The sequence below is a fragment of the Burkholderia sp. MSHR3999 genome (assembly GCF_000833595.1).
Taxonomy (GTDB): Bacteria; Pseudomonadota; Gammaproteobacteria; order Burkholderiales; family Burkholderiaceae; genus Burkholderia; species Burkholderia ubonensis.
The window spans coordinates 1297420-1353577 of sequence record NZ_JRFO01000006.1 but is presented as its reverse complement, the minus strand read 5'-3'; the positions used below and the strand labels follow the sequence as shown (position 1 = coordinate 1353577).

General features: G+C 68.3%; 56 protein-coding genes, 1 tRNA gene, 1 pseudogene and 1 riboswitch (2 of these 59 running past the window's edge). Of the genes and pseudogenes, 18 read left to right on the top strand and 40 right to left on the bottom strand.

From position 1 onward, the window contains the following. The 3 genes in view from KY49_RS23465 to KY49_RS23455 are tightly spaced (at most 21 nt apart) and all read left to right on the top strand, a layout consistent with a single transcriptional unit that may run on beyond the window. Positions 1-702 carry the 3' portion of an ABC transporter ATP-binding protein gene (locus KY49_RS23465; protein ID WP_042586810.1) on the top strand. 9 nt of this gene lie to the left of the window's left edge, so only the last 702 of its 711 coding nucleotides appear in the window; the start codon falls outside the window, past its left edge; the stop codon is at positions 700-702. Positions 703-723: 21 nt separating this feature from the next. Further along, positions 724-1878: an ABC transporter permease gene (locus tag KY49_RS23460; protein WP_042586809.1), complete on the top strand. Its 1155-nt coding sequence runs from the start codon at positions 724-726 to the stop codon at positions 1876-1878. A gap of 8 nt (positions 1879-1886) precedes the next feature. Continuing rightward, on the top strand, positions 1887-3053 hold the full coding sequence (locus KY49_RS23455) for an ABC transporter permease (protein ID WP_042586808.1): 1167 nt from the start codon (positions 1887-1889) through the stop codon (positions 3051-3053). A gap of 12 nt (positions 3054-3065) precedes the next feature. Here the strand turns inward: KY49_RS23455 and KY49_RS23450 are convergent, their stop codons facing one another. Beyond that, positions 3066-3788, bottom strand: coding sequence for a glutathione S-transferase family protein (locus tag KY49_RS23450; protein ID WP_042586807.1), 723 nt, complete (start codon positions 3786-3788; stop codon positions 3066-3068). Positions 3789-3894: 106 nt separating this feature from the next. Between KY49_RS23450 and KY49_RS23445 the strand changes: the two genes are divergently transcribed. Together KY49_RS23445 and KY49_RS23440 are read left to right on the top strand one after the other, a co-directional pair. Beyond that, positions 3895-4800, top strand: coding sequence for a LysR substrate-binding domain-containing protein (locus KY49_RS23445; protein ID WP_042586806.1), 906 nt, complete (start codon positions 3895-3897; stop codon positions 4798-4800). A gap of 45 nt (positions 4801-4845) precedes the next feature. Beyond that, positions 4846-6267 carry an enolase C-terminal domain-like protein gene (locus KY49_RS23440; RefSeq protein WP_042586805.1) on the top strand — a complete coding sequence of 474 codons (1422 nt, stop codon included), beginning with the start codon at positions 4846-4848 and terminating at the stop codon, positions 6265-6267. A 78-nt stretch (positions 6268-6345) separates the two neighbouring features. On the opposite strand, the gene KY49_RS23435 is transcribed toward KY49_RS23440, so the two are convergent. The 5 genes from KY49_RS23435 to KY49_RS23415 all read right to left on the bottom strand — a co-directional run bounded on the left by KY49_RS23435 (position 6346) and on the right by KY49_RS23415 (position 8777). Beyond that, a tRNA-Ala gene (locus tag KY49_RS23435) sits at positions 6346-6421 on the bottom strand. Between the two features lie 51 nt (positions 6422-6472). Next, complete coding sequence (locus KY49_RS23430) at positions 6473-6817, bottom strand: c-type cytochrome (RefSeq protein ID WP_042586804.1); 345 nt, start codon at positions 6815-6817, stop codon at positions 6473-6475. Next, positions 6814-7599 carry a BON domain-containing protein gene (locus KY49_RS23425; RefSeq protein ID WP_042586941.1) on the bottom strand — a complete coding sequence of 262 codons (786 nt, stop codon included), beginning with the start codon at positions 7597-7599 and terminating at the stop codon, positions 6814-6816. The genes KY49_RS23430 and KY49_RS23425 overlap by 4 nt, the downstream gene beginning before the upstream one ends. A 17-nt stretch (positions 7600-7616) precedes the next feature. Next, entirely contained in the window at positions 7617-8201 is a 585-nt protein-coding gene (locus KY49_RS23420; protein ID WP_042586803.1) for an SIS domain-containing protein, read from the bottom strand. Positions 8202-8327: 126 nt separating this feature from the next. Further along, entirely contained in the window at positions 8328-8777 is a 450-nt protein-coding gene (locus tag KY49_RS23415; RefSeq protein ID WP_370445469.1) for a YraN family protein, read from the bottom strand. A gap of 46 nt (positions 8778-8823) precedes the next feature. Between KY49_RS23415 and rsmI the strand changes: the two genes are divergently transcribed. Continuing rightward, positions 8824-9702: a 16S rRNA (cytidine(1402)-2'-O)-methyltransferase gene (gene rsmI / locus KY49_RS23410; RefSeq protein WP_042586801.1), complete on the top strand. Its 879-nt coding sequence runs from the start codon at positions 8824-8826 to the stop codon at positions 9700-9702. 84 nt (positions 9703-9786) lie between these two features. Here rsmI and KY49_RS23405 read toward each other — a convergent pair whose 3' ends face one another. After that, on the bottom strand, positions 9787-10392 hold the full coding sequence (locus KY49_RS23405; RefSeq protein ID WP_042586940.1) for a septal ring lytic transglycosylase RlpA family protein: 606 nt from the start codon (positions 10390-10392) through the stop codon (positions 9787-9789). Between the two features lie 634 nt (positions 10393-11026). On the opposite strand from KY49_RS23405, the gene KY49_RS23400 reads away from it, so the two are divergent. The 3 genes from KY49_RS23400 (at position 11027) to KY49_RS23390 (ending at position 12877) form a co-directional block, all read left to right on the top strand. Continuing rightward, positions 11027-11671 carry an MBL fold metallo-hydrolase gene (locus tag KY49_RS23400; RefSeq protein WP_042586800.1) on the top strand — a complete coding sequence of 215 codons (645 nt, stop codon included), beginning with the start codon at positions 11027-11029 and terminating at the stop codon, positions 11669-11671. Further along, entirely contained in the window at positions 11668-12327 is a 660-nt protein-coding gene (locus KY49_RS23395) for an exonuclease (RefSeq protein WP_042586799.1), read from the top strand. The genes KY49_RS23400 and KY49_RS23395 overlap by 4 nt, the downstream gene beginning before the upstream one ends. A gap of 79 nt (positions 12328-12406) precedes the next feature. Beyond that, positions 12407-12877, top strand: coding sequence for an Lrp/AsnC family transcriptional regulator (locus tag KY49_RS23390; protein ID WP_006477376.1), 471 nt, complete (start codon positions 12407-12409; stop codon positions 12875-12877). 17 nt (positions 12878-12894) lie between these two features. Here KY49_RS23390 and KY49_RS23385 read toward each other — a convergent pair. From KY49_RS23385 to KY49_RS23375, 3 genes and pseudogenes are all read right to left on the bottom strand, one after another. Then, positions 12895-14063: pseudogene (locus KY49_RS23385) on the bottom strand (cation diffusion facilitator family transporter). A 235-nt stretch (positions 14064-14298) separates the two neighbouring features. Then, entirely contained in the window at positions 14299-14592 is a 294-nt protein-coding gene (locus tag KY49_RS23380; protein WP_010092987.1) for an H-NS histone family protein, read from the bottom strand. Between the two features lie 351 nt (positions 14593-14943). After that, complete coding sequence (locus KY49_RS23375; RefSeq protein ID WP_042586939.1) at positions 14944-15603, bottom strand: HugZ family pyridoxamine 5'-phosphate oxidase; 660 nt, start codon at positions 15601-15603, stop codon at positions 14944-14946. 165 nt (positions 15604-15768) lie between these two features. Here KY49_RS23375 and KY49_RS23370 point away from each other — a divergent pair, with 165 nt between their 5' ends. Next, positions 15769-16971 (top strand): MFS transporter, encoded by a 1203-nt coding sequence (locus KY49_RS23370; protein WP_042586798.1) that lies wholly within the window; start codon positions 15769-15771, stop codon positions 16969-16971. Positions 16972-17064: 93 nt separating this feature from the next. Here the strand turns inward: KY49_RS23370 and KY49_RS23365 are convergent, their stop codons facing one another. Both KY49_RS23365 and KY49_RS23360 read right to left on the bottom strand, forming a co-directional pair. Next, complete coding sequence (locus KY49_RS23365) at positions 17065-18207, bottom strand: branched-chain amino acid ABC transporter substrate-binding protein (protein WP_042586797.1); 1143 nt, start codon at positions 18205-18207, stop codon at positions 17065-17067. A 380-nt stretch (positions 18208-18587) separates the two neighbouring features. Next, the gene (locus KY49_RS23360) at positions 18588-19667 is read right to left on the bottom strand and encodes an NAD(P)H-dependent flavin oxidoreductase (protein ID WP_042586796.1); all 1080 of its coding nucleotides are present in this window, start codon (positions 19665-19667) and stop codon (positions 18588-18590) included. 232 nt (positions 19668-19899) lie between these two features. Between KY49_RS23360 and KY49_RS23355 the strand changes: the two genes are divergently transcribed. After that, positions 19900-20592, top strand: a complete 693-nt coding sequence (locus KY49_RS23355; protein WP_042586795.1) for a dienelactone hydrolase family protein — start codon at positions 19900-19902, stop codon at positions 20590-20592. 56 nt (positions 20593-20648) lie between these two features. Further along, positions 20649-22121: an amidase gene (locus KY49_RS23350; RefSeq protein ID WP_042586794.1), complete on the top strand. Its 1473-nt coding sequence runs from the start codon at positions 20649-20651 to the stop codon at positions 22119-22121. Between the two features lie 155 nt (positions 22122-22276). Here KY49_RS23350 and metF read toward each other — a convergent pair whose 3' ends face one another. The 3 genes from metF to ahcY form a co-directional block, all read right to left on the bottom strand. After that, entirely contained in the window at positions 22277-23107 is an 831-nt protein-coding gene (gene metF / locus KY49_RS23345; protein ID WP_010092999.1) for a methylenetetrahydrofolate reductase [NAD(P)H], read from the bottom strand. 27 nt (positions 23108-23134) lie between these two features. Then, a complete protein-coding gene (locus KY49_RS23340) occupies positions 23135-23488 on the bottom strand; it encodes a phage holin family protein (protein WP_010093000.1) in 354 nt (117 codons plus the stop codon). A gap of 140 nt (positions 23489-23628) precedes the next feature. After that, positions 23629-25047 (bottom strand): adenosylhomocysteinase, encoded by a 1419-nt coding sequence (gene ahcY, locus KY49_RS23335; RefSeq protein WP_042586793.1) that lies wholly within the window; start codon positions 25045-25047, stop codon positions 23629-23631. Between the two features lie 34 nt (positions 25048-25081). After that, positions 25082-25200: riboswitch (S-adenosyl-L-homocysteine riboswitch) on the bottom strand. 220 nt (positions 25201-25420) lie between these two features. Between ahcY and KY49_RS23330 the strand changes: the two genes are divergently transcribed. After that, on the top strand, positions 25421-26491 hold the full coding sequence (locus tag KY49_RS23330; protein ID WP_231636466.1) for a DUF2515 family protein: 1071 nt from the start codon (positions 25421-25423) through the stop codon (positions 26489-26491). After that, the gene (locus KY49_RS23325) at positions 26491-27117 is read left to right on the top strand and encodes a hypothetical protein (protein ID WP_042586792.1); all 627 of its coding nucleotides are present in this window, start codon (positions 26491-26493) and stop codon (positions 27115-27117) included. Before KY49_RS23330 ends, KY49_RS23325 begins: the two co-directional genes overlap by 1 nt. Positions 27118-27156: 39 nt before the next feature. Here KY49_RS23325 and KY49_RS23320 read toward each other — a convergent pair whose 3' ends face one another. From KY49_RS23320 to flhD, 21 genes are all read right to left on the bottom strand, one after another. Then, positions 27157-27891 (bottom strand): RNA polymerase sigma factor FliA, encoded by a 735-nt coding sequence (locus KY49_RS23320; protein WP_010093004.1) that lies wholly within the window; start codon positions 27889-27891, stop codon positions 27157-27159. A 22-nt stretch (positions 27892-27913) separates the two neighbouring features. Further along, positions 27914-28729 carry a MinD/ParA family ATP-binding protein gene (locus tag KY49_RS23315; RefSeq protein ID WP_042586791.1) on the bottom strand — a complete coding sequence of 272 codons (816 nt, stop codon included), beginning with the start codon at positions 28727-28729 and terminating at the stop codon, positions 27914-27916. Further along, entirely contained in the window at positions 28722-30485 is a 1764-nt protein-coding gene (flhF, locus tag KY49_RS23310; RefSeq protein WP_042586790.1) for a flagellar biosynthesis protein FlhF, read from the bottom strand. The genes KY49_RS23315 and flhF overlap by 8 nt, the downstream gene beginning before the upstream one ends. Next, entirely contained in the window at positions 30482-32584 is a 2103-nt protein-coding gene (flhA, locus tag KY49_RS23305; RefSeq protein ID WP_042586789.1) for a flagellar biosynthesis protein FlhA, read from the bottom strand. The genes flhF and flhA overlap by 4 nt, the downstream gene beginning before the upstream one ends. After that, the gene (flhB, locus tag KY49_RS23300) at positions 32581-33780 is read right to left on the bottom strand and encodes a flagellar biosynthesis protein FlhB (RefSeq protein ID WP_042586788.1); all 1200 of its coding nucleotides are present in this window, start codon (positions 33778-33780) and stop codon (positions 32581-32583) included. The genes flhA and flhB overlap by 4 nt, the downstream gene beginning before the upstream one ends. Positions 33781-33947: 167 nt before the next feature. Beyond that, positions 33948-34148, bottom strand: a complete 201-nt coding sequence (locus tag KY49_RS23295; protein ID WP_141712911.1) for a hypothetical protein — start codon at positions 34146-34148, stop codon at positions 33948-33950. A 256-nt stretch (positions 34149-34404) separates the two neighbouring features. Beyond that, complete coding sequence (locus KY49_RS23290; protein WP_042586786.1) at positions 34405-35661, bottom strand: DUF3443 domain-containing protein; 1257 nt, start codon at positions 35659-35661, stop codon at positions 34405-34407. Positions 35662-35675: 14 nt separating this feature from the next. Beyond that, positions 35676-36179, bottom strand: coding sequence for a DUF2844 domain-containing protein (locus KY49_RS23285; RefSeq protein WP_042586785.1), 504 nt, complete (start codon positions 36177-36179; stop codon positions 35676-35678). A gap of 227 nt (positions 36180-36406) precedes the next feature. Then, the gene (cheZ, locus tag KY49_RS23280) at positions 36407-37141 is read right to left on the bottom strand and encodes a protein phosphatase CheZ (RefSeq protein WP_010093013.1); all 735 of its coding nucleotides are present in this window, start codon (positions 37139-37141) and stop codon (positions 36407-36409) included. 1 nt (position 37142) lies between these two features. Next, entirely contained in the window at positions 37143-37538 is a 396-nt protein-coding gene (gene cheY / locus KY49_RS23275; protein ID WP_029226639.1) for a chemotaxis response regulator CheY, read from the bottom strand. Positions 37539-37604: 66 nt separating this feature from the next. After that, a complete protein-coding gene (locus tag KY49_RS23270) occupies positions 37605-38681 on the bottom strand; it encodes a protein-glutamate methylesterase/protein-glutamine glutaminase (protein WP_042586784.1) in 1077 nt (358 codons plus the stop codon). Between the two features lie 17 nt (positions 38682-38698). Beyond that, positions 38699-39490, bottom strand: a complete 792-nt coding sequence (gene cheD / locus KY49_RS23265; RefSeq protein WP_042586783.1) for a chemoreceptor glutamine deamidase CheD — start codon at positions 39488-39490, stop codon at positions 38699-38701. Continuing rightward, positions 39487-40452 (bottom strand): CheR family methyltransferase, encoded by a 966-nt coding sequence (locus tag KY49_RS23260; protein WP_042586782.1) that lies wholly within the window; start codon positions 40450-40452, stop codon positions 39487-39489. Before KY49_RS23260 ends, cheD begins: the two co-directional genes overlap by 4 nt. A 3-nt stretch (positions 40453-40455) precedes the next feature. After that, positions 40456-42360: a methyl-accepting chemotaxis protein gene (locus tag KY49_RS23255; RefSeq protein ID WP_042586781.1), complete on the bottom strand. Its 1905-nt coding sequence runs from the start codon at positions 42358-42360 to the stop codon at positions 40456-40458. Positions 42361-42396: 36 nt separating this feature from the next. Then, a complete protein-coding gene (gene cheW / locus KY49_RS23250; protein ID WP_010093021.1) occupies positions 42397-42912 on the bottom strand; it encodes a chemotaxis protein CheW in 516 nt (171 codons plus the stop codon). Between the two features lie 47 nt (positions 42913-42959). Next, positions 42960-45221 carry a chemotaxis protein CheA gene (gene cheA / locus KY49_RS23245; RefSeq protein ID WP_042586780.1) on the bottom strand — a complete coding sequence of 754 codons (2262 nt, stop codon included), beginning with the start codon at positions 45219-45221 and terminating at the stop codon, positions 42960-42962. A 33-nt stretch (positions 45222-45254) separates the two neighbouring features. After that, positions 45255-45632: a response regulator gene (locus tag KY49_RS23240; protein WP_010093024.1), complete on the bottom strand. Its 378-nt coding sequence runs from the start codon at positions 45630-45632 to the stop codon at positions 45255-45257. 16 nt (positions 45633-45648) lie between these two features. After that, on the bottom strand, positions 45649-46671 hold the full coding sequence (gene motB, locus KY49_RS23235; protein WP_042586779.1) for a flagellar motor protein MotB: 1023 nt from the start codon (positions 46669-46671) through the stop codon (positions 45649-45651). A gap of 13 nt (positions 46672-46684) precedes the next feature. Next, positions 46685-47545, bottom strand: a complete 861-nt coding sequence (gene motA, locus KY49_RS23230) for a flagellar motor stator protein MotA (RefSeq protein ID WP_010093026.1) — start codon at positions 47543-47545, stop codon at positions 46685-46687. Between the two features lie 176 nt (positions 47546-47721). Continuing rightward, complete coding sequence (gene flhC, locus KY49_RS23225) at positions 47722-48276, bottom strand: flagellar transcriptional regulator FlhC (RefSeq protein ID WP_042586778.1); 555 nt, start codon at positions 48274-48276, stop codon at positions 47722-47724. A gap of 96 nt (positions 48277-48372) precedes the next feature. Next, entirely contained in the window at positions 48373-48693 is a 321-nt protein-coding gene (gene flhD, locus KY49_RS23220) for a flagellar transcriptional regulator FlhD (protein WP_010093028.1), read from the bottom strand. Between the two features lie 660 nt (positions 48694-49353). Here flhD and KY49_RS23215 point away from each other — a divergent pair. Then, complete coding sequence (locus KY49_RS23215; RefSeq protein ID WP_042586777.1) at positions 49354-50418, top strand: glycosyltransferase family 4 protein; 1065 nt, start codon at positions 49354-49356, stop codon at positions 50416-50418. A 175-nt stretch (positions 50419-50593) separates the two neighbouring features. Here KY49_RS23215 and KY49_RS23210 read toward each other — a convergent pair whose 3' ends face one another. Next, the gene (locus KY49_RS23210; RefSeq protein ID WP_042586776.1) at positions 50594-50890 is read right to left on the bottom strand and encodes an H-NS histone family protein; all 297 of its coding nucleotides are present in this window, start codon (positions 50888-50890) and stop codon (positions 50594-50596) included. Positions 50891-51185: 295 nt separating this feature from the next. Between KY49_RS23210 and aqpZ the strand changes: the two genes are divergently transcribed. Beyond that, positions 51186-51929 (top strand): aquaporin Z, encoded by a 744-nt coding sequence (gene aqpZ / locus KY49_RS23205; protein WP_042586775.1) that lies wholly within the window; start codon positions 51186-51188, stop codon positions 51927-51929. A 168-nt stretch (positions 51930-52097) separates the two neighbouring features. Here aqpZ and KY49_RS23200 read toward each other — a convergent pair whose 3' ends face one another. Beyond that, the gene (locus KY49_RS23200) at positions 52098-52922 is read right to left on the bottom strand and encodes a Cof-type HAD-IIB family hydrolase (RefSeq protein ID WP_042586774.1); all 825 of its coding nucleotides are present in this window, start codon (positions 52920-52922) and stop codon (positions 52098-52100) included. Between the two features lie 145 nt (positions 52923-53067). After that, entirely contained in the window at positions 53068-53946 is an 879-nt protein-coding gene (locus KY49_RS23195; protein ID WP_042586773.1) for a BadF/BadG/BcrA/BcrD ATPase family protein, read from the bottom strand. 142 nt (positions 53947-54088) lie between these two features. Between KY49_RS23195 and KY49_RS23190 the strand changes: the two genes are divergently transcribed. Further along, the gene (locus KY49_RS23190; RefSeq protein WP_042586772.1) at positions 54089-54691 is read left to right on the top strand and encodes a DNA-3-methyladenine glycosylase I; all 603 of its coding nucleotides are present in this window, start codon (positions 54089-54091) and stop codon (positions 54689-54691) included. A gap of 86 nt (positions 54692-54777) precedes the next feature. Here the strand turns inward: KY49_RS23190 and rpsU are convergent, their stop codons facing one another. Beyond that, positions 54778-54990 carry a 30S ribosomal protein S21 gene (gene rpsU / locus KY49_RS23185; RefSeq protein WP_006401410.1) on the bottom strand — a complete coding sequence of 71 codons (213 nt, stop codon included), beginning with the start codon at positions 54988-54990 and terminating at the stop codon, positions 54778-54780. Between the two features lie 553 nt (positions 54991-55543). Here rpsU and KY49_RS23180 point away from each other — a divergent pair. After that, positions 55544-56158 carry the 5' portion of a flagellin domain-containing protein gene (locus tag KY49_RS23180; protein ID WP_042586771.1) on the top strand. 204 nt of this gene lie beyond the right edge of the window, so the window shows 615 of its 819 coding nt (coding positions 1-615); the start codon lies at positions 55544-55546; its stop codon lies off the right edge, out of view.

The window sequence follows — 56158 nt, the reverse complement described above, 5'->3', positions numbered from 1 at the left end:
GCGCCGTCCGCCCTGCCCGCCCCGCTCGTCGAGATCAGCCACGTCGCGAAGTCGTACCGGCGCGGGGTGCAGACCGTGCCGGTGCTGACCGACATCACGCTCGACATCGGCGAAGGCGATTTCGTCGCGCTGATGGGGCCGTCGGGCTCCGGCAAGAGCACACTGCTCAACCTGGTCGCCGGCATCGACCGGCCCGACAGCGGCGAGCTGCGCGTCGGCGGCCTCGACATCACGCGGCTGGCGGAAGCGGCGCTGGCCGACTGGCGCGCCGCCCACGTCGGCTTCATCTTCCAGTTCTACAACCTGATGCCGGTCCTCACCGCGTTCGAGAACGTCGAGCTGCCGCTGATGCTCACGCGCCTGCCGCGCCGCGAGCGGCGCGAGCGCGTCGAGCTGGTGCTGGACATGGTGAGCCTCGCGAACCGGATGGACCATTACCCGTCGGAGCTGTCCGGCGGCCAGCAGCAACGCGTCGCGATCGCGCGCGCGCTGATCACCGATCCCGCGCTGATCGTCGCCGACGAGCCGACCGGCGATCTCGACCGCGCATCCGCCACCGAGGTGCTGGCGCTGATGCAGCGCCTGAACGCGGAGCTCGGCAAGACCATCATCATGGTGACCCACGACGCGCACGCGGCCGGCGCGGCGAAGGCGCTCGTGCATCTGGAAAAAGGGGAGCTGACCAATGGCCGGGCCCGCTGAGCGCGCTCGCGGAGCCGCACGATGTACGTGCTGAAGCTGATCGTGCGCAACGCGCTGCGGCACAAGCTGCGCACGCTGCTGACCGTGTTCGGCCTGACCGTCGCGGTGCTGGCGTACGGCCTGCTGCACACGGTCGTCGACGCGTGGTACGCGGGCGCCGCCGCGGCGTCCAACGCGCGGCTCGTCACGCGCAACGCGATCTCGCTCGTGTTTCCGCTGCCGGTGAGCTACGAGAACCGGATACGCGGCGTCGACGGCGTGACGATCGTCGCCCGCTCGAACTGGTTCGGCGGCATCTACCGGGAGCCGAAGAACTTCTTCGCGCAGTTCGCCGTGTCGGACAACTATCTCGACCTGTATCCGGAGTTCATCCTGAGCGCGCAGCAGCGCGCCGACTACCAGCGCGACCGCAAGGGCTGCCTGATCGGGCGGCAGCTCGCGAGCCAGTTCGGCTTCAAGGTCGGCGACGTGATCCCGATCAAGGGCACGATCTACCCCGGCACCTGGGAGTTCGTCGTGCGCGGCATCCTGGACGGGCGGGACGAATCGACGATCACGCGGCAGCTGATCTTCCACTGGGACTACCTGAACGAGCGGGTGCGCAAGACGACGCCGCGGCAAGCCGACCAGGTCGGCGTGTACGTGTTCGGGATCGCCGACCCGGACGATGCCGCCGCGATCTCCCGCAACGTCGACGCCGTGTTCAAGAACTCGCTCGCCGAGACCCTCACCGAAACCGAGCAGGCGTTCCAGCTCGGCTTCGTCGCGATGTCGAACCAGATCATCGCGGCGATCCGCGTGGTGTCCTACGTGGTGATCGTGATCATCATGGCCGTGATGGCCAATGCGATGGCGATGAGCGCGCGCGAGCGCACGACCGAATACGCGACGCTCAAGGCGCTCGGCTTCGGCCCCGGGTTCCTCGCGCTGCTCGTGTTCGGCGAATCGCTCGTGATCGCCGCGATCGGCGGCAGCCTCGGCATGCTCGCGATGCCGCCGGCGGCGCACCTGTTCAAGCAGGCGACAGGCGGCGTGTTCCCGGTCTTCAACGTGTCCGCGCAGACGATCGCGCTGCAGGCCGCCTGCTCGCTCGCGGTCGGCGTCGCGGCCGCGCTCGTGCCGGCGTGGCACGCGGCGCGGGTGCGCGTCGTCGAAGGCCTGCGGGCGATCGGCTAGGCGCCGCGATGGCCATTCCGTTCGCCTACATCGCGCGCAACCTGTGGGCCCGCCGGCTGACCACCGTGCTCACCGCGGGCGGGATGGCGCTCGTCGTGTTCGTGTTCGCGACCGTGCTGATGCTCGACGCGGGCCTCACGAAGACGCTCGTGTCGACCGGCGAGCCCGACAACGTCGTGGTGATCCGCAAGGGCGCGGAAACCGAGGTGCAGAGCGCGATCGACCACAAGCAGGCCAACGTCATCGAGATGCATCCGTCGGTCGCGCTCGGCGCCGACGGCCGGCCGCTGGCGTCGAAGGAGGCGGTGGTGCTCATCTCGCTCGCGAAGGCCGCGACCGGCAAGCCGTCGAACGTGGTGATCCGCGGCGTGTCGCCGGCGGGGATCGGGCTGCGCCCCCGCGTGCGGCTCGCGGCCGGGCGCATGTTCAACCCCGGATCGTCCGAGATCGTCGTCGGCAGCGCGATCGCGAAAGGCTTCAGCGGCACGCGGATCGGCGACCGGCTGCGCTTCGCGCAGCGCGACTGGACCGTCGTCGGCCACTTCGATGCCGGCGGCAGCGGCTTCGATTCGGAGATCTGGGGCGACGTCGACCAGCTGATGCAGTCGTTCCGGCGCACCGGCTATTCGTCGATGATCGTGCGCATCGCGCAGGCCGATGCGTTCGCGCGCTTCAAGGCCGACATCGACGTCGATCCGCGGCTCGCCGACGAAGCCAAGCGCGAGCAGGCGTTCTACGGCGACCAGTCGCGGGCGCTGTCGACCTTCATCAACATCCTCGGCATCACGCTGTCGTCGATCTTCTCGATCGCGGCGATGATCGGCGCGATGATCACGATGTACGCGTCGGTGGCCAACCGGGTCGCGGAAATCGGCACGTTGCGCGCGCTCGGCTTCAAGCGCGCGAACTTGCTCGCCGCATTCCTGCTCGAGGCGCTGCTGCTCGGCCTCGTCGGCGGCGTCGCCGGGCTGGGCTGCGCGGCGCTGATGCAGTTCGCGTCGTTCTCGACGACGAATTTCCAGACCTTCTCGGACCTGTCGTTCCGCTTCGTGCTCACCCCGGCCATCGTCGTGAAGACGCTGCTGTTCTCGCTCGCGATGGGGCTGATCGGCGGCTTCCTGCCGGCGATGCGCGCCGCGCGGATGAATATCGTCGACGCGCTGCGGGCGCGGTGACGGCTGCCGCCGTCAGGCCGGCGCGGACGCCGGCGCGAGCCGGGCGAGCGGGAGCGCGGCATCGAGCGCCACGTGCCCTTCGAACGCCGTCGAGGCCGGCAGCGCCCGCTCGTCCTCGATCGCGTGGGCAAATTGCACGCCCGGGTCGTCGCCGAGCCGCGCGCGCAATTCCGCGATGCGCGGGAACGCGGCGCCGTCGAACACCTGGTGATAATCGGCCCAGCGGGCGAGACCCGCGAAATACGCATCGGCGAGCGTGCGCTGCCGGCCGAGCAGCCACGGGCCGTCGCCGAGCATCGCCTCGAGCTGCCGGTGCGCGCGCATCACGCGGTTGCGGCCGTATGCCTGCAGGACCTCCTTTTCCGTGCCTTCGCTGGCGTGCTCGTACACGTACCAGAGCGCGCCGAACGCGCTGAAGAACGTGGTGTTGAGGTACGCCAGCATCCGGTTCAGCCGGTCGAAATCGTGCGTGCCCTGCCGGAACGCGAGACCGGCGCCGGACGCCTGCGCGCCGATATGGTTGAGGATCGCCATGCTCTCGGTCAGCACGTTGCCGGCCTCGGTGATGAACGCCGGCGTCTCGGCGACCGGGTTGAGCTCGAGGAACGCGTCGCTCGTCACGAGGTCGGGCATCGTGATGCGAGAGAGCCGGTAAGGACGGCCGGCCCACTCGAGCGCGACGATCGAGCCGAACGAGCAGCCTGCGGGAACACCGTAGAAAAGGATCGGAGACATCGGACATATCCGGGTGATTGAACGAGTTCGAATGCTCTCATTTCGAACGCTGCCGCTGTAGCCGGTAAAATCGAAACCCGTCGTTTCTCCATGTGGACGTTGACCGGTGAATCTGAACGATCTCTATCTCTTCGTGCAGGCGGTCGAAGCCGGCAGCATGTCCGCGGCCGCCCGCCTGCTCGACTTGCCCAAGTCGACGGTGAGCAAGCGCGTCGCCGAGCTCGAGCGCACGCTCGGCGCGCGGCTCGTGCACCGCACGTCGCGCAGCTTTCGCCTGACGCCGGTCGGCGCCGACTTCTTCCAGCACGCCCGCGCGGCGGTGATCGAGGCGGAGAGCGCGCGGGACGCGGTGCTGCGGCAGGCCGCCGAGCCGCGCGGGGTCGTCCGCATCACGAGCTCGGTGCCCGTCGCGCAGCATTTCCTCGCGCCCTGCCTGCCGGCGCTCGCCGCCGCCCACCCGAAGCTGCAGCTCCAGATCCATGCGAGCGACCGGCTCGTGGACCTCGCTCAGGAAGGCTTCGACATCGCGGTGCGCAGCCATTTCGCGCCGCTGCCCGACTCCGCGCTGGTGCAGCGCCCGCTCGCGGTTTCGCCGATCATCCTCGTCGCGTCGCCGGCCTATCTCGCGCGCTGCGGCGAACCGGCCGAGCCGGCCGGGCTCGCGCAGCACGACGGCCTGTATCCGGGCCTGCAATCCGCCCCGTGGCGCATGGGCCGCGGGGGCGACAGCGACGACGGCGTCGAGATTGCGCCGCGCCCCCGCCTGCATGCCGACGAATCGACGCTGCTGCTGCAGGCGGCCGTCGCCGGCCTCGGCATCGCGTGCCTGCCGGACTGGCTCGCCGGCGACGCGCTGCGAACGGGCGCACTCGTGCGCGTGCTGCCCGCGTGGCACGCCGGGCAGGTGACCACGACGCTGCTGATGCCGCACCGCCGCGGCCAGTTGCCCGGCGTGCGCGCCGCGGTCGAGTTCCTCGTGCGGCACGTGGCCGGCGCGCACGAACGGGCATAGCGCGGCGATTCAAAATCTGCATCGATCAAGACCAGGAGCCAAGCAATGTCCGAACCCCGCAGCGCCGGCCCGACGCCGGACACCCCGCTGGTGACCCGCATGCAGGTGATTCCGGTCGCCGGGCGCGACAGCATGCTGCTGAACCTGTGCGGCGCGCATGCGCCGTTCTTCACCCGCAACCTCGTGATCCTCGCCGACAGCAGCGGGCGGACCGGCGTCGGCGAAGTGCCGGGCGGCGAAGGGATCCGCCAGGCGCTCGAGCGCATGACCGGTCTCGTGGTCGGCCAGCCGATCGGTCGCTACCAGGCGACGCTCAACGCGGTGCGCGCCGCGCTGTCCGGCGGCGGCGCGGCGGGCCCGGCGGCCGGCCGCGCGATCCGGCACGAGGTGACGTCGGCCGGCGAGGCCGCCGTGCTGCGGCAGCCGCACGAGATCAACCTGCGGCTGGACAACGTGATCACCGCGATCGAGGCCGCGCTGCTCGACCTGCTCGGCCAGTGCCTCGACGTCCCGGTCGCGGCGCTGCTCGGCGAAGGCCAGCAGCGCGACGCGGTGCCGATGCTCGCGTACCTGTTCTACGTCGGCGACCGTCGCCGCACGGATCTGCCGTATCGCGACGAAGCGCACGCGCCGGCCCCGTGGTTCCGGCTGCGCAACGAAGCGGCGCTCACGCCGGCCGCGATCGCGCGGCAGGCAGAGGCGGCGGTCGAGCGCTACGGCTTCGCCGATTTCAAGCTGAAGGGCGGCGTGATGGCAGGCGCGGACGAGATGGAGGCGATTGCCGCGATCAAGTCGCGCTTTCCCGATTCGCGTGTGACGCTCGACCCGAACGGCGCGTGGTCGCTCGATGAAGCGGTCGCGCTGTGCCGCGGACAGGGTCGCCTGCTCGCGTACGCGGAAGACCCGTGCGGCCCGGAAGCCGGGTATTCGGGACGCGAGGTGATGGCCGAATTCCGCCGCGCGACCGGCATCCCGACCGCGACCAACATGATCGCGACCGACTGGCGGCAAATGGATCACGCGATCCGCCTGCAGGCGGTCGACATCCCGCTCGCCGATCCGCACTTCTGGACGATGCAGGGCTCGGTGCGGCTCGCGCAGCTGTGCCGCGACTGGGGGCTCACGTGGGGCTCGCACTCGAACAATCACTTCGACGTGTCGCTCGCGATGTTCACGCATGCGGCCGCCGCCGCGCCGGGCGCGATCACCGCGATCGATACGCACTGGATCTGGCAGGAAGGCGATGCGCGGCTCACGCGCGAGCCGCTCGCGATCGTCGGCGGGCAGGTGGCCGTGCCGGAGCGGCCGGGGCTCGGGATCGAGCTCGACATGGCGCAGGTGGAGGCCGCGCACGCGCTGTACCGGCAGGTCGGCGGCACGGCGCGCGACGATGCGGTCGCGATGCGCTGCCTCATGCCGGGGTGGACTTATGATCCGAAAAGGCCGAGCTTTGTGCGGGGTGTCTGACGGCACGAGCAGCGGCGCGGCATCGAGCAGCGCAAACGAAAAGGGCTCGATCTTGCGATCGAGCCCTTCGGATTCTGTTGGTGGAGCGGAGGAGGATCGAACTCCCGACCTTCGCATTGCGAACGCGACGCTCTCCCAGCTGAGCTACCGCCCCAACAAGCAAACATCATACACACACTTTCGCGCGCGTGGCAATAGTGTCAAATTACTTCGACGGCGCGCCTGCCAGCACCCATTCGACGACCGAGCGGACGTCCGCATCGCTCATGCGCGGATGCGCGGGCATCGGAATCGCGCCCCACACGCCGGAGCCGCCCTCCTTCACCTTCTTCGACAGCTTCGCGACCGCCTGCGGATCGCCCTTGTAGCGCGCCGCGATGTCCTTGAACGATGGGCCGACCAGCTTGCGGTCGACCGCGTGGCAGCCCATGCACGCATTGCCGCGCGCGACCTTGAGACCGTCGCCGACGTCCGCGTGCGCGATCGCGCCGAACGTGCTTGCCAGCAGCGCCGCGGCTGCGGCGCCCTTGATCCACTGCTTCAGCTTCATTGCGGTGCCGCCTTCGGGTTGCCCGGATGAACGTTGGTCGAATTCGAGATCGGCGCGGGCGACTGCAGCGGCGTTGCCTGCACCGACGCGTCGGGCACCGCGCCGACCGTCGCGCCGTCAGCCGCCGCCGCGGACGCGCCGCTCGCAGGGGCCGCCGCCTGCAGCGCCTGCGCATCCTGCGGCTTGATGTACTGGAACACCTTCACGACCTTCTCGACGCCCGGCACCTGGCTCGCGACTTCCGCGCCGCGGTTGCCTTCGTCGACCGTGACGAGCCCCATCAGGTACAGGTTGCCGCGCTCGCTGACAACCTTGTAGTTGTTCGCGGAAAGCCCCTTCGTCGCGATCAGTGCGGTCTTCACGCGCCCTTCGAGATACGAGTCGTTCGCGCGATCCGACAACGAGCTGGCCGGCCCGACCGCCAGCTCGTTGACGATGCCGTTCACGTTGTTGATGCCGCGCACGATTTCCTCGGCGCGCTGCTTCGACGCATCGTTCGGCACTTCGCCCGTCAGCAGCACGCGGCGGTTGAACACGGTCACGCCCACGTGCGACTGGTCCGGCAGGCCGTTGTTGATCTGCGTCGTCGCCTTGAGCTGGATCTCGCGGTCTTCCGTCTGCGCGCCGAGCGTGCGGCGGTCGGTCGCGATCAGCGCGCCGCCGCCGGCCGCGGCGCCCACCACCCCGAGCACGCAGCCCTGTAGCGACACGGCGAGACCGGCCGTCAGCGCGGCCAGCAGCGTGGTTCTGACGAGCGTCTGTTGGACGCGGCTTTTTTTCATCGACGGCTCTCCTTCGTTCAATCCTCACCCAGCAGCATCGCGTCGATGCCGTCGCACAGGCAGTGGATGGTCAGCAGATGGATTTCGTGAATGCGCGCCGCCCGGTCGGCCGGCACGCTGATCGGAATGTCGGTGTCGGACAGCGCGGCCGCCAGCGCCAGGCTGCTGCCGCCGGTGAGCGCGACCACCGTCATCTCGCGCTCGTGCGCCTCGTCGACGGCGGCCAGCACACGCGGCGACGCGCCGGTCGGGTCCAGCACGAGCAGGATGTCGCCGGTCTGACCGAGCACGCGCACCTGCTGCGCAAACAGCTGATCCGGCGCCAGCGCGCCAGTCAGGCCGGCATGGGACGCGTCGGTGGCGAGCACGATCGCCGGCAGGCCCGGGCGCTCGCGCTCGAAGCCGCCGACCAGCGACACGGCGAGGTAGTGCGCGGCGGCGGCCGACGGGCCGTCGCCGCATGCGACGATCTTGTTGCCGTTCGCCAGCGCGGCGAACATCGCGTCGACCGCGGCCGCGATCGGCAGCGACAGCGCGTCGCCGGCTTCGACGTGAAGCGCTGCGCTGTCGTGGAAATGTTGCTGAATACGTTCGACTGACATCGATTCCTGATCAGGTGCTATGCGTGATGGGGCATCGCGCGACATCGTGAGTGCGGCGAGTTTACCGTACTCCGCGGCCTCGCCCCGGAGGCCGGCAGAACTCTTTACATCTGGTCACAGCTCGCGTTACGAGTCGTCCGCGCGAAACGCGTCGCGCAGCCACACGAGCTGCACGGCCTCGAACGCGACCACGTCGAAGCGGCATGGCGCGCCTGCGCCGTGCCGCGCCCAGAAGCGCAGGGCCGCCGCGACGAGCCGCGTGCGCTTGCGCCAGCCGACGCTCGCCGCCGCGCCGCCGTGCCGGACGCTGCGCCGCGCGCGCACCTCGACGAACACCAGCGTGCCGTCCGGCTCGCGCATCACGAGATCGAGCTCGCCGCCGCGCATCGTCACGTTCGCCGCGACGAACACGAGCCCGCGGCGCTCGAGGAACTGCCGCGCCCGCGTCTCGAACGCCGCGCCGACCGACTTGGATCGCGCCGCGCCGGAAAAGTTGTCCGCGCGCGCAGCCGGCTGCCCATCCGCGCGCGACGGCGCACGTCCGCCGCCCGATCCGGCCGGCGCCCCGTGGCACAATGCCGACCTTGTTCCGCTTGCGCCGCGACCGCGCGCGTTGCCCGCCATGACTGCCCTCCTCGAACTTGCGCACTCGCAGCACTACCCGAGCGCCGCGCTCTACATCGTCGCGACGCCGATCGGCAATACCGCCGACATCACGCTGCGCGCGCTCCACGTGCTCGGCCTCGCCGACCGCATCGCCGCCGAAGACACCCGCAACACCGGCCAGCTGCTCGCCCGCTACGGGATCTCGAAGCCGCTCGTCGCCGCGCACGAGCACAACGAACGCGAAGCCGCGCTGCGCGTGATCGAGCACCTGCGCGCGGGCGAACGCGTCGCGTATGTGTCGGATGCCGGCACGCCGGGCATCTCGGACCCCGGCGCGCGGCTCGTCGACGCGGTGCGCGCGGCCGGCTTCGCGGTGATTCCGCTGCCGGGCGCAAGCGCGGCCGTGACCGCGGTGAGCGTCGCCGGCGACTGGGCCGGCGCGTTCACGTTCGCGGGTTTCCTGCCGCCGAAGGCGAAGCAGCGCGCCACCGCACTGCAGGCGCTCGCCGCGCACCCATACGCGCTCGTGTTCTACGAAGCGCCGCACCGGATCGTCGAGACGGTCGCCGCGCTCGCGGACGCGTTCGGCTCCGCGCGCCGGCTGCTGATCGCGCGCGAACTGACCAAGCTACACGAACAGCTGTTCCAGGGCACCCTGGCCGAAGGGCTGACGTGGCTCGAAGGGGACGCGAACCGGCAGCGCGGCGAGTTCGTGCTCGTCGTCGAAGGCGCGCCGGCCGACCAGGGCGCGGCCGACGACACCGCGCACGACGCGCTGCTCAGGCTGCTGCTGGAAGAGGTGCCGGTGAAGAGCGCGGCCAGGCTCGCGGCCGCGCTGACGGGCGCGTCGCGCAACACGCTGTATGCGCGCGCGCTCGCGCTGAAGGACGGTTGAGCGACAGCGCCGCGGAAACGACAAAGGGCTGCCGATGGCAGCCCTTTGTCGTTTGGCCCGCTGGCGGCAGCGGGAGCCGTCGCGTTACTTGGTCGAGATCGACGCGAGCATTTCGTCGCGCGCTGCGCGCGCTTCCTGCGGCGACAGCCCTTCGATCTTCACGCGCCCGGTGCCGGCATGCACGAGGCCGATCACCTTGGCGGCCGCGTACGACAGGTCGAGCACGCGACCACGCTTGAACGGCCCGCGGTCATTGACCTTGACGACGACCCACTTGCCGGTCGACGCGTTCGTCACCTTGATGTACGACGACAGCGGCAGCGTCCGGTGAGCGGCCGTGAACGCGTTCATGTTGAAGCGCTCGCCGTTCGCGGTGCGGCGGCCGTGGAAGCCGCGGCCGTACCACGACGCCCGGCCGGTCTGGCGGAAATCGGATACGTCGGCGCCGTCGATCGGCTGCGCATCGGCGAGCGACGCGCCCTTGGCTTCCTTGCTGTCGGCAGCCGGCATCGTCGCCAGCGCCGAATCGAAATTCAGTTGCGGGCTGTTGTCCGCGCCTGCGGCGGCGGTCGTCCTGACCGCGTTCTTCTGGTTCGTGTTGCTGCTCGTCTGACTGGGCGGCACGGCACAGCCCGTCAGCGCGAAAAATACAGCCAAAGTTCCGAATCGGCTCGGAAATCGAAATTTCATCGACGTGTCGCCTTCTGGTTCGGGCCGCGTCTTCACAACATTGCTATGCGGCCCGGACGGCAAATGCGCGCAACGCCCCGCTCGAACACGAGCAGGCGGCTAGCATGGACGCGGCTATCGTACTCGCCGCAACCGTCCTGATTAGCTTTCACGTCTGGCGCAACCTGTCCCCGGCAGCCTGACCAGACCCCACATGCCGCCATCGAACATGGCTTTCACGTTCGCGCGCGTCGATACAGCCAACGCACAGGAACGGCGGCACAGGCCTCATCCGGCGGCGCGGCAGCAAGGCCGCGGCGGGCGCGCAGCACCCGGCCGGACAAGACGTGAGCACCGAACACTCGGTGCTGGATTCACCGCCGGACTCCCCGGCGGCCGATGCTTTGACGGTGCTCATGACCCCGTGTCAATCGGGGTTCGAACACCAGCTGATTGCGTAAACTTCACGCAGGATGCGCGCCATTATACAGAATTCAAAAACGTGCCTCGAAAACCGCCGTCGGCGCACCATCGATTCTCGCCATGGCCGTAACAATCGGCATGCCCGCGAGCACATCGCGCGGCCCGCGCGGCGCGGCCGACCGGCCGCGTGTTCGCCCGGTACAATCGGACCTTTCAACCCGCCGGTGCTTCCATGAAAGTCACGCTCATCCCGGTCACGCCGTTCCAGCAGAACTGCTCGCTGCTCGTCTGCGAGGCGACCGGCCGCGCCGCCGTCGTCGATCCCGGCGGCGATCTCGAACGGATCGAACAGGAAGTCGCCCGCCAGAACGTGCAGGTCGAGAAGGTGCTGCTCACGCACGGGCACATCGATCACTGCGCGGGCGCGAAGGCGCTCGCGACCCGCTACGGCGTGCCGATCGAAGGGCCGCAGGAAGACGAGCGCTTCTGGATCGAGAAGCTGCCGACGCAGAGCGAGCGCTTCGGCTTCCCGGCCGCGGACGCGTTCGAGCCCGACCGCTGGCTGAACGACGGCGATACCGTGCAGTTCGGCGACGAGACGCTCGAGGTCTACCACTGCCCGGGCCACACGCCGGGCCACGTCGTGTTCTTCAGCCGGCCGCACCGGCTCGCGATCGTCGGTGACGTGCTGTTCGCGGGCTCGATCGGCCGCACCGATTTCCCGCGCGGCAACCACGCCGACCTCGTCCGCTCGATCAAGGAGAAGCTGTGGCCGCTCGGCGACGACGTCACGTTCGTGCCCGGCCACGGCCCGGTCTCGACGTTCGGCGACGAGCGCCGCACGAATCCGTTCGTTTCGGACAAGGTATTTGGATGAACCAGAAGGCGATTCAGGAAATCTACGTCAGCACCGACGTCGAGGCCGACGGCCCGATTCCCGGCCCGCACTCGATGCTGAGCTTCGCGTCGGCCGCGTACACCGAGGACAAGCAGCTGATCGCGACGTTTTCCGCGAACCTCGAGACGCTGCCCGGCGCGCAGCCGCATCCGGTGCAGGACGCGTGGTGGAAGACCCAGCCCGACGCGTGGGCCGCGTGCCGGCGCGACCTGCAAGCGCCGGAAGCGGCGCTCGTCGCCTACGTCGACTGGGTCGAGGCGCTGCCCGGCAAGCCGGTGTTCGTCGCGATGCCGGCCGGCTTCGATTTCACCTTCATGTTCTGGTACATGATGCGCTTCGCCGGCCGCTGCCCGTTCTCGTGGTCGGCGCTCGACATCAAGACGCTCGCGTTCGCGATGACGGGCCTGCCGTACCGCAAGGCGATCAAGCCGCGCTTCCCGAGGCACTGGTTCGACGATCACCCGCACACGCACGTCGCGCTCGACGACGCGATCGAGCAAGGCGCGCTGTTCTGCAACATGCTCGCCGACCTGCGCGTGCAGCAGGCCGCGCTCGCGGCGCGGGCGCCCGCCGCCGACTCGGCGGCAGACGACGGCCCGGCGGGACAAAATCCTACGGACCCGCGCGCAAATTAGCGAATCTCCCTCAGCGGCGGCGCATCGGATTGCCTTTCCTTTCGCGCCCCTCTAACATTCGGAGTGTTGTAGCTGCCGCATGGAGGCGCAGGTGACGCTCGATTCCTTTTCGCAAAAAATCCTTCGCCTGTTGCAGCTCGACGCGCGCCGTTCAGTCCAGGAAATCTCCGACCAGGTCGGCCTGTCGAGCACGCCGTGCTGGCGCCGCATCAAGGACATGGAGCAATCCGGCGTGATCCAGCGCTACACCGCGCTGCTCGATCGCGAAAAGCTCGGCCTGCACGTGTGCGCGCTCGCGCACGTGCACCTGACCCGTCACAACGAGGGCGGCGTCGAGCAGTTCGAGCGCGAGATCGCGACCTGCCCGGAAGTCACCGAGTGCTACAGCACGACCGGCGAAGCCGATTACATCCTCAAGATCGTCGCGCCCGACATCAAGGCATACGACGTATTCCTGCACGAACGCATCTTCAAGATTCCCGCGGTGTCGCAGGTGCGCACGAGCGTCGTGCTGCGCGAGATCAAGTTCGATACGCAGTTGCCGCTCTAAGCGCGAACCGCTCCCCGTCACGGACGCTCCGGCACCGCCCGCGTGAAACCGATCCGGCGCGCGCCGAACTGGCGCGCCAGCGCGCCGACATCGAGCCGTCCGGCAAGCGCCGCGTCGGCATCGGCGCTTGCGTGCGGATCGGCCGCGAGCGTCACGTCGATCTCGAGCCCCGTGCTCAGGTAGTGGAGATTCACCGTGTCGGCGCGCAGGCCGCGCCGCGCGAGCTCGGCCTCGAGCCGGGCCGCGATCTCGCCGCGCGGCGGCAGCGCGAGCGCCGGCCGGCGCGCCGCGTCGTTCTCCGGATCGACGTGGATCAGCGCATCCAGCACGCGCCGGTCGGACAGCACGCGCGCGCGCGCGCGGTCTCCGCGATGTAGTGCCCTTCCGATACGGAGATCATCGGGTCGACGAGGATATGCGCATCGACGAGCGCCGAGTCGCCCATCTTGCGCGTGCGCAGGTCGTGCACGTCGCGCACGCCGGGCGTGGCCGCGAGCAGCGCGCGAATCTCCGCGGTGTCGGTCTCGTCGAGCGCGCGGTCGGAGAGGTCCTGCAGCGCGTCATAGCCGAACGTCCAGCCCATCCGCGCGACCATGAAGCCGACGATCGCGGCGGCGATCGGGTCGAGCAGCCGCACGCCGGCAAGACTGCCGACGATGCCGATCGCGACCACGAGCGACGACGCGGCATCCGAGCGCGCATGCCATGCATTCGCGACGAGCATGGCCGAACGCACGCGCTGCGCCTCGCGCAGCATGTAGCGGAACAGCGCCTCCTTCGACACCAGCACGGTGACCGCGACGATCAGCGCACTGAAATGCACGGGCGGAATGTCCTCGAGATGCACGAGCCGATCGCCCGCGCGCCACAGCATGCCAATCCCCACCGCAATCAGAATCCCGCCGAGAAACAGCGACGCAACCGTCTCGTAACGGCTGTGCCCGTAATTGTGATCAGCGTCCGGCATTGCACCACTATGGCGATTCGCGACCAGGACGACAAAATCCGAGATCAAATCGGAGATTGAATGGATGCCATCGGCAATCAGCGCCTGCGAATGCGCAATCGTGCCGACCACGATCTGAAACGTCGCCAGCACGACATTGAGCACGATACTGACCAGCGTGCTCTTGCGCGCAACCGCGTGTTTTTCTCCGCCATGCGCGTCGCCGGAAAAGGTGGACATGAAATATGAGATAACGAGATGTGATATCGGATTCTACCAAGGCGCGTTGCACACCATTCCGATAACCCCAAATTTCTCATTTAAATCAATCGGTTATGCGAACGGGTCGCATTTTCATTCACACCGGTTGTGACATTTTCGTGACAGCCGGCGGGCGCCGGCGGCAGCCAAAACAAAAGGCCGCGCTCCAGTCAAGGACACGCGGCCTTTCAGCGCGAGGCTGTCGAACAGGCGCTCAGATTGCAAACTGTTCGCGGTTCTTGCCGGCGATCCAGCGCGGCGGCTTGCCGCGGCCCGACCACGTCGCGCCCGATTCCGGATCGCGGTATTTTGCCGCGACGCCGGCACGCGGACGGCCGACCTTGCCAGCCTTCGCACGGCTCAGGCCGAGCTCGGCGAGCGTAAAGCCGTAGTCGGCGATTTTCTGCTTCACGTCATTGAGGACTTCGGCGTATTCACGCGACTTCGCCTCTTCGATTTGCTTCTCCAGCTTTTCCCGCTGGGCCAGCAGGTCCTTGTAAGAAGACATAGTTTCCCTTTTATCTGACCAATGGTGCCGGTCTTGAGCCGGTTCACCATTCTTGAAATATTTGTGCCTCGGATTTTGAAGGCAGAGATTAGCACAAAACGGAATTGAATGAAGCGGACTCAATGAAAATCCCGAGTTGAATTGCCATTCGGCCGGGTCATTTTGCGTCGTCGCGGCCATTTCTCAATTTTCCACGTCCTTACAGCGAGATTAGGACAAAAGCTGGCGGCTATTAAGACTTTCAGCATACGCAATTACCCTGCATCCGAAAAATCAAAGCTTTCATCAGACGACAGGATCGGAAAAATCGACTTGTATAGTCAACGGAATAAACAATCGACGCCCGCGACGTCACGCCACACGTTGCGCGCATGCAACCAGTTGCGTGCGCAGCGCGCCGGTGTCCGTCTGCGGCGCGTCGAACGCGGTGCGGATCCGCCGGCCGTCGTGCCGCCAGTCGGCGCCGTAGCGGTCGACGCCCAGCAGGTCGAGCCCGGCGCGGCGCACGTCGGCGGCGTCGTATGCGGCCCACAACGCCTGCTCGTCGTCGAAGCCGAGCGGCGCCCGCGCGTCGAGCGCCGCGCCTTCCACCCAGCCCATCCGGCCGAATCCGCCGATATAGCGCAGCCGCTCGACGTCGAGCGCCCAGAACGTGAAATCGCCGAGCGCGAGATAGCGCGCGGCGTCGGGTTCGTAGCGCAGGTAGCGCGCGACGAGATGCGGATCGGCGTCGACCGGCGCGAAGCGGCCGAGCAGCGTCGCGCGCTCGGCGTTCAGCACGTCGCCGTCCGGCGCGTCGACCACGAGAAAGCCCGCACGCGGATCGGCGGCGAGATTGCGCGTGTGCTCGGCGAGGCCGCTCACGAGGATCACGGGCCGGTGGCGCGCGTCCGGCGCGAACGGCACGACCGTCGGGTACGGAAAGCCTTGCGGCTCGCGCGCGTGCGTCGCGAGCGTGCCGAGCGCACAACGGTGCAGCAGGTGCAGGGCGATGGCGGGATCGATGTTCACGAAAACTCCTGCGGTCGAAAGGCGGCGCATCGTGTGCGCCATGGTGGATCGATGTTACTCGTGACAAGCGCCGCGCCAGCGAAATCGTAAGCGCTTCGATAGAATCGGACGAATCTCGGTCGACGTCTCGAACGTTCGACCATTTTTTCATCTGCAGAGCTTGCCGTGTCCGAATCCTCCTCCGACCTCGCGGCCGCGCCCGCCGCGCACCGCGCCCTTTCGCTCCCCGTTCGCCAGCGGGCCCGCACCGCCACGATGGCGCTGTTCTTCGTCGCCGGCATGATGTACGCGTCGTGGGGCGTGCACGTGCCGACCGTGCGCGACAAGTTCGCGCTGAGTCCCGCGCTGCTGTCCATCGCGCTGTTCGCGGTGGCCGGCGGCTCGATCGCCGCGATGCTGACCGTCGCGCGCTGGATCGCGCGCGTCGGCTCGCGCACCGCGTGCCTCGCGGGCGGCCTCGTGATGTCGGCGTGCGCGGCGCTGATCCTCGTGGTGCCCGACTATCCGCTGCTGCTCGCGGTGCTCGCGCTGTTCGGCTTCTCGATGGCGACGCTCGACGTCGCGATGAACGCCGAGGCGAGCGCGGTCGAAATCGCGATCGGCAGGCCGATCATGTCGGCGCTGCACGGGATGTTCAGCGTCGGCGGGATGGCGGGCGCGGCGGCCGGCGGCGCGCTGCTGTCGGCCGGCATGGCGCCGGCCGTGCATCTCGCGCTCGCGGCGGCCGTCAGCGCGGCGGTGCTGCTCGCCGCGTGCCCGTCAGTGCTGCCGCACGTCCCGCATCACGCGCACGCGCACGGCGGCGGCAACCGCTGGCGCTCGCCCGCGCTGTGGATGCTCGGCGGCATCGCGCTCGTGGCGCTCATCGCCGAAGGCGCGATGTACGACTGGGCGACCGTCTACATGCGCGACGTCGTCGCGGCCAGCCCCGCGCTCGCGAGCGCCGCGTATGCGGCCTTCTCCGGCGGCATGGCGGCCGCGCGCTTCGCCGGCGATGCGGTGCGCGCGCGCTTCGGCGCGCCGCAGCTCGTGTTCGCGAGCGCGTCGCTCGCATGCGCGGGGATGATCGGCGCGCTGCTGCTGCCGCACCCGGCCGCGGTGCTGACGGGTTTCACGCTGATGGGCCTCGGGCTCGCGAACATGATGCCGGTGCTGTTCGCCGCGGCCGCGCGCGTGAAGGGCATCCATGCGGCCGAAGGCCTCGCGCACGTGGCCGGCCTCGCCTATTTCGGACTGCTGTTCGGTCCGGTCGTGATCGGCGCAGTCGCGCAGGCAGCGAACCTGACGATCGGGCTCGCAGTCGTCGCGCTGTGCGCGGCGCTCGTCGCGGCCGTCGCGCCGAAGGTGCTCGCGCACCTGAAGATCTGACGGCAGGCCGGCACGCAGCGCGTGCCCCGCAAAAAGAAACGCGCATGCGTTGCCGCATGCGCGTTTCTACCCCTGCTGTCGACCGCTCGCTGCTTACATCTTCACTTCGTCGAGGAAGGTCTTCTTGCCGCCCTTGTAGTTGTAGAGCGAAATCACGCCGTGCTTCAGGTCGCCCTTGGAATCGAACGACGTCGTGCCGATCACGCCCGTGTAGTTCGTCTCCGGCATCGCCGCGAGGATCTTCGCCGGATCGGTCGAGTTCGCGCGCTTCATCGCGTCGGCGATGATGTACACCGCGTCATACGTGAACGGCGCGTAGATCTGGATCGGCTGGCCGAAGCGCTTCTCGTACTTCGCCTTGAACGCGGCGCCGCCCGGCATCTTCTCGAGCGAAGCACCCGCTTCCGAGCACACGACGTTGTCGGTCGCGTCGCCGGCCAGGTCGGCCAGCTTCTCCGTGCACACGCCGTCGCCCGCGAGGATCTTCGCGCGCAGGCCGAGCTGCTTCGCCTGCTTCGCGAACGGGCCGCCCGTCGCGTCCATGCCGCCGTACATGATCGCGTCCGGATTCTCGCCCTTGATCTTGGTCAAAATCGCGCGGAAGTCGACCGCCTTGTCGTTCGTCGCGTCGTGCGACATCACCTTCAGGCCGAGCGACTTGGCCTTCTTCTCGAACTCGTTCGCGAGACCCTGGCCGTAAGCGGTCGAATCGTCGACCACCGCGACGCTCTTGATGCCCTTCGAATGCGCGTAGTTCGCAAGTGCCGGGCCCTGCTGCGCATCGGTCGCGACGACGCGGTACGTCGTCTTGAAGCCTTGCTGCGTGTAAGCCGGGTTGGTCGCCGACGGCGAGATCTGCACGATGCCGGAATCGCTGTAGATCTTCGACGCCGGGATCGAGGTGCCCGAGTTCAGGTGGCCGACCACCGCGGCGACCTTGTCGTCGACGAGCTTTTGCGCGACCTGCGTCGCCTGCCGCGGGTCGGCTGCGTCATCCTGCGCATCGAGCTGCAGCGTGATTTTCTGTCCGCCGACCGTGAGACCCTTCGCGTTGATTTCCTCGACGGCGAGACGCGCGCCGTTTTCATTGTCCTTGCCGAGGTGTGCAATGCCGCCCGTCAACGGCGCGACGTGGCCGATCTTGACGACTTGATCGGCGGACGCGTTGCCTGCGGCAGCAACGCACAGCGTTGCCGCTGCGGCGATCGGCAGCAGCTTTTGCATCTTGATATTCATATAAGTCTCCAGTTTCGATCCCCAAAAACGCCATCGCCCGGTGCCCCGCTGCCATCCCTGTGCTTGCCATCACTGGACGATTCGCCGGTTGCATCGTTCATGCACTTGGCCTCAAGCACGCGAAGCGGCCGCTTTTAGCAGCCGCCCACCCGTACTTGCGCCGAAGTGTAGGTGATCAAATTAATTTGTGGGACTTTTTTGGGGTAGTGATAACACTACCGACGCAAGCATGTATCAGGCCACCCTCGCGCCTCGCCGCAACGCCCGCCGGTTAAGGGTTACCGCTAGTTCTGACACCTTATTGAAAGGCTTTTACAAGGCGCTCGCGCAACATTTCCGATGATCATTTTAAGCATTGGATCGCGACGCCGGACGCGCGCTCAGCGCGCCGCCGCACGCCATTCGGCGTCGAGCGCATCGATCAGTTGCGACGTCGTCAGTGCGTCGCCGCGCCGCCGCGCGAGCGGCGCGCCCTGCCCGGCCCACAGCGACAGATAGTCGCCGTCGTTGGCGCGCGCGGCGGCCTGGCGCAGCGGCTGCGTCAGCGCGTTCTGCACCGGATACGGCGCGACGTCGCCGGGACGCTCGCCGAGCCGCGCCATCAGCGTGTTGCGCAGCCCGCGCGCATGACGCCCGGTGATCGCGCGCGTGACCTGCGTCGACGTGTCCGTGCTCGCGAGCAACCGCGCTTTCCAGTCGGCGGCGATCGCGCTTTCCGCGCACGTCAGGAACGCGGTGCCGAGCTGCGCGGCCTGCGCGCCGAGCGCGAGCGCCGCCGCGATGCCGCGGCCGTCCATGATGCCGCCCGCGGCGAGCACGGGCAGCCCGGTTGCGTCGACGAGCTGCGGCACGAGCGCGAGCGTGCCGATCAGCGCGTCGTCGGCCGCACCTATGAACGTCCCGCGATGGCCGCCCGCCTCGGCGCCCTGCGCGGACAGCGCGTCGGCGCCGGCCGCCTTCCAGGCGAGCCCTTCCGCGACATGCGTCGCGGTGCCGATCACGTAGGTGCCGGCCGCCTTCAGCCGGGCGACGTCGGCCGCGTCGAGCACGCCGAACGTGAAGCTCGCGACCGGCACGCGCAGCGACACGAGCATGTCGAGCTGTGCACGAAAATCGGGCGCGAAGCGCGCGGGCGCGACGCCCGGCGGCAGGCCGAGCGCCGCGTTGAGCGGATCGATCGCGGCGAGCGCGCGCGCGACCGTCGCCGCGTCGGGGACGAGCTCCGGTAGCACGAACAGGTTGACCGCGAACGGGCGGTCGGTGGCCGCGCGGATCTGCGCGACCTCGTCGGCGAGACGTTCGGGCGCGAACGCGCCGCCGCCGAGGCTGCCGAGCGCGCCGGCATTCGATGCGGCGGCGACCATCGCGGGCGTGGTCGCGCCGACCATGGGCGCCTGCACGAGCGGCAGGCGCAGGCCGAAGCGTTCGGCGAACGGCGTGGACAGGGAGCGGGCTGACATGAGCGGATCCTTCGGTGGCGCGCGAAAGCGCGTTGTAATGGGTCGATGCGTTCGACTCTACCGAAGCGCCGCACCACCGAAAAATGAATAATCGTGAACGGAACGTTCGCTGCGCGAGAAGCGAACGGCGCGCACGGCCACCGCTTCTCGCCGATCGGTGGCACACTAGACCGTCCCTTTTTTCAATTCCGAGAGGCGCGCGCGGCGCGGCCTCGCTTGCCAGGAGTACGACGTGACTGCCCAATGGATCGACATCCCGACCGATAACGACAGCTTCGGCGGCTATCTCGCGCTGCCGCGGCGCGGCAAGGGCCCCGCCGTCATCATCGTGCAGGAGATCTTCGGCGTGAACGCGCATATCCGCTCGGTCGCCGACCAGTACGCGGCCGACGGCTACGTCGCGCTCGCGCCGGACGTGTTCTGGCGCACCCAGCCGCGCATCGAGCTGGCCTACGAAGGCGCGGACCGCGACAAGGGCATCGAGCTGCTGCGGAAGACCGACGTGAACCTCGCGGTCGCGGACATCGCCGCGGCGGCCGACCTGCTGCGCACGCGGCCCGAAGCCGACGGCAAGGTCGCCGCGATCGGCTACTGCTTCGGCGGCCGCCTCGCGTATCTCGCGGCCGCGACCGGCAAAATCGACGCGGCGGTCGCCTATTACGGCGGCGGCATCCAGAACGCGCTCGACGTCGCGGGCAAGGTCACGCAGCCGATCCTGTTCCATTACGCGGAAAACGACCACGCGATCCCGCTGGCGGCGGTCGACCAGGTGAAGGCCGCGTTCGCCGGCCGCGACAACGCCGCGTTCCATCTGTACCCGGGCGCCGAGCACGGCTTCAACTGCGCCGAGCGCGCGTCGTACAACCAGCGCGCAGCGGCGCTCGCGCACGGCCGCACGCTGACGTTCCTGGCCGAGCATCTGTAAGCGGCGCGGCCGCGCCGCATCTTCCATCGCCATACGTCACAACAGGGGTGACAGCGATGCACCCGGACTATCTCGCCCACGACGCGATCGGCCTCGCCGAGCTCGTCCGCCAACGCAAGGTGAGCCCGCGCGAGCTGATCGACGCCGCGATCGGGCAGGCCGAAGCGGTCAATCCCGCGATCAACGCGGTCGTGCTGCAGGATTACGACACCGCGCGCGAGCGCGCCGCCGCGCTGTGCGAATCAGGCGGCCCGTTCGCGGGCGTGCCCTATCTCGTCAAGGATCTCGGCGCGGCGGTCGCGGGGCTGCCGCTGTCGATGGGCAGCCGGCACTACCGGTATTTCGTGCCCGACGCCGATTCGCCGCTGATCGCGAAAAGCCGCGCGGCGGGGCTCAACGTCTTCGGCAAGACCAACACGTCCGAAATCGGCCAGATGCCGTATACCGAGCCGGAGCTGTTCGGCGCGTGCCGCAACCCGTGGAGCCTCGACCACACGCCCGGCGGCTCGAGCGGCGGCGCGGCCGCGGCCGTCGCGGCCGGCATCGTGCCGCTCGCGCACGCGTCCGACGGCGGCGGCTCGATCCGCATTCCCGCGTCGTGCTGCGGGCTGTTCGGCCTCAAGCCGAGCCGCAACCCGGCGCTCGTCGACGTGCCGACGAACGGCGACCTGGTCGTCCAGCACGCGGTCGCGCGCAGCGTGCGCGACAGCGCGCTGCTGCTCGACGTCACGACCGGCCGGCCGCTGCCGCCCGGCGCCCCCGGCACCTTCCTCGGCGCGCTCGACGCGCCGCCCGCCGCGCTGCGGATCGGCCTCGTCACCCACCCGATGCTCGCGCCGGCGCTCGCCGACGACACGCGCGCGGCGCTCGACGACGCCGCCGCGCTCGTCGAGTCGCTCGGCCACCACGTCGAGCCGGCGACGCTGAACCTCGACTACGCGCGCATCGGCGAGACCTTCCTGACGCTGTGGGCGACGATCGCCGAGGAGATGGTGCTCGGCGCGCGCGCGCTGACGGGCCGCACGCCGCAACGCGGCGAATTCGAGGCGGCAACGTGGGCGATGGCCGTGGTCGGCCGGCGGCTCGCGCGCACGCGGCTGCAGGACGTGCTCGAGTGGCAGCGCCAGCTCACCGTGCAGGTCGCGCGCGCCGCCGCGCGCTACGACGTGCTGCTGTGCGCGTCGCTCGCCGGCCCGCCGGTCAAGATCGGCGAGCTGCAGCCGACGCCGTTCGAGCATGCGCAGATGAAGCTGCTCGCGGCGCTGCCGATCAAGCCGCTGCTGAAGGAGATGCTCGCGAAGGCGTCGCAGAAGGCGTTCGCGTGGGCCGGCTGCACCGAGCTCTTCAACCTGACCGGCCAGCCGGCGATGTCGGTGCCGCTCTACTGGAACGCGCGCGGCCTGCCGATCGGCGTGCAGTTCGCCGCGCGCCACGGCGACGACGCACTGCTGCTGAAGCTCGCGCGGCAGCTCGAACAGGCGCGGCCGTGGTTCGACCGCCGGCCGCCGCTGATGCAGGCGCGGGGGTGATGCGCGCGGCGGCGCGTCGATAGCCCGCCGCCCATAGGCTGTGGCCGGTCGCTCGCTGCCGGTCGCCCGTCGCCCGTCGCCCGTATCCGCACACGAAAAAGCCCCGCCGGCAACGCCGGCAGGGCTTCGTCGCAGTCTGCGCAGCCGCGCGGCGCTTACACGCCGAGCCGTTCGCAGATCGTCTTGGTCGCGGCCGCGCTGTTCAGCGTATAGAAATGCAGCCCCGGCACGCCGGCGTCGAGCAGCCGCTGGCACAGGCCCGTGACGACGTCCGCGCCGAATGCGCGAATCGCGTCGCGATCGTCGCCGAAGCTCTCGAGCCGGCGCGCGATCCAGCGCGGCACCTCGGCGCCGCACATCTCGGAGAAGCGCATCAGCTGCGAGAAGTTCGTGATCGGCATGATGCCCGGCACGATCGGCACCTCGACGCCGAGCTTGCGCGCGTCGTCGACGAAGCGGAAATACGCGTCCGCGTTGAAGAAATACTGCGTGATCGCGGAATTCGCGCCGGCCTTCACCTTGCGCGCGAAGTTCTCGAGATCGGCCTTCGGCGAGCGCGACTGCGGATGGTATTCCGGATAGCCGGCGACCTCGATGCGGAACCAGTCGCCGTGCTCCGCGCGGATGAAGCTGACCAGCTCCGACGCGTAGCGCAGCTCGCCGACCTCGCCCATGCCGGACGGCAGGTCGCCGCGCAGCGCGACGATGTGGCGGATGCCGTGCGAGCGGTACTGGTCGAGGATCGCGCGCAGGCTGTCCTTCGACGAGCCGATGCACGACAGGTGCGGCGCGGCCTCGAGGCCGTCCTTCTGCATGTCGAGCACGGTATCGAGCGTGCCCTGCTGCGTCGAGCCGCCGGCGCCGAACGTCACGGAGACGAATTTCGGCTTCAGCGGCAGCAGCTGCGCACGGGTCGCGCGCAGCTTCTCGACGCCTTCCGCCGTCTTCGGCGGGAAGAATTCAAACGAGAGTTCGATCGGTTTCATGATTCAGAAGGCGCTGGACTTGCCTGCTCAGCCGATGTTGCGCTGGCCGAAGATCAGGGCGGACAGCAGCCAGGACACGATGCTGTACAGGATCGAACCGAAGAATGCGGACCAGAACCCGGATACCTCGAAGCCCTTGAGCAGCGACGACGCGAACCAGAAGCACAGCGCGTTGACGACGAGGATGAACAGCCCGAGCGTGACGACCGTGACGGGCAGCGTCAGCAGGATCAGCACCGGGCGGATCACCGTGTTGATCAGCCCCAGCACGACCGCGACGATCAGCGCGGTGCCGAAGCTCTTGATGTGGATCGACGGCACCAGGTAGGTGATGATCAGCAGCGCGAGGGCATTGATGATCCAGGACAGGATGACGCTCATGTAATGCTCCGGTTCGGTGGACGCTCAGGCGGCGCGGCGGTGCCGCCGCGCCGGTTGCGAGACGCGCGCGCGCGAAAACGAAAACGCTTCGAAAACGCTTCGCGGCGCGCCCCGCCGCCGGCGGGCGGCGGCTTGCCGCATCAGTAGCGGTAGTGGTTCGGCTTGAACGGGCCTTCCTTCGCCACGCCGATGTACGCCGCCTGCTCGTCCGACAGCACCGACAGGTTCGCGCCGATGCGCGCGAGGTGCAGGCGCGCGACCTTCTCGTCGAGGTGCTTCGGCAGCACGTACACCTTGTTCTCGTACTCGCCGCCGCGCGTGAACAGCTCGATCTGCGCGAGGGTCTGGTTCGCGAACGAGTTCGACATCACGAACGACGGGTGGCCGGTCGCGCAGCCGAGGTTCACGAGGCGGCCTTCCGCCAGCAGGATCACGCGCTTGCCGTCCGGGAAGATGATGTGGTCGACCTGCGGCTTGATGTTTTCCCACTGGTACTGGCGGGTCGACGCGACGTCGATTTCCGAGTCGAAGTGGCCGATGTTGCAGACGATCGCGTTGTGGCGCATCGCCTTCATGTGATCGTGGTTGATCACGTGGTAGTTGCCGGTCGCCGTCACGAAGATGTCGGCCTTGTCCGCCGCGTATTCCATCGTCACGACGCGGTAGCCTTCCATCGCCGCCTGCAGCGCGCAGATCGGATCGATTTCGGTGACCCACACGGTCGCGCCCAGGCCGCGCAGCGACTGCGCGCAGCCCTTGCCCACGTCGCCGTAGCCCGCGACGACCGCGACCTTGCCCGCGATCATCACGTCGGTCGCGCGCTTGATGCCGTCGACGAGCGACTCGCGGCAGCCGTACAGGTTGTCGAACTTCGACTTCGTGACCGAGTCGTTCACGTTGAACGCCGGGAACGGCAGGCGGCCGTCCTTTTCCATCTGGTACAGGCGGTGCACGCCGGTCGTCGTTTCCTCGGTGACGCCCTTGATGTGCGCGAGGCGCTTCGAGTACCAGTTCGCGTCGACGTCGAGGTGCTTCGCGATCGACTTGTACAGCGCGACTTCTTCCTCGTTGGTCGGCTTGGCGATCACCGAACGGTCCTTCTCGGCCTTCGAGCCGAGGATCAGCAGCAGCGTCGCGTCGCCGCCGTCGTCGAGGATCATGTTCGCGAACTCGCCGTTCGGCCATTCGAAGATGCGGTGCGAGAACTCCCAGTATTCGTCGAGCGACTCGCCCTTGAACGCGAACACCGGCGTGCCGGACTCGACGATCGCGGCGGCCGCGTGGTCCTGCGTCGAGAAGATGTTGCACGATGCCCAGCGGACTTCGGCGCCGAGCGCCTTCAGCGTCTCGATCAGCACGCCGGTCTGGATCGTCATGTGCAGCGAGCCGGCGATGCGCGCGCCCTTCAGCGGCTGCTGCGCCTTGTATTCGTCGCGGATCTGCACGAGGCCCGGCATTTCGGTCTCGGCGATGTTCAGTTCCTTGCGGCCCCAGCCGGCAAGCGCCATGTCGGCGACGACGTAATCGTTGGAAGCTATGGAATCGATGACGGCGTTCATCACGCCCTCCTTTCTAAAAAAGTTCTAGAAAATGGTGACGTGAGCGCCGTTCAGGAAGCGGGAGCCGGCGCATTGCGCCGCGGCCCTGCCGCTTGGTGAAGCTTTCCGAGCCTGGCGGACGCTGGATGGTCCGTCGCAACGCTCCTCGGAAAACGGGTGGGATTGTAGCAAATCGGCGGGAATATTGTGCGGCCGGCGAGACGCGCTCGTTGCGAGTCAGTTGCTGCGCCAGCGCCCGGAAATCCGGAACCAAGCTACATTGGCCGTTCGCCGTCACGAGTCCGGGTGCGTGATCGAAGCGTGCTTTATGAGATGCGAGGTGCGCGGGATGGGCTAAATTCGCCCGGCGGCGATCGATTGCTTCCGCGCAAGCATGCCTGCCGAGATGGCCGTCAAGGCGGCGCAATGGAGACAACAAGAACGAGAGAATGTCATGCAGAAGTGTGATAACCGACGTTGCCCTATTTGCTACCCGAATTGGCGGGAGGAAGAGGCTGCCGCAAGGAAGCGCGCGGCGGACGACCGGCAGGATTGCGTGAACATCTGGCGCCACTATCAGAGACAGGCCGAAGCCATTGTCTCGGGCAGCGATCCCATTTCGATCAACCGGCGAATCAACGCGGCGTATGCGCAGCTCTGGCTCGACGATCGTCGGTTCCAGTGGGCAGGACTCGCGGCATTCGCGTCAAAGCAGGTCGGGTGCGGTCTGATGAATGCGGCCGAGATGATCGGGAAATCGAATCGACAGCGCGACGCCTATCAGCGGTGGAGACACGCCAGTTCCCCTCTTGATCGACTGTCACCGTACGGGTCGCCTCGAATGCCCGTTCACGATCAAGCTTCCGGGGAAGGTGCGCGCAAGGCTTACGAGATGCTCGCCAGGGGCAACATGTCGCTGTTTCTGGACATCTGGCCGCTGCACATGTTCTACAAGGCATTCGGTTTGCAGCGATTCGAGCGTTGTCTGAGCGTGCGTGCGCAACTCAGGGGAACGGTTCGGTGGCCCATCGGCGACAGCATCCAGTTTGCCGCCGAGAGAGCGGAGGTTCGTGCTGGATTCCGCGCGATCGACGCCGGGAATGTCGCTCGCAGCGTCGAAGCCCTCGCGCAACATGAACAGGTCAACGTGCTGCAACCCGCCATGTACAACGATTCCTATTTCGCAATATTGATGCGAGCCAATCAGTTCGCATGGGCGCTGAACATTCCCACGGCATCGTCGCAAGAAATCCAGTTGACGCTTGCCAATCAATGCACGGTCAACGGTGGGAATGCGCAACGAGAGGTATTCAGCAAGCAACCGCTTGCGAATCTCGGCAATGCTGGCGAGCGCATGGCATTCGTGCTGCGTGCAGCCCGCCGTTTCGACGAATTGCTCCGCGATCCGATTCAGCGTGTGCTGGTCGAGAACTCCCTGTTCGTCATTGCGCGAGGAGGCCGTTGATGGCGATCCGAAAAATTGGATGGCGCTGGCGGATCGTTGGCGCCGTGCTCGCGCTCTTGGTCATGTGGGAACTCTACGTCGCGATCCGGCCGGCCGACGAGGTCGTACTGGCCATTGGCGAATCCTATGAGCAGGTGCGCCAACGATCCCGCTCAACGTTACCCGCCGCCACCCCGGAGGCGTTCTGGGCCGCTTATGTCAGTCGCCCGGCTAGACTGCGCTTCATCGACCCTCAATATGGCTTTGTGACACCTGCCGCGAAGTTCCTGACGGTCGGATACGACGAGCATGGAGTAGTCTGGGGCGTCACGTTGTCACCGCAGACAGAAACACTGCCGCTCGACGAAACGATGGCGATCCTTCTCGATTTGCAGGATCAGTTGTCGCGCGGAGACTGGCAGCCGATTCGAGTTGCGCAGCATCCGCCGATGACGGATACGCCCGAGACAAGGGCTCTCATGCGCGCCAATCTCGTCCCCCAGACATTCTGGTTGGCAGGTGACAAATATCAGGTGTCGATCGAGGTTCGCCGTTTCATTCACGAAAGCCGGCCGGACGATGAGCGCTATCTGATTACGGTGCAATTGAGCGGGCCGCCGCTGATGGAGGACCGGCTGGGCGAGTGAGGCCCAGTATGACGGAAGATGCCGCACCGGCCCGCCCGTTCAATTCTCCGCGCCGACCCACGCCTGCTCGCGCAGCCGCGCGCGCAGGCGCGCGACCGCCTGGCTGTGCAGCTGGCACACGCGCGATTCGCTCACTTCGAGCACCGCGCCGATCTCGCGCAGGTTCAGCCCGCGTTCGTAGTACAGCGACATCAGCAGCTTCTCGCGCTCCGGCAGCCGCTCGATCGCCTCGATCAGCGCCTCGCGCAGGTGCTCGTCGAGCAGCGACGACAGCGGATCGGCGTGATCGACGCGATAGCGGTCGAGGAACGGCTCGTCGTCGGCCGCGCGGTCGAAATCCTCGTAGTAGATGAGCTGGCTGCCGTGCAGGTCCTGCAGCATCCCCTGGTATTCGTCGAGCGGCATGTTCAGGTGCTGCGCGATCTCGGCCTCGCTCGCCGCGCGGCCGAGGTGCTGCTCGACCTGGTGCACCGCATGCTCGACCTCGCGCGACGTCTTGCGCAGGCTGCGCGGCAGCCAGTCGTTGCTGCGCAGCTCGTCGAGCATCGCGCCGCGGATCCGCTGCGTCGCGTAGGTCTCGAACTGCGCGCCCTGGTCTTCCTTGTAGCGCCCGGCCGCGTCCATCAGGCCGATCATCCCGGCCTGGATCAGGTCGTCGAGATCGACGCTCGCCGGCATCTTCGCGACGAGCTGCAGGCCCAGGCGGCGCACGAGCGGCGCGTATTGCGCGAGCACGTCGGCCTGCGAAATCTTTCCTTGAGCGTTGTACATCATGGCTCTCTCCTTCCGGTGGCCCTCACGCGGCGTGCGCCGCGCCCGCCTCGAACGACGTGCTGCCGCCCGCCCGCGCCGCGCCGGCGCCCGGCCGCGGACGCAGCGGCCAGTACAGCAGGTCGGCGGCAATCTGCCGGTAATCGCGCGCGGCCGGCGACGACGGAAACGCGTCGACCGCCGTGCGCACGAGCTCGCGCGCATGCTCGACGAGCGGATCGGCGCTCACGCAGCCCGCGTCGGCGATCGACACGGTCAGGTAGCGGCTCGCGACGCCCGCGAGGTTGTCGAACGCGGTCTTCGCGTCGGCGTGGCTGCCGACGTGGTTGGTCAGCACGCGGAACTGCGCGATCGCATGCGCGAAATGCAGCCGCTTCATGCACGCGTACGCCTCGGTGATCGCCTGCGCGGCGACGCGCGTGACGATCAGCACGTCGTGCGCTTCGCGCGCGAGCGCCGAGAACCCGCCGTCGGCGTCGAGCTGCGCGTCGACGAGCACGATGTCGGCCGGGCCGTCGATGAAATCGCTGAGCTGCGCGTCGCTGTAGCCCGCGCGCGCGAGCCGCGACGCGGCGCACACGCCGAACCCGGCGGACACGCGCGTGCGCTCGCCGTCCCGCAGCCAGGAGCCGGCGAGCGTGGCGGCGGCCGAATGCACGTCCGCGCGCTCGTCGACGACGAGCACGTCCTTGCCCAGCGCGGCCAGCGCCGCGGCCAGGTTCACGACGCTCGACGTGCAGCCGACGCCCGCCGGCCCGCCCGCCACCGCGACGATCCTCGAAGCGCGCCCGGCCAGCAGGCGCCGCAATCCTTCGGCCTGGTCGATCATCCTTTTATCCAAAACGCACCTCGTGCAGCTCGGCGGTCGAACGTGCGGTCAACGCGGAAAGCAGCGTCGGCATGTCCTCGTCCTGCGGCACGAAGGGCGAGCCGTCGCGCGGCACACAGAACGCACTCTTCATCAGGAATTTCTTCGTCGCGACGTACAGGTTCTCCGGCACCTTCTGGCCGGTCGACACGTAGTGGACGGGCAGCTTGTAGCGGATCACCGCGTCGAGCACGCCGCCGAGGTGGGTCGCCTCGTCGAGCTTCGTGAGGATGCAGCCGGCGAGCTCCGGGGATGCGGCGTCCGGATGGCCGGACGCGCTGCGGTACGCCTGCACGACCTCGTTGAGCGTGTCGCCGTGGCTCGTCGCGTTGAGCAGCAGGAGGCGCTGCACCGGCGTGTTCGCGCCGTGCAGCATCGCGATCTGGTCGGACACCGCGCGGTCGCGCTGGCTCATGCCGATCGTGTCGATCAGCACGATGTGCTTGTTGCGCAGCTCGGACAGCGCGAGCTGCAGGTCGCCGGCGTCCTTCACCGCGTGCACGGGCACGCCGAGGATCTTGCCGAAGATCCGCAGCTGCTCGTGGCCGCCGATCCGGTAGCTGTCGGTCGTGAGCAGCGCGACCTTGCTCGCGCCGAAGCGCATCACGCAGCGCGCGGCGAGCTTCGCAGTGGTGGTCGTCTTGCCGACGCCCGTCGGCCCCATCAGCGCGAACACGCCGCCGCGCTCCATCAGCGCTTCCTCGCTGTCGAGCACCGGCAGGTTCGATTCGAGCACCGACTGCGCCCATTCCGCCGCCTGCTCGAACGTCTGCTCGCCTTCGCCCTGCGGCAGGTTGTCGACCACCATCCGCACGAGCTGCGCGGAGAAGCCGGCCGCGAACAGATGCTTCGTCAGCGCGCCGTGCACCGGGCTGCGGCGCTGGCGCTCGTGCCACATCAGGCTGTCGAACTGCTCCTCCATCATCCCGCGCAGCGAGCCGAGCTCGTTCATCACCGTGTCGTTGACGATCCGCTCGATGCGCGCCTTCACCGCGTCGGCCACCGCGGCGGCCGTGTCTTCAGGCATGCGCGCGCGGTCCGCCGCCTTCGGGGCGGGCGCGTCGGCGCCGCGGCGCGGCGCGGCGTCGTCCGCCGGCACGCGGCGCGCGACGTTGCGCACGATGTCGCGCGCCCACTCGGGCGGCGTCGCTTCGTGCACGGCGCGCGGCGCAACTTCCTGCGCCGGCGTCGCCTGCGCGCGCGCGATCAGCGCTTCGCGCTGCTGCGTCAGGCGCTTCGCGTGCTCGACGAGCCACGGCGCGGGTTGGGAAGGGGGGGCAGGCGATCCTGGGGCAGGCGATTCCGCTGCGGGCGACCCCGCGGCGGGCACTCGTGCGGCGAACGATCCCGCGGCGGGCGCAGCGGCGGCGGCAGAGCCCGCCACCGGCGCCGCCGGCGCGTCGGTCGTCTCGGCGCTCGCGCCGAACACCGACGAGAACACGTCCGGCAAGCCGCCGTCGCTCATCGCATACGGATTGACGGCCGCCCGTGGCGCCGTGCCCGCGGGCGCCGGCGCGCCGGCCCGGAACGCCGCGCCGGGCAGCGCGGCTGCGTCGGCCGCGCCCGGCGGCGCGATCGCCGACAGTTCCGCGTCGGCGAGCGCGACGATTTCGACACTGCCGTCATCGAGCGTGCGGTTCGACAGCACGACGGCGTCGGCGCCGAGCGCCTCGCGCACGAGCCGCAGCGCGTCGCGGCTCGTCGGCCCGGTGAATTTGCGAATGTTCAAGCGGAACCCCCGATGACGTTAACGACCTTGATCGTGCGTGTATCCGGCACTTCGGCATACGACAGCACTTTCAATTGCGGCAGGCTGCGGCGCAGGAAGCGCGCGAGCATCGCGCGCAGCGCGTGCTGCACGAGCAGCACGGGCGGCAGCCCGAGATTCTGTTGACGCAGCATCGCTTGCTGCGTGCCGGTCAGGAGCGAATGCGCGAGGCCGGGCTCGAGACCCGGGTTCGCGCCCGTGGCGAGCGCCTGCGACAGCACGCGCTCGAGATTCGCGTCGAGGCCCATCACCTGCATCTCGCCCGAGCCCGGGTACCACTGCTGCGTGATCGCGCGGCCGAGCGCGAGCCGCACCGCGGCCGTGATGTCGTACGCGTCGGTGATGCGGCCCGCATGCTCGGACACGGCTTCGAGGATCGTGCGCATGTCGCGGATCGGCACGCCTTCCTCGAGCAGGTTCTGCAGCACCTTCTGCAGCGTCGTCAGCGAGATCGTCTTCGGCACGAGGTCCTCGACGAGCGACGGCGCGTCCTTGCCGGTGCGCTCGATCAGCGCCTGCACTTCCTGGCGGCCGAGCAGCTCGGCCGCGTGCTGGACGACCAGATGGTTCAGGTGGGTCGCGACGACCGTGCTCGCGTCGACCACCGTGTAGCCGTACACCTGCGCCTGCTCGCGCATCGCGACGTCGACCCACACGGCCGGCAGCCCGAACGCCGGGTCGGTGGTCGGCACGCCGGGCAGCGCGGCCGTCACCTGGCCCGGGTTGATCGCGAGCCACTGGCCCGGAAACACGTCGCCGATGCCGATCTCGACGCCCTTCAGCGCGATCCGGTAGCCGTTCGGCCGCAGCTCGAGGTTGTCGCGGATGTGGATCACGGGCGGCAGGAAGCCGATTTCCTGCGCGAATTTCTTGCGGATGCTCTTGATCCGCTTGAGCAGCTCGCCGTCGCTGTTCTTGTCGACGAGCGGGATCAGCCGGTAGCCGACTTCGAGGCCGAGCGGGTCGATCAGCTGCACGTCGTCCCAGGTCGCCTCGTGGCTGTCGGCGGGCAGCGCGGCGGGCGGCGCGATCTCGGTGACGTCGCCGGCCGCCTTGCGGGCCGCCGCGCGCTTCGTCTGCGCGCGGGCGAACCAGATCGCGCCGCCGCCGAGCAGCAGGAACGCGAAGTGCGGCATGCCGGGGATCAGCCCCATGATCAGGATGATCGCGCCGGTGATCGTCAGCACGCGCGGGTTCGCGAACAGCTGGCCGGTGATCTGCGTGCCGATGTCCTCGTCGGTCGCGACGCGCGACACGATCACGCCGGCCGCGGTCGAGATCACGAGCGACGGGATCTGCGCGACGAGGCCGTCGCCGATCGTCAGCAGCGTGTAGTTCGTGCCGGCCGCCGCGAACGTCATGTCGTGCTGGATCATCCCGACGATCAGCCCGCCGATCACGTTGATCGCCATGATGATCAGGCCGGCGATCGCATCGCCGCGCACGAACTTCGACGCGCCGTCCATCGAGCCGTAGAACTCGGCTTCCTGCGCGACCGCGGTGCGGCGCTTTCTCGCCTGCTCCTCGTTGATGAGGCCCGCGTTCAGGTCGGCGTCGATCGCCATCTGCTTGCCGGGCATCGCGTCGAGCGTGAAGCGCGCGGACACTTCGGCGATCCGCCCCGCGCCCTTCGTGATCACCATGAAGTTGATGATCATCAGGATCACGAACACGACGATGCCGACCGCGAAGTTGCCGCCGACGAGGAAGTGGCCGAACGCCTCGATCACCTGGCCGGCCGCGTCGGGGCCGGTGTGGCCCTCGAGCAGCACGACGCGGGTCGACGCGACGTTCAGCGACAGGCGCAGCAGCGTCGAGAACAGCAGCACGCTCGGGAACGCCGCGAAGTCGAGCGGCTTCATCGTGTACATGCTGACGAGCAGCACCATCACGGACAGCGCGATGTTGAACGTGAACAGCAGATCCAGCAGCAGCGGCGGCAGCGGCAGGATCATCATCCCCAGGATCATGCAGATGAGGATCGGGCCCGCGAGCGCGCGCAGGTTGGTGCCCGCGAGCAGGTTCGCTCGCTTCGCGAACAGGCCGGCCGGCGTGCTCATGCGTTACCCCCTTGCGCGCCGAGCACGTCTTCGGCTTCCTCGCGCTCGTCGTCGGCGGACACCGACGCGCCCTTGTCGAGTTCGGCCGGCACGTCGAGATCGACCGGCGCCGCCGGGAACGCGCCGCCTTCCGAACGGAAGCGCTTGAGCTGGTACACCCACGCGAGCACCTCGGCGACGGCCGAGTACAGCGAGCCGGGAATCTCGCGTTCGAGTTCGACGTTGTGATACAGCGCCCGCGCGAGCGGCGGCGCTTCGAGCAGCGGCACGTTGTGCTCGGCCGCGAGCTCGCGGATGCGCGCGGCGACGAGGTTCACGCCCTTCGCGACGACCTTCGGCGCGCGCATCGCGCCGTCCGTGTATTGCAGCGCGACGGCGAAGTGCGTCGGGTTCGTGACGACGACGTCCGCCTTCGGCACGGCCGCCATCATCCGGCGCCGCGCGATCGCACGCTGCTGCTGGCGGATCCGGCCCTTCACGTGCGGATCGCCTTCGTTCTCGCGATGCTCGCGCTTCACTTCTTCCTTCGTCATGCGCAACTTCTTGTTGTACTGCCAGAGTTGATACGGCACGTCGAGCGCGGCGACGACCAGCATCCCGGCGACCGTGGTGCCGCAGCACACGGCGACGAGGTGCAGCGCGTCGGCGAGCGCCGCGTGCAGCGGCTGCATCGCGAGGCCGAGCAGTTCGTCCTTGCTGCGCCAGATCGCGATGCCGCCGATCCCGCCGACGACCAGCGTCTTCGCGAGCGACATGCCGAGCTGGATCGGCCCCTGGACCGAGAAGATCCGGCCGAGGCCCGTGATCGGGTTCAGGCGGTCGAGCTTCAGCTCGAACGTCTTCGACGAGATCAGCCAGCCGCCGAGCGCCATCGGCGCGAGCAGCGCGGCAACGCCCATCATCGCGAGCAGCGGCGCGAGCGCGGCGAGCCCTTCGAGGCTCACGCTGCCCGCCGAAGTCAGCATCCGGTTCGTATCGAACGCGATCCCGCGGTCGAACGTGAAGGCGCCGCGCAGCATCGTCTGCAGGTGCTGGCCGATCGGTCCCGCGAGCAGCCATGTGCCGTAGAAGCCCGACGCGAGCAGCGCGAACGAAGCCAGCTCGCGCGAGCGCGCGACCTGCCCCTCCTCGCGCGCCTTCTCGCGGCGCCTGGGAGTGGCGGCTTCGGTTTTGTCGAGATCGCTCTCGTCTGCCACGGGGCCTCCAGACGGGTACGGCGGGATGCCGCTTTCCAGTGACACCGATTATTCATGGACGCGTCAAACGCCGATCGGTCGAGCAAAGCCTGGAAAGGGGGGTATTTCGGGGAATCGGGCGGACGACGGCGCGGGGACGGCCGGCGGCGCGCGCACGGGCGCGCCGGTCAGCCCGCGACGAGCGGATCGGGGCCGAAGCGGCCGGGATGGTCGGCGCGGTGCGCGCGCCGCTGCGTGAGCGGCGCCGTCGGGCCGACGTGCGTGATGAAGGCGGTCAGCGGGCTGTACGCATGGCAGGCACGGCGCGCACGGCCCTCGAATCCTGGATATTGATCAACCGCTGAACGAATGGCATCCGTGAAGTTCATTTCGTTCACCCCCTGTTGTTATCAACACCTCCGGAGTCACGCGAAGAGTATAGGTAGGATTTTTCGCATTATTCCGATTTTTCCGGGGACGGCGGACAGCCGCCGGGCGCCGGCACTTTCGCACGGGCGTTATTTTTAAATAATCACACCCAGATAAAACCCGGCTGCATCCGATAATCGAAAAAATCGAAAGCCGGATCAATGAAAAAGGGGGCGATCGCTCGCCCCCTTTGTCATGCGGTTCGCCCGCCGCCGCTCAGAATGCGACGTAGGGCGCCGCGCCGCCGTTGCCGCGCAGGTCCATCCCGAAGTAGATCGTCTTGCCGTAGAAATGCGGCAGGCCGATATCGAGCCAAGGCGCCGGGTTCGAGACCGGCGTTCGACTGAAAGGCCCGCCGATATCGTTGAACGCGTACGTCGACGGGTTCGCGAACAGCGTATCCGCATTCGCGACCGGCATGGTCACCGTCGCCTGCGCACCGTTCTGGCCGGTGAGCGTCGCCGAATAGTTCACGGTCCCCGACGGACAGTAAAACGATGAATTGCGCGTGCAAATCGTCTGCGAGTCGTCGAAGAAATAGGCGTTCGAGCCCGTATCGAAGAACGCGCCGCCACCGGCCGCCGGCGACAACGTGCGGCCGAGGAACGACGCGGTGACGTCGCCCGTCGTCGTGGACGGCAGCACGTTCGACGCGCCCAGGGCATTGTTGGCCTGCGTGCCGATGCCGAACGTCAGCAGCCCCGTCGCGCTCGCCTGGCCGTTGGCCGAGATGCCCGGCATCTGCACGATCACGCCATTGTTGTCGCTCGCGAAACGCTGCACCGGATTGGCCACCTGCTGCGCGAGCGGCACGAGCGTCACGTTGCAGCTCGCATTGCCGTTCGGGCACGCGTAGTAGTTGTTGCTGAGCGACGACGTCGACGTCGTGCAGGTCGCGCCGCAGTCGAGCGGCGCCGGCCCGATGCCGAGGATGCCGTTCGCGCCGAGCGCGCTCGCCGAGTTGGCGGCCGTGCCGTTGTTGGTGCACGAGGTCGGGACGTTGGTGGCGCCGAGGTCGCCGAGAATCTGCACCGGCAGCGCGCTGGCCGTTTCGCCGCCGATCTTCAGGTCGGCGGTGCGCACCGAGCCCCACGTGTAGGTCGACACGAACTTGCCGCACTCGGCGAGCGGCGCGCCGTTCACGGTGGTCACGGGCAGGCCGCCCAGCACGCCCGTCACCGCGTCGCTGACGAGCCGCAGCCCGTACGACGCGGTATCGACCAGCACGTTGTCGACGACCTGGCAGTTCGACGTGCCCGGCGCGCACACCGTCACGCTGACGGTCGGGATGTTGATGACGTTCGCGACGCCCCGGCCGACGGTGATGACCGCGGTGTTCGACGCGGTGGGCGCGGGCGGCGTCGGAGAACCGCCGCCGCCGTCACCGCCGCCGCATGCGGCGACGAGCACGGCCGTGCCGGCCGCGAGGCTCAGTGCGCCGAGCCAGCGAATGAAGGTACGAGAAATTCGCAAGATCGCTCTCCCGGTCACTGGATGTCGTTGCCGGTCACGCCGGCAGGCAGCGCCTGCGGCAGCCAGGCTTGCCCCGAGAACGAGCCCATGTGGCCGCCCGTCCGGATCACGATGGCGCTCGAGTCGACCGACACGGGCGCGCGCCAGCCGCGCGCCGCGTGTGCCGCCTCGACGCCGGCCTTGTACTGCGGAAGATAGCTGCCGAACACCTGCCCGAGATCGGGCATCGACGGGCCGCGCCACGCGACGCCGAACACGGTGCCGGCGGCGGACGTGTATTCATGGATCACGGTGCCGGACGCCAGCGAAAGCTCGCGCACCGTATAGGCGGGCGCGCCCGCCGACGAGCCGTCGGCCGCGCGCATCGCGCGCTGCAGCGCGCGCACGGTGGCGGTATGGTCGTCCGCCGGCGGCGACATCGGCGCGCCGCCCAGTTCCGCGTGCGCGTGGATGCTCCACAGCACGCCCATCGAGGCCGTCGCGCACGCAACGGCACAGCCCAAACGTTTCAGTTTCACGTTCCCCCCCAGGGAATTGCCTCGTTGTCGACGGCGAGCGCGGTGCGAACCGCGACGCCGTCGCGTCATGTCAGACGAACCGACGAACGGTGATTCTGATACAGCTTGAAGCGTAGTATGCCTGCGGAGTGTAACGAAGTGTCAATGACGCATATGAGGATTCGCCCGGGGCCGGGCGGGCACGCAGGCGCGGCGTCGCCGGACGGCGCGCCGCGCCCGCGGGATCGTCAGAAGCCGAGGCTGGCGAGCAGGTCGTCGACCTGCGCCTGGTCCTGGACGACGTCGGTCTTGCCTTCCGGATTGATCTGCGGGCCGTTCAGCAGCGACGCGGGGCTGCCGGTGCTGCTCATCGGCTGCTCGGCCGCGAGCGCGGCCGCGGTCGCCGCGAACTGCTCGCGCCGCTCCGGCGCGATGTTCTCGACCAGCACGGTCAGCAGCTGCTGCTCGATCAGGTAGACCATGTCCATGATCTTCTTGATGACCTGCCCGGTCAGGTCCTGGAAGTCCTGCGCGAGCATGATCTCGAGCAGCTGCGCGCTGGTCGCCGACGTGGACTCCGGCAGCGCGCGCAGGAACGCGCGCGTGTCGTCCATCAGCTCGCGGACCTCCGCGCGCTCGATCGGCGCCGCATACCACTGCGCCCAGCGTGCGTCGAGCGCCTCGGCCTCGTTCTGCATGCGCTCCTGCATCGGCTTCGCGACCTCGATCGCGGTCAGCACGCGCTCGGCCGCCTGCTCGGTCATCGTCGCGACGTAGCGCAGCCGGTCGCGCGCGTCCGGCACGGCTTCCGCCGCGCGCTCGACGTGCTTGTCGAGCCCGAGCTCGCGCATCGAGTCGCGCAGCGCTCGCGTGACGGAGCCGATGCGCGCGAGGATGCGGTCGGCCGCCAGATCGGCGCCTTCGGGGTGGCTGTCGGCGGCAAAGCCCGCGCCCGCCATCGCCGCGTGGATCGGCTCGTTCACGTCAGCTCCCGGTCTTGGCCATCTTCTCGATGATCTTGCTCAGCTTCTCGTCGAGCACCGCCGCCGTGAACGGCTTCACGACATAGCCGCTCGCGCCGGCCTGCGCCGCCGCGATGATGTTCTCCTTCTTCGACTCGGCCGTGACCATCAGCACCGGCAGGTGCGTGAGCGTCGCGTCCGCGCGGATTTCCTTCAGCATCGCGAGGCCGTCGAGGTTCGGCATGTTCCAGTCGGAGATCACGAAGTCGAAGCCGCCGCCGCGCAGCCGCGCGAGGCCGGCCGCGCCGTCCTCGGCCTCGTCGACGTTCGTGTAGCCCAGTTCCTTGAGCAGGTTGCGGACGATCCGGCGCATCGTCGGGAAATCGTCCACCACCAGGATTTTCATGCTCTTGTCCATCATTGTTCCTTTCCAGATTCGTTTCGTCGGGACGCGTGCATGATAGCGCGCGTCCGTCACAATTCCTTATACGCGCTGCACGCGATCCGCGAGACGCGACATCACGCGGCGGCTCATGTCGGCGAGCGGCACGACCTCTTCCGCGCCGCCCAGCGCGATCGCCTCGCGCGGCATCCCGAACACGATGCAGCTCGCCTCGTCCTGCGCGAACGTGTAAGCGCCCGCGCGCTTCATCTCCAAGAGGCCCGCCGCGCCGTCGCGGCCCATCCCGGTCAGGATCACGCCGATCGCGTTCTTGCCGGCGTGCGTCGCCGCCGAGCGGAACAGCACGTCGACCGACGGCCGGTGCCGGTTGACCGGCGGCTCGTCGGACAGCTGCGCGATGTAGTTCGCGCCGCTGCGGGCCAGCAGCAGGTGCGCGTGGCCCGGCGCGATGTAGGCGTGGCCGGGCAGCACCCGCTCGCCGTGCTCGGCTTCCTTCACCGCGATCCGGCACAGGCCGTTCAGGCGCTGCGCGAACGACTTCGTGAAGCCGGGCGGCATGTGCTGCGCGATCAGCACCGCCGGCGCATCCGGCGGCAGCGGCGTCAGCACTTCGCGGATCGCCTCGGTGCCGCCCGTCGACGCGCCGACGATGATCAGCTTTTCGGTACTGACGAGCGGATTGTTCAGCATCGGCGCAGCGGGATGGCCGCTTGCCGCGCGCGCGGCCGCGGCCTGCGGCTGCGGCGCCTGCCGCACGCGGGCGCGCGACGCCGCGCGAATCTTGTCGGCAAGCTTCTCCGCGTAGTCGAGCATCCCGTCGCGGATGCCGACACGCGGCTTCGTGACGAAGTCGACCGCGCCCAGCTCGAGCGCGCGCAGCGTGATTTCCGAGCCGCGCTCGGTCAGCGACGACACCATCACGACCGGCATCGGCCGCAGGCGCATCAGCTTCTCGAGGAAGTCGAGCCCGTCCATGCGCGGCATTTCGACGTCGAGCGTCAGGACGTCCGGGTTGTGCTGCTTGATGAGATCGCGCGCGACGAGCGGGTCCGGCGCGGTCGCGCACACTTCCATGTCGGGCTGGCCATTGATGATCTCGGTCATCAGGCTGCGAATCAGCGCCGAATCGTCGACGCACAATACCTTGATCTTTTGCACTGCGTTCTTGCCTCCTGCTATTTCGATATCGTCTGGGCGTAGCGGCCGCCGGCGTACGGGCTTCCGGCGGTCGAGCCGCCCGCCCCCGCACCGCCGCGCGCGCCGAACAGCTCGATGCGCGCACGCGCCGGCTGGGCCGCGCCCGGCTGCTTCGCGAGCGGGTTCGCGCCGGGCTGGCCCGGCGCGGGACGCGTCGCCGGCGTGCCGAACAGCTCGACGTGCGGGCGCGGCCGCGCGGCGCGGTCGGCTTCGGCCGCGCGCGCGAGCGCGGCTTCGCGCTCGGTGACGCCATGCACCTGCAAACGCAGCTTCTTCACTGCCGCGCGCCCCGAATGCGGCATGAATGCGACCTTGCGAGGATGCACGCCCTGCAGGTCCTCCGCCGTGATCCGGATGCGCTCGAGCGCGAGATAGCGGCGCACGAAGTCCGAATTGCGGTCGCCGATGTTGATCGTCGTCATGCCGGCCAGCACGGCCGCGCCGCCGAACACCTTCGCCTCGAAGCGCTCGCGGCGGCCGCCCGCCTTGATCATCTCGTTGATCAGCACTTCCATCGCGTACGCGCCGTAGCGCATCGACTCGGACGCGGCCGCGCATGCGTCCGCGCCGTCGTCGGGCAGCATGAAGTGGTTCATTCCGCCGATGCCCGCGTACGGATCGTGCAGGCACGCGGCGACGCACGAGCCGAGCACGGTCATCAGCACCATGTCGTCGCCGGTCGTGTAGAACTCGTTCGGCAGCAGCTTCACGCCCGGCAGGCCGAAGTGGCTGTCGAAGTAGCGGTTGGTCGCGATCGGCAGCGCGCTCATCGGCGTTCCCCGGCGGCCGGCGTCGCGGCCCCGCCCATGCGCGCGCGCGGCGCGCCGCCGCCGGACGCGGCCGGGCGCGACGCGTCGCGCGTCAGTTCATAGACCGTCTGGCCGCGCAGCCGGAACGCCTGCGTGACGTACGTGAAGTTCTCCGAGTGGCCGGCGAACAGCAGGCCGCCCGGCTTCACGAGCGGCTCGAAGCGGGACAGCACCTGCCCCTGCGTCGGCTTGTCGAAGTAGATCATCACGTTGCGGCAGAAGATCGCGTCGAACGGCTTGCCGATCCCGTAGTCGGCATCGGTCAGGTTGAGCTGCTCGAAGCGGATCATCGCGCGCAGCTCCGGGCGCACCTTCACGCGGCCGGCCTGCGCGCCCGTGCCTTTCAGGAAGAAGCGCTTCAGGCGCTCCGGCGACAGGTGCTTGACCTGGTCGTACGTGTAGATGCCGGCCTCGGCCTTCGCGAGCACCTGCGTGTCGAGGTCGGTCGCGAGGATCGACGCGCTGCGCGCAGCCGAGTCGCCGAGCGCCTCGATCAGCGTGATCGCGATCGAATACGGCTCCTCGCCGGTCGACGCGGCCGAGCACCACACCGACACCGGCGCGTCGCGGCCCTTCACGAAATCGGCGAGGATCGGAAAGTGATGCGCCTCGCGAAAGAATGCGGTGAGGTTCGTCGTCAGCGCGTTGGTGAAGGCCTCCCATTCGACGGGATCGTCCTCCCGCTCGAGCAGGTCGAGATAGTCGCGGAACGTGTCGAGACCGCGTGCACGCAGCCGGCGCGCGAGCCGGCTGTACGCCATGTCGCGCTTGTGCTCGGACAGCGAAATTCCCGCACGCTGGTGGATCAGCGTGCGGATGCGCGCGAAGTCGGCGGCCGTGAACGCGAAGTCGCGCCCGGCCTCACCGGCCCGGGTCGAAGCGTCCTGAGATTCGGCACGAAGCGGAGCGCGCGCAGTCAGCATGGCTTAGAAGGTCTCCCAGTCGTCGTTGGACGTGCCGGCCGCGACAGGCGCCGGCTTCTCGCCGGACAGCGCGGGCCGCACGAGCGCGGGCTTCGCCGCCGGCGCGGCGGGCTTGGCGGCGGCCGGCTTCGCGACGCGCGGCGCATAGCCGCCCGCGGCCGGCGCGCTGCCCGACGGCGCCTTCGGTTCGGCCGCGAGCGCGGCGCGCTTCACGGGCTGCGGTTCATGCGTGTGGGCGTGGGCCGAGTGTGCTGCATGCGGCAGCGCCGGCACGGCGGCCGGCTGCGGCGCCGGGCGCGCGGCGGGCAGCGCCGGCGGCGCGGAGCGCACGGGCGCGGCCGCATGCGCGATGCCGCCGAGGACGCGCCAGCCGGACACGATCGCCTTCATCTGGCGCGTCTGCTCCTCGAGCGACGCGGCCGCGGCCGCGGCCTGCTCGACGAGCGCCGCGTTCTGCTGCGTGACGGCGTCCATCTGGCCGACCGCGCGGTTCACCTGCTCGATGCCGGTCGACTGCTCTTCGGACGCGGCGCTGATCTCGCCCATGATGTCGGTCACGCGGCGCACGGCCTGCACGATCTCGTCCATCGTCGAGCCGGCGCGCGCGACCAGCTCGGAGCCGCTTTGCACCTTGTCGGCTGAATCGCCGATCAGCTGCTTGATTTCCTTCGCGGCGGTCGCGCTGCGCTGCGCGAGCGAGCGCACCTCGCCGGCGACGACCGCGAAGCCGCGGCCCTGCTCGCCGGCGCGCGCCGCTTCCACCGCCGCGTTCAGCGCGAGGATGTTGGTCTGGAACGCGATGCCTTCGATCGTGCCGATGATGTCGACGACCTTGCCCGAGCTCGTCGCGATGTCCTGCATCGTCTCGACCACCTGGCCGACCACCTCGCCGCCCTGTGTCGCGATGTCCGACGCGTTGACCGCGAGCTGGCTCGCCTGGCGCGCGTTCTCGGCGTTCTGCCGCACGGTGCCGGTCAGCTGCTCCATGCTCGACGCGGTTTCCTGCAGCGACGCGGCCTGCTCTTCCGTGCGCTGCGACAGGTCGGTGTTGCCGGTGGCGATCTCGCGCGCGCCGACGTCGATCGACTCCGCGCCGCGATGCACGGACTGCACCATCGCAGTGACCGCGTCCTGCATCCGGCGGATGCCGCCGAACAGGCGCCCGATCTCGTTCGTGCTCTGGACCTGCACCGGCTCGGTGAGGTCGCCCGCGGCGATGCGCTCGAAGTGCGCGACCGCCTGCTCGAGCGGCTGGATGATCAGCCCGCGCAGCGCGAAGCGGATCGCGACCACCATCACGAGCGACAGCGCGATGCCGGCCGTGATCAGCGCGATCATCAGCGAGATCCGCGTTTGCGTCGCATCCTGGCGTGCTTCCGCGCGCGCCTGCAGCGCGCCGATCACGGCCGCCGCCGCCTGGTCGTAGGCGACGAACATCGGGCTGATCTTCGTGTCGGCGATCGCGCGGTACGCGGCCATGTCGCCGGCGCGCGCGGCCGCGAACTCCGGCTCGACGCCTTCCTTGATGATCGTCGCGTAGCGCGCGGCCAGGTCGTCGACGAGCGCCTGGTCGACGCCTTCCTTCGGCGTCGCCAGGAATGCCTGCCAGTTCTGGCCCGACTTCGCGAACAGCTCCTGCGCGCGCGCCAGCACCTTGCCGGCCTCTTCGGCGTTGCCGCCTTCGGTCAGCGAGCGGAAGCGGTCGAGCGACACGCGCGAGCGCAGCAGGAACGACGACGTATCGTCGAGCGCATGGATCGCCGGCAAGTCGCCGTGCGCGACACCGTCGAGCGAGCGGCTCGCGTGATGGAGCGCATAGAGGCCGAGCCCGCCGACCGCCGCGGCGAGGCACGCGAGGATGAGTCCGACCGCCGTGAGCGTCGTGCGGATCGACCAGTTTTGCAACATTGCAGATTCTCCCGAAATTCCTTGCGCCCGGCGCGCTTACACGCCGAGCGTCTCGATCAGCGCCATCTCGCGGCTCGACATCAGCTTCTCGATGTCCATCAGGATCAGCATCCGGCCGTCGACCGTGCCGAGGCCCGTCAGGTACTCGGTCGTCAGCGTCGCGCCGAACTCCGGCGCCGGCATGATCGCGTCGGTCTGCAGCGTCAGCACGTCGGACACGCCGTCGACCACCATCCCGACCACGCGATTCGACACGTTCAGGATGATCACGACGGTCTGGTGGTCGTACTCGACGCGGCCCAGATGGAACTTGATCCGCATGTCGACGATCGGCACGATGATCCCGCGCAGGTTGATCACGCCCTTGATGAAGTCGGGCGCGTTCGCGATGCGCGTGACGCTGTCGTAGCCGCGAATCTCCTGCACCTTCAGGATGTCGATCCCGTACTCTTCGTCGCCGAGCGTGAAGACGAGGAATTCCTGACCCGTCGCATCGCCATGCTCCGCGTCGCGGCGGCTCGTGGCCGCGTTCGCCGCGGCCGGATTGATCATTTGGACTTCAGCAGACACGTTTGCCCCCAATCGGTTGATGGCGAGAGTCAGAACGCGAGCGCGGCGGCCGGATTGGCGCCGTGCGTCGCACGGGTTTCGCGGTTCAGCGCCGCGACGTCGACGATCAGCGCGACGCTGCCGTCGCCGAGGATCGTTGCTGCCGAGATGCCGTGCACCTTGCGGTAATTGGTTTCGAGGTTCTTCACGACCACCTGCTGCTGGCCGACCAGCTCGTCGATCAGCATCGCGAAGCGGCGCCCCTCGGTTTCCATGATCGTGACGATCCCCTGGGTCGGGTCGGTGCGCGCCTCGTCCACCGAGAACACTTCATGCAGCGCGACGAGCGGCAGGTATTCGCCGCGCACGCGCACCACGCGCTCGCCGTTGCCGACCGTGTAGATGTCGTCCGCGGACGGCTGCAGCGACTCCATCACGAAATTGAGCGGCAGGATGAAGATCTCGCCGCCGACCTTCACCGACATCCCGTCGAGGATCGCGAGCGTGAGCGGCAGCACGATGCGCGTGGTCGTGCCGCGGCCGGCGTGCGACGAGATTTCGACGTGGCCGCCCATCGACTGGATGTTGCGCTTCACGACGTCCATGCCGACGCCGCGGCCCGACACGTCGGTCACCGTTTCGGCGGTCGAGAAGCCCGGCGCGAAGATCAGCTGCCAGACCTCGTCGTCGCTGATGTTGTCGGGAATCTGCATGCCCTGCTTCGCGGCCTTCGCGAGAATGCGCTCGCGGTTCAGGCCGCCGCCGTCGTCGCTGACCTCGATCACGATGTTGCCGCCGTGATGCGCGGCCGACAGCACGAGCTGGCCGACCGCGTCCTTGCCGGCCGCGCGCCGCTTGTCGACGGTCTCGATCCCGTGGTCGAGGCTGTTGCGCACGAGGTGGGTGAGCGGATCGATGATCCGCTCGATCAGGCTCTTGTCGAGCTCGGTCGCCTGGCCGAACGTGACGAGCTCGACCTGCTTGCCGAGCTTGCCGGCGAGATCGCGCACGAGCCGCGGGAAGCGGCTGAACACGTAGTCCATCGGCATCATCCGGATCGACATCACCGCTTCCTGCAGGTCGCGCGCATTGCGCTCGAGCTGCGCCATCCCGTTGAAGAGACGGTCGTGCAGCGCGGGGTCGAACGCGCTCGCCGTTTCCGCGAGCATCGCCTGCGTGATCACGAGCTCGCCGACCAGGTTGATCAGCTGGTCGACCTTCTCGACGCCGACGCGGATCGAGCTGCCCTCGCCGCCCGATGCGGCCGCGGCGGCCGGACGCGCGCGCTTGTCCTCGTGGTGCGGGTGCGCCTGCGCAGCGGGCGCCGGCTGCGCGGCGGCCTGCGCAGCGGCCGGCTCGGCGGCCTGCGCAGCGGCCGGCTCGGCGGCAGCCTGCGGCGCAGGCGCGGCGGGCTGCGCGGCCGGCGCCGGCGCGGCGGCGGCCGCCGGTGCGGCTGCTGCTGCGGCCGGTGCAGCCGGTGCAGCCGGGGCTGCGGCGGGCTGCGCGGCGGCGGCCGGTGCGTCCGCGGACGCGGCCGGCGCGGTGCCGCGGCCGATCTTGATCTGGCTGTCGTCGATCACGAAGCAGCAGACCGCGACGATGTCGTCGGTCGACACGTCCGACTCCAGCCACAGCGTCAGGTCGCCGCCCGCCTCCTCGCGGCCGACGATGCGGCCGAGATTGCCGAGTTCCTCGGCGAGCAGCTCGCGGTCCTTCGCGTCGACGCCGGTCAGCGTGATCTTCAGGTGCGGGCCGCCCGCGTCCGCAGCCGCGGCGGGCTCGCCCGCGCCGGCTGCCGGATGCGCGGCCTCGAATGCCTGCTCGACGACGTGATCGGGCGCGCCGGCCTGCGCCGATGCCGCCGGCGCGGCCGCCACGGCTGGAGCTGCCGGCGCAGCGGCTGCCGCCGGCTCGCCCGCGCCGCTGCCGGCCTTCAGCCGTTCGAGCTTCGCGCAGATCGCCGCGGCGGCTGCCGCGTCGGGCTCCGCGCTCGCGCGATAGTCGGCGAGCTGGTCGGACAGCACGTCCTTCGCCTCGAGGAAGACGTCGACCATCTCCTTCGTCAGCTTCAGCTCGTGGTTGCGCACGCGGTCAAGCAGCGATTCGAGGATGTGCGTCGTCTCGGTGAGCGCGGTGAAGCCGAAGGTCGCCGCGCCGCCCTTGATCGAATGCGCGGCGCGGAAGATCGCCGCGCCGTCCTCGGGATCGAGCGCGTCGACGTCCAGGTTCAGCAGCAGCTGCTCCATCTGCGCGAGCAGCTCGTCCGCCTCGTCGAAGAATGTCTGGTAGAACTGAGTGATGTCGAGAGTCATGCCGGGTCACCGGATAAGGTCGTCGCGGTCAAATCAGGAATCGGCCGGCGCGGACAGCGTCGCGACCAGGTCAATCAGCACGGCCGGGTCGATCGGCTTCTCGATCCAGCCGGTTGCGCCCGCATCGCGCGCCGCGGCCTTGAACGCATCGCTGCCCTCGGTCGTCAGCACGAGGATCGGCGTGTCCGCGTAGGCGGTCAGCTTGCGCAGCGCCGCGATCACTTCGAGGCCGCTCTTGCGCGGCATGTTCTGATCGGTCAGCACCAGGTCGTACGCGACGGTGGCCGCCATGTCGAAGCCGGCTTCGCCGTCCGGCGCAACCGTCACGTCGTAGCCGGCCTGCGCGAGCGTCCCCTGCAGGAGCGCACGCATGGTCGCGGAGTCGTCGATGGCAAGAATGGTTCGGATCATGTCTGTCTCGGAAGGCTCAATGTCGCGGCGCGGACGCGGCGGCGCCGGCCAGCGCCGGGCGCACGCCCACCGTCGCCGGGGAGGCGATCTGCTGCGCGAGCTGCTTCGAGCCCGCGGCGTCGGCCGACAGCGTCGTGGTCGTCGCGTCGTCGCGCATCAGCGCCTCTTCGGATTTGCGATTCAGCACGATCACGCTGATCCGGCGGTTCTCCGGATCGAGCGGATCGGCCTTGTTCAGGTTCTGCGTCGACGCAAGGCCGAGCACGCGCAGCACCTTCGATTCGTCCATGCCGCCCGAGATCAGCTCGCGGCGCGATGCGTTCGCGCGGTCGGCCGACAGCTCCCAGTTGCTGTAGCCGCCTTCGCCGCCCGCGTACGGCACCGCGTCGGTGTGGCCCTGGACGATGATGCGGTTCGGCACGTCGTTCAGCGTCTTGCCGATCTCGCGCAGGATGTCGCGCATGTACGGCTCGACGTGGTCGCTCGACATCGCGAACATCGGCCGCTTCTGCGTGTCGACGATCTCGATGCGCAGCCCCATCAGCGTCGAGTCGATGCGGATCTGCTGCTTGAACTGGCGCAGCGTCGGGTTGGCCTCGATCGCGGCCATCAGCTTGATCTGCAGGTCGTGCAGGCGCGCCTGCTCGCGGCGCTCGAGCGAGCCCTGCGCCTGGGCCTGCGCTTCGTCGTCGTTCTTCTTCGCGACGCGGTCCGCGAGGCTGGTCGAGCCGTCGGTGCGGCGCGTCGAGCCCGCGTCGACGCTCGAGATGTCGCGCCCGCCGCCGTTGATGATGCTCGAATCCTGCGAGCTGCGGTCGCCGCTGCCGAACAGCGCGGCCTGCAGCGGCGTGTTGAAGTACTCGGCGATCCCCTTGAGCTGCACCGGCGTCACCGAGCTCAGCAGCCACATCAACAGGAAGAACGCCATCATCGCGGTCATGAAGTCCGCATATGCGAGCTTCCAGGCGCCGCCGTGGTGGCCCTTCTTCGCCGGGGCCACCCGCTTGACGACGATTGCGCGATCCTTGCTCTTGCTCATCGGGCGCTCCGCGTCACTTCGCCTTCACGCGGCGCACGTGCTCTTCGAGCTCGGCGAACGACGGCCGCTCGGTCGAGAACAGCACCTTGCGGCCGAACTCGACCGCAATCGCCGGCGCGTAGCCGTTCAGGCTCGCGAGAATCGTGACCTTGATGCACTGGAACATCTTCGTCGACTCGGCGACGCGCTGCTCCGCGAGGCTCGCGAGCGGGCCGATCAGTCCGTACGACAGCAGGATGCCGAGGAACGTGCCGACCAGCGCCTGCGCGATCATCGCGCCGAGCACGGCGGGCGGCTTGTCGGCGGACGCCATCGTGTGCACGACGCCCATCACGGCCGCGACGATGCCGAACGCCGGCATCGCGTCGCCGACGCGCATCAGCGCGTGCGCCGGGCCTTCGCCTTCGGTGTGATGCGTCTCGATCTCCTCGTCCATCAGGCTCTCGATCTCGAACGCGTTCATGTTGCCGCCGACCATCAGCCGCAGGTAGTCGGTCAGGAATTCGACGATGTGGCGGTCGGCCAGGATCTTCGGATACTGGGTGAAGATCGGGCTCTTGTCCGGATCGTCGATGTCGGCCTCGAGCGTCAGCGTGCCTTCCTTGCGCGCTTTCGCGAGCAGCACGTACAGGAGCCCCATCAGCTCCATGTAGACGTCCTTGTTGTACTTCGAGCCCTTGAAGAGCGTCGGCAGCACCTGCAAGGTCGCCTTGATCGTCTTCATGCCGTTGCCGAGGATGAACGCGCCCACGCCCGCGCCGACGATCATCAGAATTTCGATCGGCTGGATCAATGCGCCCAGATGCCCGCCTGCCAGCGCGTAACCGCCGAAGACGGACAAAATCGTCACGAGTGTTCCTACGATAATCAGCACTGCCTGTCCCTCACGAATGGCCGGCGGGGAGACCGCCGTTAAGTGGTTTACGGCAGTCGGCAGGAAAACTTTGGGCGCCGCGCGGCGGCGGCCGGGCCGTGTTTACCAGCATCCCGCGGCGGCCCGCGCCTGCCCGCGGCGCCCGGCTGCGGCCCGCCGCCCCCGCCCCGAGGGGCTCACACCGCGAGCGCCGCCTGCCCTGCCTGCGCGGCCGCCGCCTTGCGGGTCTTGCCGGCGCGCGACGGCGGCTGGCAGAGCCCGCACACGAAACCTTGATGCGGATCATGCGCGTGCGCGACGAAATGGCCGCCGCAGCGCGTGCACGGCGTCATCTGCAGCATTCCCGAATCGAAGAAGCGCACGAGCGTCCATGCACGGGTCAGGCTCAGCGCCGCCTCGTCGCCGGACAGGTTCACGTGCTCCAGATACAGCCGGTACGCCTTCACGATCGCCTGGATCGGCTCGCAGCGGCCGTGGTCCTGCATGAACCGGTAGATGTTGTAGAACAGCGACGAGTGGATGTTCGGCTGCCACGTCATGAACCAGTCGGTCGAGAACGGCAGCATCCCCTTCGGCGGCGACACGCCCTTCAGCTCCTTGTACAGCTTGATCAGACGGTCCCGCGACAGGCTCGTCTCCGCCTCCAGCAGCTGCAGCCGGGCACCCAGTTCGATCAGTTCGATGGCGAGGGTGATTTCCTTCACCTCGACCACGACGCTTTTGCTTGCCATAAGTTAGCCGTCCGCTTCTCGTTGCTTCGGATCAGACGCCCATGCGCCGGCCGCCGGCGCGGCGCGCCGGGAGGGACGAACGCAGGGCAGGGAGCGTCAGCGGACGCTTTCGACCGGCTGGCCGGCCATCAGGATCGCCGAATGGGCGTGCGACACCACGGTGCTGCGGCCCTTGTCGGCCAGCGACGACAGCAGCGCATGATCGTCGAAGCGAAAGCGGCACAGCATCTGGTTCGACGCCGCGAGCTTCACGGTCTGGGCGAGCGTGAGGTTCCCGAGGACATCGGCCAGTTCCTCGGAAATTCCCATGCGGAACATGCCCATCGCTTTGTCCTCGCGCAGCAGGCGTTGCGCGAGCAGGAGGTACGACAGGTTTACCTCTTTGATCTCACTGAGCATTTCGCTTGTAGCGCTCATGATTTCCCCGTTAAGTGCCTTTGGCCATTCGTGTTATGAAAACGTTTGCCCGACGTGGCGGCTCGTGGCGCGCAATCGGCATGTTTATGGTCTTACAACGGGATTTTGGCTAAACGGGTTTTATGCCGGTATCAGCAAAGTGGCGTGCGCCGCGCAGGATTTGTCTGTAAACCGTGTAGGAATTTTTCCTACAAAGGCAATTGAAAGGAGGATTGTTGAATTTACGCGGCAGATTGCCGCGCAAGGCCGGCTGGCGGGGCTGTCGGCGCGAGGATCGGTAAAAATTATAGTACTTTTTCACGACGACGCAACAATAGACTTGGTCGTCTCACATTCTGCGCCCGGCCCCGTTTATCGGGGTTTTCTCGTATTTCAGCGTGTAACAAGCCTTAAGTGTTTGAAAAAACACTCGAACCCCTGCGAGCGATCCCGATAATGGCTTCAATGGGCGGTGGCGCGATGCTTGCCGGTCCGCCCCGCAGCTTGCCGTCCGGAGCGCTGCCGCCCGCCGCCACCCGCGTGCGTCGGCACGCTTCGCCCCCGGTGCAGCTTAGTCCGGGATCGGAGTCCGACGCTGAAGCATACGCTCCGATCGACCGTTTTACATGGGGCCCGAGCAGGCACTCTAACGCCGAGCCGGGTCGATATCGGAGATCGCCCATGCGCATTGCCCAGATCGCACCGCTCTACGAAGCCGTCCCGCCGAAGCTCTACGGCGGCACCGAGCGCGTCGTGTCCTACCTCACCGAAGCCCTCGTCGAGCTCGGCCACGACGTCACGCTGTTCGCGAGCGGCGACTCGGTCACGTCCGCCCGCCTCGAAGCGGCCTGGCCGCGCGCGCTGCGGCTCGATCCGTCGATCCGCGATGCGATGGCGCCCCACATGCGCCTGCTCGAGCAGGTCGCCCGGGTCGCGCACGAATTCGACGTGCTGCACTTCCATCTCGACTACCTGCCGTTCCCGCTGATGTCGCGCCTCGATACGCCGTACGTGACGACGCTGCACGGGCGGCTCGACCTGCCGGAGCTGCAGCCGGTGTTCGACGCGTTCCCGGACGCGCCCGTCGTGTCGATCTCGAACAACCAGCGCAAGCCGCTGCCGCAGGCCGCGTGGGCCGGCACCGTGTATCACGGGCTGCCCGGCACGCTGCTCACGCCGCAACCTGGCGTGAAGCCCGAGTACCTCGCATTCCTCGGACGGATCTGCCCGGAAAAGCGCGTCGACACCGCGATCCGGATCGCCGCGCAAAGCGGACTGCCGCTCAAGATCGCCGCGAAGGTCGACAAGGCCGACGCCGACTACTTCAAGGAAGTGATCGAACCGCTGCTCGGCGAGGCGCACGTCGAATTCATCGGCGAGATCAACGAGGCGCAGAAGCCCGCGTTTCTCTCCGGCGCGAAGGCGCTGCTGTTCCCGATCGACTGGCCGGAGCCGTTCGGCCTCGTGATGATCGAGGCGATGGCGTGCGGCACGCCGGTCGTCGCGTTCAACCGCGGCTCGGTGCCGGAAGTGATCGAGGACGGCGTGACCGGCTTCATCGTCGAGGACGTGCAGGGCGCGGTCGGCGCGCTGCACCGGATCGACGGCCTGTCGCGCGACGCGATCCGCGCGCGCTTCGACACGCGCTTCAGCGCGAAAGCGATGGCGCAGCGCTACGTCGACACCTACGAAACACTTTGCGCGGCGACCAGACAGCCGGCACTGCGCCGGGTCGCAGGCGGCTGACGCCGCGCAAATTCGCCCGGAAACGGGCGAGGAACGGCCGAAGAACGGACGGGAAACGGGCGTGGAAATGCGCGCCGAAATCGGCCGCGAATCGGTCTCGAATCGGTCTCGAATCGACCGCAAATAGCGAAAGAGCCACATCGACGATGCGGCTCTTTTCGTTACGTCCTCTGCATCAGCCGATCAGAAAACGGTCGCGGTTTTTGCCGACGATCCAATTCGGCGGCTTGCCTCGGCCACTCCAGGTGGCGCCCGACTTCGGGTCGCGGTATTTCGGCGGCAGCGGCGCCTTTTTCGGCGGACGGCCGCGCCGCGCGCGCTCGGCAAATCCCAGATCCTGGGCGGTCAGCCCGTATTCGGCGATCACCCGCTGAACATCGGCAATTACCGCCTCGACTTCCTGGCGGCGCACTTCATCCGCCTGGGCCTGCAAATCAGCGATCTGCGCCTTGAGTTTCGCGTATTGAGACATTTTCGGCTCCCTGTTTCATGATGCGGCCCCGGCAATTCCAGCCTAGACACAAAGCATCCGTTACGCAATCCGCACTGCCACCGTGCCCGTCGCAATAAATGCTGGCATTTTTAACCGAAACGACTATATCGAGAATGCGGACTTATTCTAATAAAAGCCGTTCGTCCAGCATTCCTATTTAACAATCGTTGACCCTCTTGGCCCCGCTTCGTTTCCTATAATCCAGACCAAATCAGGGCGGCGGCGGCAAGCGCGCCGCCGTCGTCACCCACTCCATTTGAACGGAATTTCCTGCATGAACCTTTCTCGACGACTCGCGGCCGAGGCATTCGGCACCTTCTGGCTGGTGCTCGGCGGGTGCGGCAGCGCCGTGCTGGCAGCGGCCTTTCCGGGGCTCGGCATCGGTTTCGCCGGCGTCGCGCTGGCCTTCGGCCTCACCGTCCTCACGATGGCGTTCGCGATCGGACATGTTTCGGGGTGCCATCTGAATCCTGCGGTGAGCGTGGGCCTGACGGTTGCCGGCCGCTTCCCGGCGCGCGATCTCGTGCCGTACATCGTCGCGCAGGTGATCGGCGCGACGCTCGGCGCATTCGTGCTGTACCTGATCGCGACCGGCAAGCCCGGCTTCGACGTCGTCGGCAGCGGCTTCGCGACGAACGGCTTCGGCGAGCGCTCGCCCGGCCACTACGCGCTCGGCGCGGCGTTCATCTGCGAAGTCGTGATGACCGCCTTCTTCCTGTTCGTGATTCTCGGCGCGACCGACAAGCGCGCGCCGGCCGGCTTCGCGCCGATCGCGATCGGCCTGTGCCTGACGCTGATCCACCTGATTTCGATTCCGGTCACCAACACGTCGGTGAACCCGGCCCGTTCGACCGGCCCGGCGCTGTTCGTCGGCGGCGAGGCGATCGGGCAGCTCTGGCTGTTCTGGGTCGCGCCGCTGATCGGCGCGGCGCTCGCCGGGGTCATCTATCCGCTGGTCGCGGGGCGCGACGACGCCCCCGGCCTGCTGCCGTCGGCATCCGCTCGCACAAGCGAATAAAACACTACGGGGTCACGCGAGCAGGAGCAGCGAGCCTCACGCTGTCGAACAAAAGCGAGGCAGGCAGATTCAACGGGCGCCGTCGGCGCCCGTTTTTCATTGGGGCCAGCTCGCGCGGATTACGGGCTTGCGATGGCCGCCAAGAATGAACTTCGGAAATCGGGGAATTCAGCGCCCCGTGATGTCGCCTTCGAGCGCGAACAGCGCGCGCAGATGGCGCGCGACGCCCGCGTCGAAGTTGTTGCCGATCCGCGGGACGTGCGGCAGGCGCGCGACGAGGTCGGGGTTCGCGTTGTTCATCATGAACGCGTGGCCCGCGGTTTCGAGCAGGTCGATGTCGTTCATGTTGTCGCCGAACGCGATGCAGTGGCCCGGCTCGACGCCGATCCGCCCGAGCACCGCGCGCAGCGCGCGGCCCTTCGACACGTTCGCCGCCATCACCTCGAGACAGTCGGGCAGCGAGTACGTCACGTACAGCGCGTCGCCGAATTGCGCCTGCAACCGTTCGGAGACGACCGCCAGATCCGCCGGCTCGCCGATGTACAGCACCTTCGCGATGTCCGTGCCCGCATGCGCCGCCATGTCGATCACGTCGTAGCGGAAACCCGAATCCTGGTGGAAATCGAGCAGGTGCGGCGCATCGCGGTCGATCAGCCAGCCGTGATCGGCGAACAGGTTGACGATCACGCGGCCATGCGCGCCGACGACATCGGGCTGCACGAGACGGCGCACGATCGCCGGATCGATGTCCTGCGCATGGATCGTCGTGTCGTCGGGCGCATGCACGCGCGCGCCGTTCGACGTGATCAGGTACGGCCGGATGCCGAGCAGGTCGCGGATGCCCGCGACGTCCGCATAGTGGCGCCCCGTCGCGATGATGAACTGCAGGCCGTCGCGGTCGAGACGACGCACGGTCTCGATCGTGTACGGGTCGAGCTGGTGATCGCTGTTCAGCAGGGTGCCGTCGAGATCGGTGGCGATGACTTTGTACATGGGACGGAATAAGGCGCGGTTGGCTCTGCGGAATCGCCATTCTAGCGTCGCGCGCCGGGCCGCGTCGGGCAGTTGTCAGGTTCGCGCGCGGCTTGCTGGCCGCCGCCCCCGGCAAGCCGGCGCCGCTCGGCCGCCCCGCGCCGCCTCAAATACGAACCCCGGACGCGTACCTCAGCGCGAGCCTCAGCGCGCCGTGCGCGGAATCCTCGAGCGGCGCGCGCAGCCGCCCGGCGTGGCGCGCCGGCACCGCGGGCGCGAGCGCGTCGGCGAGCCCGCCGCACAGCGCGACCGGCAATGCGCGCTGCGGATCGAGCGCGTCGATCATCTTGCCGATCTCGTCGCCCGCCTGCGCGATCAGCGCCGCCGCATACGGATGCGCGCGATGTGCGAAGACGATCGGCGCCAGGCGCGCATAGGCCGTCTGGTCCGCGTCGCACGACCACTCGACGAGCGTGTCGCGATCCGCTGCGCCGATCTCGGCAAGCAGCGCGTCGGCCAGCGCGTCGCACGCCACGCGGCCGTCGAGCGCCTGCTGCGCATGCGCGAGCGCGCGCAGCCCGAGCCACGCGCCGCTCGCCTCGTCGCCCGACGGGAAGCCGAAGCCACCCGCGATCCGGCATGCGCCGGCCGGATCGAGCGCCGCCGCGATGCTGCCGGTGCCGAGCGCGACGATCAGCCCCGGCGCGCCGCCGTGCGCGCCGACGACCGTCGTATACGCGTCGCTTTCGACCACCAGCGCATCGAGCGGCGCCTGCGCGCGGAACGCCGCGAGCCAGCTCGCGTTGTTGACGCCCGCCAGCCCGCAGCCGAGCACGCAGCGCGACCAGTCGAGCGAGAAACCCGCCTGCGTGAACGCGTCCGCGCACGCGACGCCGATCGACGCCCACGCGCGCTCGATGCCGAGGCCGAGCCCCGACGGGCCGCCGCGCCCCTGCGCGAGCTCGCGGCCCTGCCGATCCGCCAGCACCGCGCGGGTGCCGGTGCCGCCGCCGTCGATGCCGATCGCGAAAAGAATATCCGTCATCACTTCATCCTGCCGATTCGAACAGGCGCCAAGCTTAACCGGATCGGCGCCGCGCGCCCATCTGCCGTTCGGCCGGCTTTGCCGCGTACCGGGCTTCCGCTATGCTGGCGCGATCGAATCGATACGGGAAGCGAGGCACACGATGTCGCAGCGGTGCAACTGGGTGAGGACGGAAGCGGACGCTCACTATCACGATACCGAATGGGGCGTGCCGTCGCACGACGACCGCCATCTGTTCGAGATGCTGATCCTCGAAGGCGCGCAGGCGGGGCTGTCGTGGTCGACGATCCTGAACAAGCGCGCCGGCTACCGCGCGGCGTTCGCCGATTTCGACGTCGACGCCGTCGCGCGCTTCACGCCGCAACGCATCGAGAAGCTGCTGCAGGATCCGGGCATCGTGCGCAACCGCGCGAAGGTGCAGGCCGCGGTCGCGAACGCGCAGGCCGTGCAGCGGATTCGCGCCGAGCACGGCTCGCTCGCCAAATTCCTGTGGTCGTTCGTCGATCACGCGCCGATCCAGAACGCGTGGCAGTCGTATCGCGACGCGCCCGCGTCGACCGAGCGCTCCGACGCGCTCAGCAAGGCGCTGAAGGCTTACGGCTGCAAGTTCGTCGGCTCGACGATCTGCTACGCGCTGATGCAGGCGACCGGCATGGTCAATGATCACGAGGTCGGCTGCCCGTGTCACGCGCAGTGCGCGGCGCTGGGCGGCAAGCGGCCGGCGCGCAGGCGCGCAGGCGGATAGCGGCGGGCGCCGCCCCAAAAGCAAAACGGCGGAGCGGCTTCTTTCGAAGCACGCTCCGCCGTTTCGCGGCGAACCGTCAGACGCTCTTAGTGGAGCTTCTTCGGCAGCATCTGGCTGCGCAGGCGCTTGTGCAGGCGCTTGACGGCAGCTGCCTTCTTGCGCTTGCGGACTGCGGTCGGCTTTTCGTAGGACTGGCGCTCGCGCAGTTCAGCGATCAGGCCATTTTTTTCGATAGCGCGGCGAAAGCGGCGAATCGCCACTTCGAACGGCTCGTTTTCTTTCAGAAGAATCGTCGTCATGTCGTTCCTAAATTGCTTAAACGGTCAAAAACGTAGCGGCCAAGCGCCACGCACCGGCCATCCGGGCGTTCCCACAACAGGCGAAACGAGCGGAAATACGGCCTCGGAGGCCGGAAAAGAGAGGCGGAAAGCACCGCGAGTACGCTTCACAAGCCGCGTGCAGCGCCGCGTTTGACTGCCAGCAAGCGGCCGAACCGGCACAGGCGTGACAGAAAATCTCAATTCAGCCCGCCATCATATCAGGGAATCACAGAGAAAACCACCCTTTTCGCGATCCCGGCGGCGGCCCCTCGACGGCCGCGGCCGGACGGGCGGTTTGCGGGCCAGCCGCCGGAACCGTCCGGCGCGCCCGCCGGCCTTGTGCTGGCTAAGGGTTGACCGAGATTCGCGGGGCAGCCCGATCTTTCCGTCCCGAATTTCCTTGAGGAACCCTCTAAAGTTTTCGCCGGGTGCCGCCGTCAACCAGGAAAGGCGGCCAGCGCAACTCGCGATAAGCGCAACGCCGAGATTGAAAACCTGCCTCACACAGGCGTTTTCCAAAACGAGGAAGCAAATGCTGAACATCAATACCAACATCCTGTCGCTGTCGACGCAGACGAACCTGTCGGGCACGCAAAACGCGCTGTCGCAGGCAATCAACCGCCTGTCGTCGGGCAAGCGCATCAACACCGCAGCTGACGACGCGGCAGGCCTCGCGATCTCGACGTCGCAAACGGCAGCGATCAACGCGCTGACGCAAGGCGTGGCAAACGCGAACAACGGCATCTCGATGATCCAGACCGCCAACGGCGCGCTGCAATCGACGATCGACAACCTGCAGCGTATCCGCGTGCTGGCACAGCAATCGGGCGACGGCTCGCTGGATTCGGGCGCTCGCGCGAACCTGCAGGCTGAAGTGACGACGCGTCTCGGCGAAATCGACCGTGTCGCAACGCAAACGACGTTCAACAGCCAGACCATCCTGAGCGCAGCCGGCAACGTCACGTTCCAGATCGGCGCAGCAGCGAACCAGACCGTCGCCGTCAACTTCGGCGCAACGGTGTGGAACAGCTCGGGCATGAACGTGAACGCCCTGAGCGTCAGCGACCAGACGGCAGCACAGTCGGCACTCACGTCGATCGACGCGGCACTGAAGCAAGTCAACACGTTCCAGGCACAGCTGGGTGCA

Bases quoted from the DNA above. Each gene is read 5' to 3' on its own strand.
- KY49_RS23460 (WP_042586809.1), top strand. From the start codon at position 724: ATGTACGTGCTGAAGCTGATCGTGCGCAACGCGCTGCGGCACAAGCTG.
- KY49_RS23455 (WP_042586808.1), top strand. From the start codon at position 1,887: ATGGCCATTCCGTTCGCCTACATCGCGCGCAACCTGTGGGCCCGCCGG.
- KY49_RS23450 (WP_042586807.1), bottom strand. From the start codon at position 3,788: ATGTCTCCGATCCTTTTCTACGGTGTTCCCGCAGGCTGCTCGTTCGGC.
- KY49_RS23440 (WP_042586805.1), top strand. From the start codon at position 4,846: ATGTCCGAACCCCGCAGCGCCGGCCCGACGCCGGACACCCCGCTGGTG.
- KY49_RS23430 (WP_042586804.1), bottom strand. From the start codon at position 6,817: ATGAAGCTGAAGCAGTGGATCAAGGGCGCCGCAGCCGCGGCGCTGCTG.
- KY49_RS23425 (WP_042586941.1), bottom strand. From the start codon at position 7,599: ATGAAAAAAAGCCGCGTCCAACAGACGCTCGTCAGAACCACGCTGCTG.
- KY49_RS23420 (WP_042586803.1), bottom strand. From the start codon at position 8,201: ATGTCAGTCGAACGTATTCAGCAACATTTCCACGACAGCGCAGCGCTT.
- rsmI (WP_042586801.1), top strand. From the start codon at position 8,824: ATGACTGCCCTCCTCGAACTTGCGCACTCGCAGCACTACCCGAGCGCC.
- KY49_RS23405 (WP_042586940.1), bottom strand. From the start codon at position 10,392: ATGAAATTTCGATTTCCGAGCCGATTCGGAACTTTGGCTGTATTTTTC.
- KY49_RS23400 (WP_042586800.1), top strand. From the start codon at position 11,027: ATGAAAGTCACGCTCATCCCGGTCACGCCGTTCCAGCAGAACTGCTCG.
- KY49_RS23395 (WP_042586799.1), top strand. From the start codon at position 11,668: ATGAACCAGAAGGCGATTCAGGAAATCTACGTCAGCACCGACGTCGAG.
- KY49_RS23390 (WP_006477376.1), top strand. From the start codon at position 12,407: ATGGAGGCGCAGGTGACGCTCGATTCCTTTTCGCAAAAAATCCTTCGC.
- KY49_RS23380 (WP_010092987.1), bottom strand. From the start codon at position 14,592: ATGTCTTCTTACAAGGACCTGCTGGCCCAGCGGGAAAAGCTGGAGAAG.
- KY49_RS23365 (WP_042586797.1), bottom strand. From the start codon at position 18,207: ATGAATATCAAGATGCAAAAGCTGCTGCCGATCGCCGCAGCGGCAACG.
- KY49_RS23360 (WP_042586796.1), bottom strand. From the start codon at position 19,667: ATGTCAGCCCGCTCCCTGTCCACGCCGTTCGCCGAACGCTTCGGCCTG.
- KY49_RS23350 (WP_042586794.1), top strand. From the start codon at position 20,649: ATGCACCCGGACTATCTCGCCCACGACGCGATCGGCCTCGCCGAGCTC.
- metF (WP_010092999.1), bottom strand. From the start codon at position 23,107: ATGAAACCGATCGAACTCTCGTTTGAATTCTTCCCGCCGAAGACGGCG.
- KY49_RS23340 (WP_010093000.1), bottom strand. From the start codon at position 23,488: ATGAGCGTCATCCTGTCCTGGATCATCAATGCCCTCGCGCTGCTGATC.
- ahcY (WP_042586793.1), bottom strand. From the start codon at position 25,047: ATGAACGCCGTCATCGATTCCATAGCTTCCAACGATTACGTCGTCGCC.
- KY49_RS23330 (WP_231636466.1), top strand. From the start codon at position 25,421: ATGCCTGCCGAGATGGCCGTCAAGGCGGCGCAATGGAGACAACAAGAA.
- KY49_RS23325 (WP_042586792.1), top strand. From the start codon at position 26,491: ATGGCGATCCGAAAAATTGGATGGCGCTGGCGGATCGTTGGCGCCGTG.
- KY49_RS23320 (WP_010093004.1), bottom strand. From the start codon at position 27,891: ATGATGTACAACGCTCAAGGAAAGATTTCGCAGGCCGACGTGCTCGCG.
- flhA (WP_042586789.1), bottom strand. From the start codon at position 32,584: ATGAGCACGCCGGCCGGCCTGTTCGCGAAGCGAGCGAACCTGCTCGCG.
- KY49_RS23295 (WP_141712911.1), bottom strand. From the start codon at position 34,148: ATGAACTTCACGGATGCCATTCGTTCAGCGGTTGATCAATATCCAGGA.
- cheY (WP_029226639.1), bottom strand. From the start codon at position 37,538: ATGGACAAGAGCATGAAAATCCTGGTGGTGGACGATTTCCCGACGATG.
- cheD (WP_042586783.1), bottom strand. From the start codon at position 39,490: ATGAGCGCGCTGCCGATCGCGACCAACCGCTACTTCGACAGCCACTTC.
- KY49_RS23260 (WP_042586782.1), bottom strand. From the start codon at position 40,452: ATGCTGACTGCGCGCGCTCCGCTTCGTGCCGAATCTCAGGACGCTTCG.
- KY49_RS23255 (WP_042586781.1), bottom strand. From the start codon at position 42,360: ATGTTGCAAAACTGGTCGATCCGCACGACGCTCACGGCGGTCGGACTC.
- cheW (WP_010093021.1), bottom strand. From the start codon at position 42,912: ATGATCAATCCGGCCGCGGCGAACGCGGCCACGAGCCGCCGCGACGCG.
- cheA (WP_042586780.1), bottom strand. From the start codon at position 45,221: ATGACTCTCGACATCACTCAGTTCTACCAGACATTCTTCGACGAGGCG.
- KY49_RS23240 (WP_010093024.1), bottom strand. From the start codon at position 45,632: ATGATCCGAACCATTCTTGCCATCGACGACTCCGCGACCATGCGTGCG.
- motB (WP_042586779.1), bottom strand. From the start codon at position 46,671: ATGAGCAAGAGCAAGGATCGCGCAATCGTCGTCAAGCGGGTGGCCCCG.
- flhC (WP_042586778.1), bottom strand. From the start codon at position 48,276: ATGGCAAGCAAAAGCGTCGTGGTCGAGGTGAAGGAAATCACCCTCGCC.
- flhD (WP_010093028.1), bottom strand. From the start codon at position 48,693: ATGAGCGCTACAAGCGAAATGCTCAGTGAGATCAAAGAGGTAAACCTG.
- KY49_RS23215 (WP_042586777.1), top strand. From the start codon at position 49,354: ATGCGCATTGCCCAGATCGCACCGCTCTACGAAGCCGTCCCGCCGAAG.
- KY49_RS23210 (WP_042586776.1), bottom strand. From the start codon at position 50,890: ATGTCTCAATACGCGAAACTCAAGGCGCAGATCGCTGATTTGCAGGCC.
- aqpZ (WP_042586775.1), top strand. From the start codon at position 51,186: ATGAACCTTTCTCGACGACTCGCGGCCGAGGCATTCGGCACCTTCTGG.
- KY49_RS23200 (WP_042586774.1), bottom strand. From the start codon at position 52,922: ATGTACAAAGTCATCGCCACCGATCTCGACGGCACCCTGCTGAACAGC.
- KY49_RS23195 (WP_042586773.1), bottom strand. From the start codon at position 53,946: ATGACGGATATTCTTTTCGCGATCGGCATCGACGGCGGCGGCACCGGC.
- KY49_RS23190 (WP_042586772.1), top strand. From the start codon at position 54,089: ATGTCGCAGCGGTGCAACTGGGTGAGGACGGAAGCGGACGCTCACTAT.
- rpsU (WP_006401410.1), bottom strand. From the start codon at position 54,990: ATGACGACGATTCTTCTGAAAGAAAACGAGCCGTTCGAAGTGGCGATT.